The organism is Corynebacterium marambiense (assembly GCF_016342275.1).
In the GTDB taxonomy this organism is placed as follows: Bacteria; Actinomycetota; Actinomycetes; order Mycobacteriales; family Mycobacteriaceae; genus Corynebacterium; species Corynebacterium marambiense.
Map to the genome: position 1 here is coordinate 1 of NZ_JAEIOT010000016.1, position 57,671 is coordinate 57,671.

The window sequence follows — 57,671 nt, forward strand, 5'->3', positions numbered from 1 at the left end:
ACACGCACGACATCGTCACAGAAACTCAACTGGGATAGGGCTTTGGCACAATGACATCCTTCCAGGCTGCCATCCCGGGGAAGCCAGATCAGATGCCACCTAACCATGCAGCAGAGCCCAGATCCTCGACAGTGATGGTGCAGACTGCGATGATCCCCCGAGCCCAGCGCGGGACGTCAAGCTCCCGAGAAAGGTCCGGAGGACTGTGTCTATCTCCCTGTCGATCAGCTGCACGACTTCGCGGTCGAGTCCGGATCTCACGTTCGGCTTTTCTGGCTGCTCGGCACAGTCGGTCCGCGATGGGGTGAAGCCGCCGGATTAAAGGCCGGTGACGTCGATTTTCTGTGCGGCCGGATGACAGTCGGCAGGAACGCCGCGCTGCCGCCGGGCTCCTAGTCTCGATTGGGGCGAACGTGAAGGTCATGCAGCCACAGTTGGGGCATGCGTCGGCGGCAATGACGCTCGACACCTACGCCGACCTGCTCGATGGTTGACCTCAAGGATATTTCATCGGTAATGGACAGGGCGCTGGCGCGACCTACGTGAGTCGCTCAACCAAATGTGGTGGGATTGTCGTGGCGCGGTCTTCCGAAAAGAAGAAAACCCCCTGTTTACTAGGGGGTTTTCTTTGTGGAGCTGCCGGGAATTGAACCCGGGTCCTCCGCAATCGCGCCAGGGCTTCTCCGTGCGCAGTTCGCGCCTGATCTCTGCTCGGCCCTCCGGCTCGGACGAACACGTTCCGGATGATGGGCCCAGTCAGCGGTGGGAGTCCCGTACGGCCCCGCTGACGCGGCCGGACGGCAAAGTCCCTTGATCGATGCCGGCTACCAGGTCAGGGACGAACCTGGGCCGACAGACACGCGGTCGCTGGTATTAGGCAGCGAGGGCGTAGTCGCGCTGAGTGTTCTCGGCGCTTATGAGGTTGCTACGACGCTTACGGTGGTCTCTAGCCTGCACCGGCACGCTTCCCCTGGCTTGATGCACGAAGTCGAAACCATATCAGCCCCTTGCATCCTGCGTTCTTCCCGATTTCCCTCAGGGCAACCGGTGGGTTCCGCAGTCCTGTGGTGGGTCGTACGTTGACCACAGGACTACCCACTCTACGCTGTGGGAACCCCACCCGCAAGCAGGTTCACCGACCGCCAGTATCGTCCACGCCCGAAGGCGGTTCGGGTGCCTTTCCACCGTCGCCTCACCCGGATGGGTTCGCCGGCTGCCCCTCCCCGGCATCGCTCCCGGCTTGTTCCCGCTCCCAGCGTCTCCGGGTCTCCCTGGATTTGCGGCTGTTGCGCAGTGAGATCACGCCGATGACGATCCCGATGACGATGGGTGTCCACACCTTCGGGTGTTCGAGCAGCCATTCCAACCATCCGGGTATCTCGTAGTCGGGCCACGGGATGGACGGGAGGTTGAGATTGGGCCAGGGGATGGAGGGCAGGTTGATGTCCGGCCACGGGATGGACGGCAGTGTTATGTCGGGCCACGGGATGTCGACGTCGGGCAGACGTTCGATGATCCAGTCGAGGATAGTCCCGATGATGCGGCCGATGAGCGGCAGCAGCACCAGGGCGGCAATGGCCCAGCCCGCTTTGCCCAGTCCCGCACCCAACGGGTAGAGCACTCTTTTCCAGGGGGTCTCCTCCATCTGCCGGTACCGGTCCTCTGCGGGCGATCCGGGTGGCGGGGTGAATTCGATGATCTCGTCGCTGGCGCGACGGAGGATGACTGATCGGACCTCGTGGAAGGCGTTCGCGTCGATCTTCAGGCGGGCGCCGTGTTTCTTCCTGTCGTTCCGGCTGTAGGTGCCGGAGGAGACGGTTTCGTCGATCCGCACGGTGGTGTCCTGCACGAAGGGGAGCCGCCCCCGCACGACGCCGTCGACGGTGATGAGCACCCCTTTCTCCCCGGCCTTCCGGATGCGTGCCGCCCCTGCCTCGAGTTTCGCGGTGCGGGCCCCCACCAGCGGCAGCCGACCCACCATCGGGACCGTCTTCCCGAGGAAGCCGTTGGTTGCCGTCAGCCCGAAGGCTGCGGTGTCCGCCCAGTCAGCTTCCTTCTTAGCTTGTTTGTCCACGCTTCCGCCGACTTCTTCCACCCCCTCGACATCCTGCTTGGACATCGGCCAGCCGGAGTCGAGTTCGCGGAGGCGTTCCGGGGAATCGAGGATCAGCTCGATTCGGCCCATCCCGGGGTGGTCGATGAGCCAGGTTTCCACAGTCAGACAGACTCTTCCTCGATCGATCGGCGCTCTGGAAAACGATGTTAACTGCGCCGACCGGGGTCTGCCACGGGCCGGGGATTAACCCTTGATCCCCTTGATGCGGCGACCGAGCTCCCGGGTTATCTCCCGTTCCTCGGTACGGCGCTTGATGTCCTGGCGCTTGTCGTAGTCCTGCTTGCCCTCGGCGAGACCGAGCTCCACCTTGAGGCGTCCGCCGACGAAGTACAGCTTGAGGGGCACCAGCGTGCGGCGGCCGTCGCGGACCTTGCCCATGAGGGTGTCGATCTCGTTGCGGTGTAGCAGGAGCTTGCGGGTGCGTCGGGGTGTGTGGTTCGTCCAGGAACCGTGGGAGTAGATGGGGATGTTGAGGTTGTGCAGCCACACTTCCCCGTTGTCGATCATGGCGAAGGAGTCGACGAGGTTGGCCTTGCCCTCGCGCAGTGCCTTGATCTCGGTGCCGACGAGCACGATGCCGCACTCGTAGGTGTCGAGGATCTTGTAGTCGTGGCGAGCTTTCCGGTTGGTCGCGATCACCGGGTTCTCGTTCGCCTTTTTCTTCTTCTTTGCCATAACCCGTCCGATGTTACCGCACCTGCCGCGTGCCGACGCCCGCCTCACTCACCGCTGTTGCGGGAGGGGCGGGCGTCGGGTGGCGCAAGGTGTCATTTACGGACGTACAGTCGGAGGGTGACCTGCGCGGTGATCGCCGCGAACACGACACCGACGAGGGCGACGACGGGCGCGATGACCCAGATGTCACCGGTGGTGATGGGCGCGATGAGCTGCGAGTCGTAGAGCCCCTTCAGCGCCCTGTCGACGACGAAGCTCTTGCCCGCCATGAGTCCCAGTACCGCGAACACGGAGCCGAAGAGTGTGGCGATGACGGCCTCGAGGACGAAGGGCGCCTGGGTGAACCAGCGGGAGGCGCCGACCATCCGCATAATGGAGATCTCCTCACGTCGGCTGAACGCGGCGATCTGCACCATATTGGCGATGAGGAAGATCGCGGCGAGGGCCTGGATGGCCGCGACGAGGAACGTCGCGTTCCGGACGGCGTCAAGGTTGTCGGTCGCGGACTGCAGATCGTCGATCTGGTCGATGACGGTGTCCACCTGCGGAAGATCGCGGACCGGGTCGAGCGGCGAGGTGTCGAGGGGGTCCTCGAGGCGGACGTGGACCGCCGCGGGGAGGGCATCCGGGGAGGTCGCCTCGACGAGCGCGGGATCGGTGTCTTTGAAGACCTCGACAAAGTGCTCGTAGGACTGTTTACGGCTGCGGAAGATCACGGACTCGACGCCGTCGGCGCCGTCGAGTGCGGTGAGGACCTCGCGGCACGGCTTGGTTGAGCAGTCGGTGTCATTGGCGGAGATGTCCTCGTTGAGCTGCACCATCACCTCGACGCGGTCCAGGTAGATGTCCTTGGTCCGCTCGGTCATGCCGGTGACCAGGAACCCGGTGGCGAGCAGTGCCAGGGAGATGGCCGTGGTGATGATCAGGGCAATCGTCATGGTGAGGTTCCGTCCCAGCCCCTGGAACGCCTCGCGGGCGACGAATCGGTATCGCATGCTGTTTGATTCTCCTAGAGAGGTGACCGGGTGGGTTAGTGTCCGACGCCGTAGACGCCGTGGGCGTCGTCGCGGACGAGCTTGCCGAGGTGGAGCTCGATGACCCGGCGGCGCATGGCGTCGACGGCCTGCGCGTTGTGCGTGGACATCACGACGGTGGTGCCGGTGCGGTTGATGCGGTTGAGCAGCAGCATGATGTCGTTCGACGTCTCCGGGTCGAGGTTGCCGGTCGGTTCGTCGGCCAGCAGCACGAGGGGCCGGTTGACGAAGGCCCGGGCGATGGCGACGCGCTGCTGTTCACCACCGGAGAGCTCTGCGGGGAACCGGTTGCCCTTGGCCTCCAGTCCGACGAGTTCGAGGGTTTCGGGGACGAGTTTCTCGATGACGCTGCGCTTCTTGCCGATCACCTCGAGCGCGAAGGCGACGTTGTCGTAGACGTTCTTCTTGGACAGCAGGCGGAAGTCCTGGAACACGTAGCCGACCCGCTGGCGCAGCTTGTTGACCTGCGCACCACGGAGCTTGTTCACGTGGAAGTCACCGACGTGTACGTCACCCGAGGTGACGTTCTCCTCACGGAGCATCAACTGCAGGAACGTCGACTTGCCGGAGCCGGAGGGACCGATGAGGAAGACAAACTCGCCTTTGTCGATGTGCACGGAGACATTGTCCAGTGCGGGCCGGGTCGAGGTCTTGTACGTCTTTGTTACCTGGTCGAAGGTGATCACACCCGTCACCTTAGTTCATTGACGCCACGGGCGAAACTCCGGTCACTTCCTTATCTGCCCCTATGTACTTGCTGTGACCTGGTATTTTCCCAACGTCACCCATACCTGATATCCCGGTACCGCGGAGTCAACGCACCGGAGCAGATCATGTACCGCAAACCGGTGGGGGGGGAACGACAGTAGCTACCGTCGTCGGGGCGATCTCGACTCGGTAAGGTACCCCGAACCGGGGCCCCCTTTCCACCGCCCCGCGCCATCCGCCCCGAAACCCCGTTGTCACGAACCGACACCAGGAGTCGCGAGAAGATATGACTGAGAACAAGACAACCAACCGGACACCGGACAACTCCACCGAAGATGGGAAGAAGCGGGAGCAGGCGCGTGGTTTCCTCGGGCTCGTCGAACGCCTGGGGAACATGCTCCCCGATCCGTTCTGGCTCTTCGTGATCCTCTCCGGACTGGTCCTCGTATCCAGCTTCGTCGGGGAGAAGATCGGCATGACTGCCACGAACCCGTCGACCGGCGAAGAGGTGCAGGTGACGAACCTCCTGTCGGCGGAGGGACTCCAGCGGATGATCAACGAGGCGGTCCCGAACTTCACCTCGTTTCCGCCGCTCGGACTCATCATCATCGTGATGCTCGGTGTCGCCGTCGCCGAGCATTCGGGCCTGATCGGTGCGGCCATCCGGGGCGCGATCGGCCGGGTCGGACCGACGATGCTCACGTTCGTCGTGGCGCTGGCCGGTGTCACCGGATCCATCGCCTCCGACGCGGTGTACGTGATCCTCATCCCCATCGGGGCGACGGCGTTCCGGCACGTAGGCCGCTCCCCCATCGTGGGCGCGATGGTGGCCTTCGCGGCGAGCTCCGCGGGGTTCAACTCCTCACTGATCCTGAATATCACCGACGTCCTGCTCGCCGGTCTGTCGACGTCCGCGGCCCAGATCGTCGAACCCGGCTACGAGGTCTCGCCGTTGGCGAACTACTTCTTCGTTGTCCCCTCCGCCGTGGTCCTGGCGCTCATCATCACCGCGGTCACCGAGCTGTTCGTCCGGGACAAGGCTCGCGAACTGGTCGATCACGACGACGTGGACTACGCGGCCGCCAGCTTCGGCGAGACCCCACCGAACGCCTCGAACGGGGACGCCGATTCCGATTCCACAGGTGCAGACTCCGACGCCTCGACAGCGGCAGATTCCCGGACCGACGGGAGCGCAGAAGACGACGCAGAGGATCAGGACGAGGCACGTCTCGAGCTCCACGATGTGGAGAAGCGCGGCCTGGTCCGGGTCGCCATCTGGTCCCTCGTGCTGCTGGCCGGCTACTTCGCCGCGATGTTCGTCCCCGGGTCGCCGCTCCAGGGTGAGGACGGCGCCGTCATGGAGTCCCCGCTGATCCGCTCCATCGCCGTGGCCATCGCCCTGTACTTCCTCATCATCGGCATCATCTACGGGCGGGTCACCGGAACCATCACCGAGGCCGCCGACGTCCCCGCGTTCATGGCGAAGGGAATCAGGACCCTCGTCCCGATGATGGTGCTGTTCTTCGCTGTCGCCCAGTTCCTCGCCTACTTCACCTGGTCCAACCTCGGGGTCTGGTCGGCGATCCACGGCGCAGAACTGCTCTCCCGGGCGGACCTGCCGAACCCCGTCCTCTTCGGGCTGTTCGTCCTACTGGTGGCGGTCCTGAACCTCATGGTGACCTCCGGCTCCGCGCAGTGGGCACTGATGAGCCCGGTGGTCGTGCCGATGATGATGTACGTCGATGTCTCCCCCGAGGTGAGCCAGATGCTCTTCCGTATCGGTGACTCCCCCACCAACATCATCACACCGATGAGCCCCTACTTCGCACTGGCCCTGACGTTCCTGCAGCGCTACTACAAGCGGGCCGGTATCGGGACACTGATGTCCCTGGCCCTGCCCTACTCCATCGCGATGCTCGTCGGATGGTTCCTCTTCTTCCTCGTCTGGTACATCCTCGGACTACCACTCGGCCCCGGGGTACCGGTGCGCTGACAGCCCCACACCCCGCCGAGGTGGGCCGCAGACACCGGGCACAGAAACAGCCCCCTCCCGACGCATTCGGAAGGGGGCTGATTTTCACGTTCGGGCAGGCAGCGAGCCCGGAGACCCGGAACTCCCGGGATCAGCCCTCATCCTGTTGCTGGGCCATCCGCCAGCGGATACCGGCCTCCAGGAACCCGTCGATCTCACCGTCGAGAACCTTCGACGGATCGTTGACCTCGAAGTTGGTGCGCAGATCCTTGACCATCTGGTAGGGGTGCAGTACGTAGGAGCGCATCTGGTTGCCCCACGAGTTCGACCCGTCCCCCTTCAGGGCGTCGAGTTCGGCGCGTTCCTCCTGGCGCTTGCGTTCCAGCAGCTTGGCCTGGAGGACCCGCATGGCGGAGGCCTTGTTCTGGATCTGCGACTTCTCGTTCTGGCAGGTCACGACGATTCCCGTGGGTTCGTGGGTGAGTCTGACCGCGGAGTCCGTGGTGTTGACCGACTGACCACCGGGGCCGGAGGAGCGGTAGACGTCGACCCGGATCTCGTTGTCCGGGATGTCAATGTGGTCGGTGGTCTCCACGACGGGCAGGACCTCGACCTCTGCGAAGGATGTCTGGCGGCGGCCCTGGTTGTCGAACGGGCTGATCCGCACGAGGCGGTGGGTGCCCTGCTCCACGGACAGCGTGCCGTAGGTGTAGTCGCCGTGGACGACGAAGGTGGCGGACTTGATGCCGGCTTCCTCCGCGTAGGAGATGTCGTAGATGTCGACCTTGTGCCCGGTCTTCTCCGCCCAGCGGGTGTACATCCGCATGAGCATCTCCGCCCAGTCAGCGGCGTCCACGCCGCCGGCGGCGGAACGGATATTGATGACGGCCTCACGGGCGTCATACTCGCCGGAGAGCATGGTCTTGACCTCGTAGGCCTCAATGTCCGCACGCAGATCACGGCGTTCCTCGTCGACGAGTTCGGTGGACTCATCCTCCTCCTCGGCGAGCTGGTACATCACCGGAAGATCCTCGAGCCGCTGCCGGAGTTCCCCGACTTTGCGCAGCTCGGCTTGCATGTGGGAGAGCTTCGAGGTGACCTGCTGGGCGTGCTCGGGATCATCCCACAACGTCGGATCCGAGGCCTGCGCCTCGAGCTCACGGACGCGGTCGGCCATCGCCTCCGGATCCATCACCTTCTCGATGGTGGTCAGTGTGGCGTCGAGTTCATTGAGGTCTGCGGTTACATCAGGTTGCACAGTGGTTAACACTACCGTGACAGTGCACAATGGGCAGCATGAGCGAGCCGCGCCAGCGCATTGAATCTCCGTCCATCACCGTCTCCTCCCCGAACGGGACCGTTCCGGGCCCGACGACCTCTCCTACCACCACTGATCTGAGCCACCACTACGGAACGGACACCCGGAAGCTGGTTGCGGAGTTCACCACCGTGCACGCCGGGTCCACCGACATCGAACTCGCGTGCGCCCTGGTCCGTACCGCAGGGCAACTGGCGTTGGCGATCCGGGAGGGCGGAGGACTCGACGTGGACTACAAGACCTCGGTCTCGGACGTCGTCACAGAGGCCGACCGGGCGGCGGAGACCTTCGTCGCCGAGGCGCTGGTTGCGTTGCGCCCGGATGACGGTCTCCTCGGTGAGGAAGGTGCAGCCCGGGACTCGGTGTCGGGGCGTACGTGGGTGATCGACCCGGTGGACGGGACATACAACTTCACGTCGGGGTCGGACTACTTCTGTTCCGCGCTCGCCCTCGTCGACGGCCCCCCTTCCGCACCATCGCGTCTGCACTTCGGGGCGGTGCACCGCCCAACCCACGACACGACGCATCTCGGTGGGGCGGAGATACCCACGACGGTGAACGGAAGGGCGGTCGGGAACCTCGATGACGCCTCCTGCGCCGAGGTGTCACTGGCCACTTATATTCATCCCACGTTCCTCGCCGAAGACTCCGTCCGGGATGCGTGGTTGGCAGTCTCCACCCGCTTTGCGACACTCCGTATGCTCGGCGCAGGCTCCGTCGATCTCTCGAGTGTCGCGGAAGGAAAACTCGGTGTGTGGACCCAGCACAGCGTCGCGGACTGGGACTGGCTACCCGGCCGGGGTCTCGTCGAAGGGGCAGGCGGAGCCTGTCGCAAGATCGAGGCCGGAGGAAAAATCTGGTGCGTCGCCGGCAACCCCAGGGCCGTCGAGGAGATCGCCGCAATCTGGTCGTGATGGTCGGGAGACACCCGCGCGGTGTTGATTCACCCTCAAATATACGGGGGTAGCCGCTGGAACACGCCCGTTCCACACACTTAGAGTGGGATGACTACCCCTGTTCGCCTCACCTAGCGGAAGGAGTGCTGCCACCAGTGCGTCACTCATCTCAGTCACCTTTCTTTGAGCAGTCGGTGCCCAGAGGCCGCACCATACTCCTGGCCGTGACCGCTATCCTCGCTCTCGGACTGACGGGATGCGGATCGGGGGATGACACAACGCTCGCCCCCCACGAATACCGCGTGGTCAAGGTAGGTGACGTCGTCCAGGAGCTCCAGGTGCAGGGAACCATCACCGCAGGTGAGACCAGATCGGTGAACACCGCCCTGACCGGCCCGGTCAACACTCTGAACATCGCGGTCGGTGACAGGGTCGAGGCAGATCAGATCATCGCGACGATCGATGTGTCCGAGCAGGAGCGTGCCCTGCGTGATCAACAGGCCCAGCAGGCCGATGCCGTCGTCGGTGCCGTCAACGGGATTGAACAGGCGCAGCAGGCGTACGACCAGTACCAGGAAGGCCTCAACGAGGGGCTCAACCCCGAGCTGAATGGCGCGGAGTCAGCACTCCGTACCGCGACCACCGCCTACGACAATGCTCTGCGCTCGTTCGAGGAGAAGAAGTCACAGGTCAACGCGGGGCGCGATGAGCGGCTGGTCAGCCAGGAGCAAGCTGTCGACGCCGCCCGCAAACAGGTATTCTCCGCCTCCTTAAACGTGGCCCGCGCCGGAGTCGGATCCGTCGCCGCGGAAACCCGCGGTGCGGAACAGAATCTCGATCTCGCTGCGGACCTCGCCACGTTGTCGGCCCTGCGCCGGGAACTGGCGGATGCCGCCGGCGATCAGGAGAAGACGGCGGAGATCTCCGCGAAGATTGATGCTCTGCAGGCCTCGATCAAAGCCCGACAACGGTCAGACAGCATCATCCCGGAGCAGGAGATCAACGCACACCTGGGCACGGTCGAATCAGTGGCGAACCTGGCGGATTCCGTGCAGTCGCTCAACCGGCAGCAGCAGGCCTACGACGCCGCCCTCCGTTCGGTCAACTCCGAGCTGGCCCAATCGCAGCGGGATGTCGCCGCGGCCTTCGAACAGAAGAAGGACGCCGCCGTCGCCCTAGAGACCGCACGGTTGAATACCCGGCACCAGTTGCAGAATCTCACGAGCGGCATCGAACAGGCCCGACGTTCCGCCCAGGCCGCCAGATCTGGATCGAACCGGACCGCCGAGTCCCTGAACGCCGATATCGCGTCGAGTACGGTCCGGGCACCCTTCGCAGGTTTGGTGATCGCGGTTCCCGCCGAGGTGGGTAAACCTGCCGCGGGTTCCATTGCGACGATCGCCGATGACACCGGTCTCACCGTGACGGCGCAGATCCCGGAGATCGACGTCGCGAAACTGTCCCCCGGTGCGAAGGCGGAGTTCACGACCCCGGCGACCGGTTCCAGTACCTACAAGGGCACCGTCTCCTCCGTCTCGCCCGTGGCCTCGGGGGTGGCGTCGGCATCAGCGGCCACCGGAGATACCGCCGCTGGTGGGCCGACGAAGGACACGAAGCCGACCTTCGCCGTCGTCATCCGCGTCGATGGGCCCACGGATGGTCTCCGCATCGGCGGTTCCGCGAAGATCCACATAACGTTCGCCGAGGAAACCGACACGATCTCCGTGTCCCGTGACGCCGCCTACGACCGCGACGACGGCACGAAGGCTGTCTTGGTGGTCACAGAGGACGGGACCGTCGAAGAACGCAGCGTCACCCTCGGTACCGCAGATGACTTCACCGTCGCTGTCAGCGGCGGGGATCTCAAGGAGGGTGACAAGGTGATCAACCAGGGTTCGACTCATCGGTATCTCATCGGCCAGAAGGTGAAACTCGACACCACCGAAGACGGAGACGACGGGCGATGATCGTTCGCCGGAGAAAGAACTCTCCAGCAGGTCGCCACGAACAGGTTCCCGCGCATCCGGACACCACCGCCGCTACTGCCCTCACGCCGGGGCAGACGGACACTCCCGGCCTCCTGCTGGAGATGCGCGGGATCACCAAGACATTCAACATCGGCACCGACAATGAGCTGACGGTGCTCCCGGGGTGCGACTTCACCGTCAAGAACGGTGAATTCGTCTCGGTCGTGGGCGCCTCCGGGTCCGGCAAGTCGACCCTGATGAACATCATCGGGCTCCTGGATTACCCGACGTCCGGTAGCTACTTCTTCGGTGGCATCGACATCCTGAGTATGCCGGGTGACAAACTCGCCGAGTACCGCAACCACCACATCGGTTTCGTGTTCCAGAACTTCAACCTGATCGGCCGGATGAGCGCGGCCCGGAATGTGGAGATGCCGATGATGTACGCCGGTGTCGGCAGGAAGGAACGCAGCCAGCGTGCCGAGGAACTCCTCGACCTCGTCGGGATGGGCGAACGGATGAAGCACAACCCGAACGAACTGTCCGGCGGCCAGAAGCAGCGCGTCGCCATCGCCCGGGCCCTGGCGAACAACCCCGATCTGATCCTGGCCGATGAACCGACGGGCGCGCTGGACTCGGTGACCGGTCGGCTCGTCATGGACATCTTCCACACCCTCAACACCGAGGAAGGGAAAACGATTGTCCTGATCACCCACAACCCGGAACTCGCGGCGGAGACGACACGCACCGTCACCATGACCGACGGACGACTGGACAACGGGGTGATGGTCCCGTGACCTACGCCGAAGCAATCCGACTGGCGCTGGGGAGTTTCCGCAGCAACAAGATGCGTTCCCTGCTGACCCTGCTGGGTGTGATCATCGGCATCTCGTCGGTGATCGCGATCCTCACCCTCGGGGCCTCGCTGAAGGCACAGACGGTCGAGGGGCTCGCCGCCGCAGGCGTCAACGACTATGTCGTGAAGGTCGAGGCCCGGCCCAAGGACGGTGAGGAGCAGACCGAACAGTCCAACGCGTTCATGTACGTCCCGTCAGAGCCCGTCGCCGCGTCCTCAAAGATCACCCCGCAGTTCATCGACGTGCTGTCCGACCGGTTCAAGGGCCGGATCAGTGGTGTGGCGGTGGGGGCCATGTCCTATCATCCCGGAGACGCGGCCTCGTCCGATGCTCCGGAGACCACCCAGAGTGTCACCCTCAGTGCAGTCAACCCGGACTACATGGCGATGCAGAGCTTCGAGATCGGCTACGGCCGCAATCTGGCCGACGATGACATCATCGGGGAACGCTCCGTCGCGGTGGTGAACCAATCCGTCATTGACTCCTTGTTCGCGGGAGATGCCACTGGTGCACTGGGCCAGACCATCGACTACACCTCCTCCGACGGGTCAACGTTCCCTCTGATGATCGTCGGCGTGATCGCGGAGAAGGGGAAGGGAGGACTGCTCTCCGATTCGTTCAAGGAGTACAGGATCTATGCTCCCTGGACCGTCGATTCCCGGTTGAACACCGATGATCCGGGGCTCTGGGATCAGGTGTCGGTCCGGCCGTCTCCCGGGGTCAACGGCGAAGCGCTGCTCGCGGATCTCAATTCCTTCCTGGAGCTCGCCTACGCCGATGATCCGGAGTTCACGGCAAACGCCCGGGACATGAGCAAGGACTTCGAGATTCTCAAGACGATCATCGATTCGCTGAGTATCGGGCTGTCCGTCATCGCCGGGATCTCCCTACTCGTCGGCGGCATCGGCGTCATGAACATCATGCTCGTGACGGTCACCGAGCGGACCCGGGAGATCGGTGTGCGCAAGGCGCTCGGTGCCCGGAACGGCGACATCAGGCGCCAGTTCGTCATTGAGTCGATGATCATCTGTCTCTTCGGCGGCATCATCGGAGTCCTGCTCGGCGGTGCACTCGGCATGGTGGGAGCGAATTTCCTCGGTAAACTCGTCTTCCCGCCGGTGATCGGCGTCGTCGTCGCCCTCGGCTTCTCCATGGGCATCGGGGTGTTCTTCGGTTTCTACCCTGCGGAGAAGGCAGCACGAATGCGCCCTATCGACGCGCTGCGCTACGAGTGATCCCACCCCACGGAATCTGCGGGGTCTACCCTTGCGGTGCGCGCGCGGCTACTCTGTTCAGGACGGGAATCATTCGGCGAAATACCGGTGTGCCTCTTCCAGGAGCACTCGTCCTTGGATAGGTGACCTGCTCAGCGACAGATACACGACGAGAATCCGCCCGCGAGAACCCATAACGCACCTAACGGTGCAGACAGAGGAGAACAACACACAGTGGCAAAGGACGACTACCCCCCGTATCCGGGTGGCGACTACCACCCGGAGAACGACAACAGTTCCGGCAATCCCTACGGTGCCACCAACGACCCCGGCTACTGGTCCGATGACAGCGGCTCCGACTATGGGGCTCCCGCCGATCCCCACGATCCTGCGGCCGGGTATCCGGGTTACGGCACACCCGCCGATCCCCACGGTCCTGCGGCCGGGTATCCGGGTTACGGCACACCCGCCGATCCCCACGGTCCTGCGGCCGGGTATCCGGGTTACGGCACACCCGCCGATCCCCACGGTCCTGCGGCCGGGTATCCGGGTTACGGCGCACCCAACAACCCCTACGGTTCCGCCGGATACGGCGGGGCGATGCCCTTCACCGCCGACGGGCGCCGTCTGGTGCGGGGCGACGGGAAGGTCCGCACAGTGGAGAGCATCAGCTACGGTTTCCGAACCGTGTTCGCCTCGCCCGCAGCGTGGATCGTCGGCAGCCTCGTCGTGGGTGTCATATGCACCGCGGTGTTCACCGTCGGTACCTTCATGACGATGAGCACCATGGCGGCGTCCGGTGCCTTCGACCCGGAGACCACCACGACATCCCCGTCGGCCGCCGGTGGATTCAACCCCTTGGCGATGATCCTCTTCGTACTATTGATGGTCGCCGTACAGGTGACCTTCGCCGCCGCGGCGTTGAGGGCGGCAGACGGTGCGAAAATCACCTTCGGTGATTTCTTCAGCAACCCGAATCTCGGGAAGACCATCATCTTCGCGCTGATCGTCAACCTCGTCACCGGTGGGATTCCGTACCTCATTCCGATGTTATACGGGTCAGACACGGGCATCGCGCTGATGGTACAGATGCTCATCAACCTCGCCCTCCTGTTCCTCGCACCCCTGTACATGCTGATGTACCTCTTCGTCCTCGACCAGGGGGCGTCCTTCGGCGACGCCGTCAACCGTGGTTTCCAGGTCGGCAGCCGAAACTACCTCTCCTTGCTCGGGTTCTCCCTTCTGTGGGGTCTCATCATTGTGGTCTCGGCCATTCCGCTCGGGCTCGGTCTGCTCATCACCATGCCCGCGTACATGGCAGCCCTCGCGTACGTCTTCCGTCAGGCCAGCGGCGGTATCTACCCGGAGGACTGATCCCAGGCCCGTTGCTCCGTCACGAAGAGCCGCCCCCTACCGGATACCTGGTAGGGGGCGGCTCTTCGTGTGTCCGCCGTGGCTGACCGGGAGTAGGGACCGCTAGTGCTCCGCGCCACCCGGGGCTGCGGCGCGCTTCTCATCGGCCGTCATGCGGCGGTCGGCGAGCAGGTAGACCGCGCTGCCGATCACGGCGACGAGGGTGATGATCCAGAGGACCGTGGCGTACTGAACCCCGGTATCCGAGGAAGCGGTGGTGGCAAAGCGGAAGAACTCGAACTTCAGGTCCATGAGCTTCGCGGTGTACGCGATGCCCACCGGGATGGCGATGTTGATGGTCAGGTTGTAGAACCCGATGGCCACACCGGACTTCTCCGCCGGAATGGTGGAGATCGCGGTGGACACGAGCGGCGCGTAGAGCAGTGCGAACGCTGAGGCAAACAGGATGATCGAGATGATCAGGACAGCGACACTGGCGGTGGTGAACACCGCGGGGAGCGCCAGCGCGAGAACGATTCCGGCGAGAGCGACGGTGATCGTCTGCCGTGAGCTGAGATACTGGCCGATCTTGCCGGACAGTGCACCGACGACGATGGCGACGGCGTATCCGGGGGCCAACAGCACCGATGCCTCGTCGATCTCCATGCCGTGGAGATCGGCGGTAGCGAACGGGAACATGAAAATGTAGGCCAATTGCACGGAGTAGACGACGAGCACGAGGACGAGCGCCCAGACGTAGCGCCTGTTGGTGAAGAACTCGGGACGGACCAGGGCGCCCTTGTGCGCGGTGATGTGCCAGATGAAGCACGCGGTCCCGAGGACGACGGGGAACAGGTACAGCCAGTTGAAGTCCTGCATGAACAGCATGACCGAGGTAGCGATGACCGCAATGAGGAAGAGTCCGAGCACATCGAGGTGACTGGACACGGCCTTCGCCGGTGGGACCCGTTTGATCAGCACTGGGATGGTGAACACGAGGATCAGGGGGACCAGGAACATCGCGGTCCAGGACACGGTGGTGGCCAGGAATCCGGATCCGAGGATGCCGAAGAGCAGGCCTGCCTGGAACGCGGACGTGGAGAAGCCGAGGTAGGTCTTCTGGTCCTTCGCATCCAGGTACTTGGTGACGTAAATGACGTAGAGGGTTTCGGCGGCGGCGAGGCCGGTGGTCTGGATGACGCGCCCAGCGAGGACCATAGGCCAGATGCTCTGGAAGAAGAATCCGATGAGTGATCCGGTGACGATCAGGGCAATACCGGCGATCATCAGGGATCTGATGGAGAACGCGTCGGCGAGTGCCGCGTAGACCACGGCGCCGATGCCGATGACGATGCCTGCGAGGGTGGCCTGCAGGCTAACGGTGGTGACGCTCAGGTCGAGGGCATCGGCGATGGGCTTCGACATGAACTTGAAGCCATTGTCGATGACGAGGCAGAACACGAAGCTGAAGAGCAGGATCGGCACCGCCCTTTTGGGGTTGACGCCGTGCCCTGCCGAGATGGGGGTGTCCATTGGTGTGGTGCTCCTTGATGCGGGTGAATCAGCTAGACGCCGGCGAGCGGTAGGGCGAGCTCCATCATCCGGGTGAACGCGGTCTGTCGTTCCTCGGGAGTGGTCCGCGCTCCGGTGGCGATGTTGTCGGAGACGGTGAACAGGCCGAGTGCGTCGGCACCGTTGGCAGCGGCGACGGCGTAGAGGCCGGCGGTCTCCATCTCGACGGCGAGCACGCCCATCTTCGCCCAGCGATCGTTCGCGGTCTCATCGGCGTGGTAGAAGATGTCGCTGGACAGGACGTTGCCGACATGCGTCTCCACACCCTGCTGACGGGCCTGTTCCTGCAGCGCGGACAGTAGCCGCCAGGAGGCGGTCGGAGCGTAGGTGCCGGGGACGTTGTACTGGGAGAGGAAGTTCGAGTCGGTGGACGCTGACTGCGCGACGACGATCTCGTAGAGGTCCAGATCCTTCTGGAATGCGCCGCAAGAGCCGATGCGGATGAGCTTGCGGCAGCCGAAGACGTTGATCAGTTCCCAGGAGTACAGGGAGATGGAGGGGATGCCCATGCCGGAGCCCATCACCGAGATCTCACGTCCCTGATAGGTCCCGGTGTAGCCGAGCATGTTGCGGACATCGTTGAACTGGACGGCGTTGTCGAGATAGGTCTCGGCGATGAATTTGGCGCGCAGCGGATCACCGGGGAGCAGGATGGTCTCGGCGATGGGGGCGTCTTTGGGGTTGATGTGCGGGGTGGATTCGGTGCTCATGGCGCATCTCCTCGTGTGTTGTTTTCGGGGCCGGGCGGCCCCTCTCATTTCCTGTGCCCATTGTGACCCAGCATGCGAACATTTGTCCATGTGATTCTTTTCATTTGTTCCGTCGGTCTCGGCAGCGCACCTCACCTATCATTAGTGGACATGAGCACCTACGCCGATGACCTCGCACTGGCCCTTGAACTCGCCGATATCGCGGACACCCACACGTTGGACCGATTCGAGGCATCAAACCTCACCGTCGAATCAAAGCCGGACATGACGCCGGTGAGCGACGCCGACATCGCGTGCGAGAAACTCCTCCGGGAACGACTGTCCACCGACCGTCCGGCGGATGCAGTACTGGGTGAGGAGTTCGGCGGTGACGCCGCCCTCGAAGGGCGCCAGTGGGTGATCGACCCGATCGACGGAACGAAGAACTACGTCCGTGGCGTTCCCGTGTGGGCGACACTCATCGCACTGCTCGTCGACGGGAAACCCGTCGTCGGCGTCGTCAGTGCCCCGGCACTGGCACGCCGCTGGTGGGCCGCGGAGGAGCAGGGCGCCTGGCGGTCCTTCTCGGGCGGCTCCCCCAAGCGTCTCCGGGTGTCCGGGGTCGCGGACATCGCGGATGCGTCGGTGTCCTTCTCATCGCTCGACGGTTGGCGGGACCGCGGGCTTCTCGACGCATTCCTGAAGCTCTCCGATGACACCTGGCGGCTGCGGGGATTCGGCGACTTCCTCTCGTATTGCCTCGTCGCGGAGGGGGCGGTGGACGTCGCCGCCGAACCCGAGGTTGCCCTGTGGGACCTCGCCCCGCTCGCGGTGCTGGTCACCGAGGCGGGCGGTCGTTTCACCTCCCTCTCCGGGGTCGACGGCCCTTCCGGCGGCGACGCCCTGGCCACCAACGGTCTGCTCCACGAGGAGCTGCTGGGGAGGTTCACGGTGTGAGCACCGCTCTCCTCCCCGGCCCAGGCATCAATGGCTGAGGAACCAGGGAGCGAGCATCCCTTGCAGCAGATCACCGTGCAGGAGCGCGAACCCGATGGCCCCGATGAACAGGGGCAGGGTGAGGAGCAGCGCCAGGAAACTCCGCCCGACGGAGGATCCCGCGTCGGGTGCTTCGGGACGGTCCGGCACAGCGACGGTGAAGGTCGTGCGCGCGGGGCTTTCCCCGGGCCGGATCGTGACCACGGTGACCGTCACCGTCTCACCCGCAGTATCCGTCGTGGGAGTGACCTTCACGGTACCGTCAGCCGCAATGCTCACACCCTCCGGGGATCCTTCATCAAGGCTGAATTCCACCCCGGTGAGATCCGTGTCCGGGGCCGGGGAAACCGTGACCGTTCCATCGGGGTGGACCACCGGCTCGCCGTAGGGAACCGGGGCCGGCGCGGTCCATGCGATGAAGGGAACCTCGACGACATCCTGTGAGCCGTCGGCGTAGGTGACCAGGACCGTCGCGGGGGTACTGCCGTCACCGGTTGTGGTGACCTCCCCGTCATCGGTCACCCGCACACCCGGTGCACCACCGTCCACCGGTGCGAACCGCACCCCATCGGGGCGGGTCCCGTCGAAGACGATGCGTGAGGCGAATGCCGCGGGCTGTACCGGCTTGAGTCCGGTCTCCACCTGCGGATCGTGGGTCTCCGCGCCGGTCCGGGTGTTCTTCTCATGGACGACGAACCGCGCCGTGGTCGAGGCCGTTTCTCCGCCACCGGGGAAGGACACGGTGACGGGTACCTCGACGATCCCGTCGGCTGTCGCGAGGTGGCTCCGGGTCGTGGCGATCCCGACCGCGCCGGTGGCGTGATCGATGACGACACCGGCGGGCGCCCCGTCCGCGAGATCGAAACGCAGCCCGTCGACGGGCACGGAGAACCGCCCGCCGTCGACCCGGACGAGCGGTTCAGCGAAGGCGTCGGACCCCGTGTCCACGCTCACCGCCGGGTAGATCACCCGGGTGTTCTCCGCCGTGGGAACCGCCGCGGCACCGACGGCAAACACCACGGGCACGGTGACGGTTTCCGCGTGCTCATCGTTGAACGTGATCTGAACGGGAATGGTGATCTGGCTGTCGCGGTCGTCGTCCGTGACCGCGATGGTGAGCACACCGGTGTCAGGTTCGAGCGTGACCTCCCGATCAGTGAGTGCCGTGACGTTGAGTATCCGCCCGGCGCGCCACAGATCGACGAGTTCACCGGTCTCCGGGTCGTGCTCACCCGCGTGCCGCGGACGGTACTTCGGTGCGAACCGGAGCGGCCCGGAGGTGGCGCTCCGGGCATCGTTGTCCACGGTGACGGGGTCGTAGAAGAAGCGCACTGCCGCTGCCACGGAACCACCGTGACCGTGGTCATGGTCATCTCCGGGGTCCGTCACGGTGGTGCGGAGTGTCGCCACGACGCTGGTCCCGTCGGGGTAGGTCAGGGTGACCGGGAGGTCGACCTGCTGACCCGCGAGGCGGTCGGGGGCGATGAAGCTCAGCAGATCGGGATGGTGTTCGCGGCGGGTGATGTGCGGGGAGAACTCGTCCCAGACGTCACCGGTGGGGTCGACGGACCGGATGAGCCACCGCTTCGGCCCCCAGCGGTAGTGGGAGTGCTCCCCCGCGAAGGCATCGACGGTGACGACGGTCCGGTGCCCGGCCTCGGCGGTGAGGTTCGCGGTGAGTCCATCGGGCACGACGGCGTCGGCGTAGCTCTGTGTGTGATAAGCGAGTTCCCCACGGGCGGCGTCGCCGTCAGTGAACTCGACGATGATGTCGACCCTTCCGTCCCCGGGTTCACCTGCGGGTGTGTAGGTGACCACGCCGGTCGTCGGGTCAATCTCCATGCCCTCTGGCGCGTCCAACAGGATGAAGGTGGCGACCAGGTTACGGGAGACCTCCGGAACGAAGATGGGGGCGCTGACGGAGGTCTTCCCCTCCGCAACGCCGTAAAGGTCACGGTAGATGACGGAAACATCGCTGCTGGCCCGGTCGACGGTGAAGGTGGCATCGGCGGTCGCGGTGGACCCGCCGGGCAGGTGCGCGGTGACGTTCAGCGTGCGGGTCTCCCCCGCGTGGGCCACGGGATCGAGGAGGGTCACCTCACCGGAGTTGCGGTCCACGGTGAAGAGGTCGGCGTTCTCCTGCCCCGGGGTGGCCTCGAACCAGGTGCCGTAGACGGTGGGTCGCTGCGTTCCGGCCGCACCGTTGACGAAGGTGGGCAGGACCGCGTTCTCGTTGGTCACGTGCTCGTCCTCCAACCCGATGTGAACGCGGCGCTCCGGGTAGGCGAACGTCAGTTTGTCCAGGTAGGCGTCCCGCGTGAAGTGAACGACCGACATCCGGCTGGAGCCGTCGCGGTAGATCACCCGCACCGGCACATCGGCCTCTCCGACGCCCGCGGCGAGGGTCGTGGTGACCCTGCCTGTCCGGGGATCGACCGAGGCGTCGGGGGTTGCCCCCGGGTCCGCGAGTTCATAGGTCGGCTCGGGCGCAGGCGCACCGTGCGGCGCGCCCGACCGCACCACATGCGTCGGCCAGCCCCCGGTGACCGGGGTGGAACCGGTGATGTCGGTGACCCAGTCGTAGACCGTCACATAGGACACCGCCATCGACGTCGTGGTCACGTGGACGTTCTGGGTGTACCGGGAACCGTCGCGGAACACTGCGGTGACCACTATGTTCCGGGAGTCATCCGCGCCCATGATTCCGTCGTCGATGGTGATCACACCGGAATCATCGATGCTGATTCCCGGTTCCGGGGTGACGAGTTCAAAGGACACCGGATCAACGCGGAGGAATGCGGTCTCCGGTTCCACCGTGATCGGCCCCACCGCGAGCAGGTCCGCACTGTTGTAGTGGATGCGTGAGCCGGCGAGGCTCACCACCTCAACGTTCAACGGCGCACTCGTGGTACCGCCACCCGCGAAGCTCACCTCGACGAGGGCCCGGACACCACGGGCCGGGGCATCGTCCGGCACCTTGGCGGTGATCACACCGGTCCCCGGATCCACGCTCAACCAGTCGGGGGCCCCGTCGGACAGCCGGTACGTCGCAGCCACCGGGCCAGCACTCCCCCTGGGATGCGGGATGACATATGGGCTGAAGGTGCGGGTTTCACCCCGCACGACGCGCAGATCCCCGTAGTCGATGGTCGGGGTGAGGACGCTGCTGTCGCTCACCCGGACGACCCACGCGACATCACCACCGGTGCCGTCGGCACGCCGGATGCGCGCCGTGGTCGCAAACGTCTTCCCCGCATCAGCGGATTCCGGGGTGAACACGATCCCCTGCCCCGTGAGGGTGAACCTCCCGGATGCGTCATCGACGAGCGTCACATCGCCGGCCGGTATCCCGCCGCCGAGATCCCACGTACTCGCCGCACCGGACGGTACCGTCTCGTAGTTGTCGGCGGGCAGCTCATAGTCGACCGGGTTGTCCACGATTCGCACCGTCTGGGTGGTGGTGAGCTGCTGCCGTGCGCCCTCGGCGTCCACGATCTCCACCGCGACCTCCACCGTGAAGCTCGTCCCCGTCGGGACGTCGGCGTCGACGCGGACCGCCCGATCACAGTTGGCGTATCCGAAGCCCTCCTCGAGATGCACACCCGCAGGCAGGGACTCGGGCGCGGTAACCGTGCAGGTGGAACCGCCGACGCCGGTGAACTCCGGGAAACGCTCAACGGTTCCCCCGAAGTCCGCGTCGGTGAACAGCAGATCACGCAGCGTCAGGTCCCGGTCCGAGCCGGGGGTGAGGTAGACGTCCCGCATGCTGTAGCTGCCCTGCGGGCCCGCCGCGAGAACCGCATCGACAAACGCCCCGGAATCCAGGGTGGTGAACACAGCGACATTCCGGTCCGTGGAACCATCCAGGTAGGTCACGGTCACCGGAACCTTCAGGATCTCCGCCTCCACTACCGCTGACCGGGGGACCGACACGGTGCCGTCCGCGGCGATCGACGCCCCCGCGGGCGGGTTCTGTCCCAGGGTGAAGGTGAGTTCCCCAGGCTCGGTGCCGTACTCCCGGTCATCGTCGGTGACGAGCACGGGGGAACTGACTTCTCCCTCTCCCGGCTTCACATCGACGATGTTGTTGTAGTGGTTGTCGTGTCGGCCGTTGTAGGGACGGGTGAACAGCCGGACCGGGGCGGTCACCGGTTCGTGGTCACCGACGACGGGAGTCGCCGTCACAACGAGGCGAATCTGCTCCCTCCCCGCCTTCGGCGCTGTGAAACGGATGACCCTGTTCCCCGGCTCTTCCTCGGTTATCTCCGCATCGACGTCATCCGAGGAGACGGTGAACGTGTAGCCCATGGCATCGACTGGTTCCTCCCCGCGCATGAGTTGCGGAAGCGGCACGGAGGCTTCCCGTCCCGGGATCACCTCGCGCCCACCCACCGGTGCCAGGTGATAGTCCCCGATGCCGCCACCGGCGGATGGGGTGACCCGGACGGTGAACATGATAGGGACGTCGCCGGACGGCAACCCGACCGATACCTGAACCCGGTAGTCACCGGGGGCGACACCGACACCCGGTAGGGCGAGGATCGAGCCGTCCGTCACCGTGACCCAGTCCGGCCCCTCGGTGATCTCGACAGGCACGGGCAGGTTGTCCGGTATCGTCCATCCGTTCTTCTCATAGCGGACGGGAATCACCGAGTGGGCACCTGCCGACACCGGGGTATCCGGGATGACGGGGGTGATGTCGGATGCGGTACCGACGTTCCAGACGGCGACGTCGTCGGTGGCACTGCCGTCCCGGTAGGTGATGGTCACCGGCAGCGTGAGCGTGCGGTCGTAGACGTCGGGTGTAACCACGAGTTCCACCCGATCATCACGGATGCGGGCCCACGGCGGGGTATCGACACCCGCTCGCGGGAGTATGGAGGCGATGAGCTGCGCCGCCTCGTAGTCGTTGCTGCGCCCGTACTCCAACTCCACGGGGGCGCTCTTTGTGAGCACATTGTCCACCGTGACCGGAACGAGCGTGTATCCGCCACGGTCCGCCATCCGCCCCACCGCTGTCTGCACCTGGACGATGCGGGTCGAGCCGTCGAGGAACGTAACCTCAACGTCCACCGGGGCGTTCGGTCCAGGTGCAGCGCCCTCCGGGGCCTCGTACACGACGTTGCCGGTGTCGATGTTCACCGACAGGCCCGGAACATCGTCGATCAGTCGGAACGTCATCAACCCCCAGGTGCCGACCGGAAGCCCGGTCGTGGCGTCGTAGACGTCGGGGAAGGACTCCGCAACCACGCCCGGGGTTCCGGTGATCACCGGGTAGGTGATCGCGATCGTGGAGAAGTCCCAGGCGTGCCCATCGCTGTCCTCCGAAATCTCCGCTGCCGTCGCCACTTGTGGAACAGTGATCGGGGCGGCGACGAATGGTGTAATCAGTGCCACGGAGGCGACGGCGGCGATGTAGGCGACCCGGGCAGAGCGGCTCGACCGGGCTCTGCGGGTCAGTGGGGATGTGCGCATGAAGTTGTCCTGTTCCTCGATGGTGGTGACCGCGACCACCGCGTCGTTCCTCCCGCTGAGGTTGGCGACGGGAAGAAGTGAGGCGGATACGGCGGCGGCTCGAAGGTATCAGTTTTCCGGCGTCTCATTCAGGCGAATTTCAGCAGAACCAGGACCAATATCAGAGCTACTACCAGCATAAATATCTATTGAACTGGACATTCATTACCATTAGTATGTTTAGAAACTGAGAGGTATAACATTCTCAAACTGACCACTTTTACCCCTTATTGGGGTTGCCTTTCATTAAATAGCCTGGGTTCTGGGGTTTCCCGGACATGAAAAAACCGGCCCCACACAGGAACCGGTTTCCATCGGACGCTCAGATGAACCTCAGCGGCCGCGTGCCGCCGCAAACGTCCCACCCTCCGGAGGGAGCACGAAACCCGCCCCCGCCGTCCCCCTGGCATTAAGATTCTCGGTGATCGCATCAATCGTCGGGCTCGCTGTCGGCATAAAGAAGGGCCCCTGAAGCGGGCTCCGGCACGATAGGTTGTGGTCCGGGAACACACCACCCGACACCACACCCACGAGCCGGTCCCCGGCGAGCAGCGGAGCCCCCGAATCCCCACGCATGGCGCACACCTGGGAGAAGTTGACTCGCTTCTCACTGATCCACGACGTACCGCACGTGTGCCCGGTGGCGACACCCTGCTTGCACAGGATCTCCCCGTTCACCGGTGCACCACCGACCGAGTTCACCGTAACACCGTTGTAGCTGCGCGTGAGCTCAGCCCGATCATTGAACTCAATCACCGAATAATCGTAACTCCTGCTCGACGCCACAACCGTGCCAGCCTGCCCTACTTCCCAGGAGTCCGCCGAGATCACCGCCTCCCCAGGATTACCGCAGTGACCCGCGGTAATCCCCACCGCACGACCCTCGGCATCATAACCCGCCACCCCGAGAGTGCACAGGGTCTTCGGGCCGATGAACACGGGGGTACCAGGACCGAAAAGCGACTTCCCCCTGCGCTGCGCCGCGAAGGACTCCTCCGGAATGTCCGGGCCGTTAAACCAGCTACCATTCACCCGATTGAGCACCGGACCGGGGCGACCCGCCATGAGCTGCGACACGACATCCGTGCGCCAATGGTAGTTCGGCCCACGGCGCGAAGCATCAAACTGACTTTCCGCAGACGGCACGACACCACCATCCGACCAGACGCCATCGCCGAGCACATCGGAGGACTCATCCGGCGCGACTGCCTCCGCAGCCGCGATCACGTTGTCCGGGATAATCTGGCCGAGCCCACTACCGATCGCGGCCTCATTGAGACGCTTCGCCGTGTCCGCAGCCCCCACCCCGGTGCCTGCGCGCAGCGCACCGTCAACAGCCCGATCAATATCGGTCTGAATCTCCCGGGCGACCGATCGAACCTGTTCGGTCACATCCGACACCGGATCCGACTCCGCCGCAGATGCCTGTGGTGCCACCATGAGTAACCCGATACCGATGATGGTGGCAGGAAGGACACGGCGGAGTTTGACCAGGTTGGGCATGAAGACGCTGACTGCTTTCACAAGAATGGGATGACTCTCCGGCACACGGACGCTGCGCACCCAGAGACGATTCGCTAACAGGTACATACTGCCACAGAATCTCCCTTTCCCCGGACTGCCGACGCAGGGGTGTCACTTCTCCGACACCCCCAGGAACAGAACTGTGTCACCTCACGCACGCAACAGCCGCAGGTAACCACGTTACTTCGATTTAACCTGGGGATTTCCGGATAATTTCGACTTCCCGCGGCCCGCGGAAATCAGTCCGCCGCCCGTGCCCACGCCGCGGAGAGGAATGCGACCGCGGCCACCAGGGATACGGCCACGACGATGAAACCGACAGCAACGTGATCGGTCCACCACGGCACAGTTAGACCCGCATCCGCGGCGTCGATCCCCACAGAGAACGCCGCCCCCAGATAGCCCAGAGACGCGAGAAATACCCCATTCGAAACGACCGCCGTCCATTCCAGGGCACCGGCACCTCTCCGCAGAGCCCGTACCGCCAACACGATGAGGATCACCGGCGCCACGAAGAGCACCGGACCACCGAACACGGTCGCGGACAGAAGGAGCACGACGACACCGAGCCACGCGGCGCAGGCCGGCAACACACCCAGCTCTCCCCGCAGGACAGCTCCGACACTGGCGAGAGGTGAGCGTTTCTCGGTCATTGACAACTCCTCGGATCTCGGGTGGACGGTATTTGTTGGCAGCTAACCACCCCTTCACTGGGCATGTCAACGGGTCCGGGCCACCGGGCGTCCCTGTCGCCACACCCCCAAAAGCGGCGACACCGACCTCATTCGCCGTGGTACTCGTTCCACTACGACACAATGGTCCCCATGGCTTCCAAGGTTTCCATCGACGATGTCGTCACAGCACTCCTCAACTAGACTTCGCCGACGCTATCGGCACCGAAAAGGACCAGGCCACCGGGTTCCCCGAAGGCGCAGCACCCATGCGTCGAGCGGTGCTGTTCGCCTCGGACATCGCTTCCTCCAAGAAGTTCACTGACCTGTTCCCCTCCTTGACGAGCATCTACTCCCGGAACCTGAATGAGAAGGCGGCGACCAACGAGGCGATCTCCACCCAGAATCTCGACCTCGCCGTGGACGCCAAGCACATCGACGGAACCATGAACACACTCCAGCGCGGCAACATCCTGCGCTGGCTGAAGTCCGACGCAGTGATCTTCATGAACCCGCGCAACTCCCAGGTCGATGTCGTGCAGTCCGTCGGTCGCGTGATGCGGAAATCTGTCGGCAAGACCTACGGCTACATCATCCTGCCCATCAGTATCCCCGCCGAGAAGAAGCCCTCCGAGGTGCTCAACGACAACCAGAAATTCAAGGTCGTCTGGCAGATCCTCAACGCGCTGCGCGCCCACGACGAGCGCTTCAACGCGACGGTCAACTCCGCGAAACTCAACGCCAGTAACGCTGCCCTGAACGCCACCATCCAGCCCGTGTTCATTGATATCCCACCGAATGACACCCCTGCCCCCGCCGATCCGTTCGTATCGAATCCCGATGTCACGACCCAGGCTCCGGACCCCGGACGCACCAGCCACGAACCTACCCGCGACCCGTCCTTCTCCAGCCAGCAGCTCGCCCTGTTCTCCATGGAGAAGTGGCAGGAGGCCGTCTCGCCCGCATCGTCGACAAGGTACCTACTGGGAGGACTGGGCGAAGGACGTCGCCAACATCGCCGACGCACAGATCCTGCGCATCAACCGACTGCTCGATACCGCGGACCCGACGGTCGCCACGGAGTTCGACGAGTTCCTCAAGGGACTACGCGCAAACCTGAATGAGTCCATCTCCCGCGACGACGCCGTCAGCATGCTCTCCCAGCACCTGATCACCGCGCCCGTCTTCGACGCCCTGTTCGCCGAGCACGACTTCGCACAGCACAACCCGGTCTCCCGGGTCATGCAACGCATGGTCGAGGCCCTCTCGGACAAGCGCCTCGAATCCGAGACCGAATCCCTGGAACGGTTCTACAGGTCTGTCCAGGTCCGAGCCTCCGAGGTCACCACCGCCGAAGGCAAGCAGCAGGTGATCAAGGATCTGTACGAACGCTTCTTCAAGCTCGCGTTCAAGAAACAGTCCGAAGCACTCGGCATCGTCTACACCCCGGTGGAGATCATCAACTTCATCAACCGCTTCGCGGACTGGGCCTCCCGCAAACACTTCGGACGTGGACTCACCGATGAGGGAGCGCACATCCTCGGAATATTCCAGTAGGCTCGGTTCCAAAATAGCGGCCCACATGAGCTGCTCATCCGAGTGGTTTAAATGCGGCGCTGCTAGTAAAAAGAAGAAGGGAAAAGCCATGCCCAACTACGGAACTTCAAAACCGTTAGACGAGGAATTTATAAGAGGAATTCTTGCAAGCGCCTATTCTTCTCATTTTCAGTTCGCGCCAAGAGAGATAAAAGAGGCATTGGATATATGCGGAAAATCAGTCATCCGCAAGGATAGGCGGGGCGCAACCGAAGCGGCTTTGCTTTCCGAGATGTCGACCAGGAAGAGCCTCTCTGAATTATGTGGCGCACTTCAGGACGTAAGTCCAAAAGCATCTACTCACCTTCTGGCCGGGGAACATCATGACTGTTTACGTGATTACAAGTCACTAAAAAGCTTCAAGACATTTTCGCTAGCCCGAGGGACGTGGTTAATCGGCGTTTTCGGCAAGGGCACGGACGATAGCCAGTATGGCGCACTCCAAGCTTTCAACAAGTACGTTCGATGGGTTTCCGCATATCTAGCCAATCTCCATATCGCCGCCTTTGCCGAGACTGACGACACCGAGCGCCTCGCAGTTCATCCCACCAGACAACTTGAAATAAATCGGCTAGTTGAGCCTGAAACTCGAATGATGTGGATCACAGATGAGATCTCAGCGGCGATAGGGATATGGGTAGACCGCAACCTTCCTTCCATATCTCACTTGATCGGCTCAGAACCGGTGCTGGTCGCAACTGAAAACGCTCACAAGGCCGTCAACTCACTTAAATCTTCCTTTAGAGACAATAAATCGTTCATGTCGGAACCGTTTAGTGCGATTCTACTAAATGGAATTTCGGAAGATCTAACTCGCAAACTTACCGCAAGGCCGACAGTGTTAAACGAGGAAAACGTGGAAGAAGCGCTACTCGGAGAAACGCCCACAATTACACCGTTTGTTCACATCGACGACACCACCTGGGTTTTAAACCGCTCGGCTTGGCTTATGCACCGAGACGACGCACTCTTTAGATTTGCAATGAAAGAGAGCCCGAGCGATCGAAAGGGACAGATATTTGAAGACGTTACAGCATCCATGCTTCAGAAATGGGGACCCCGCGCAACCACATGGAATTCCTCCGTGGATCTTCTTCGCCCCGAAAGCCGGAAGCACAAGGACGAAGTAGACGTATTCGGATGCTCGGACGGAATTGCTTTTATTGGCGAGTGCAAAGCCAATAAGCTCTCGGCAAACAACTCAAGTGTCGGTTCGTCTTTCGAGACAGTAGTGCTGAACAACGCTGTTTCTCAGCTTGAAACGCGGATGACCCATTGGAGTGAGGGATGGCGGCCAAATGAGGCTAATCCTTGCAAAGCCAGTGAAGCGATCGGGTTTGCAATAACGTTTTCCAGCTACGGCGGATTGCTCTGGCAATCCGAGGGACTACTCAAGGAAGATGTCCCGGCACAATACGCAGTTATTCCGTTACACTCTTTGGTCTTGGTTGCGAGCATTCTAGACGAACCCCAAGACCTGAAGCTCTACCTTGAGCACCGAGAGAGGCTGATCACGGGTGGGGCAGCGAACTCAGACGAGCTTGAGTACATACTCGGTTTTATATCTGAATTAAAAGGGTGTCAAGCAACCGCACCTGAGGGAACCAGAGCCCTTTTTAGACAGTACCAACTGGATGAGAATGGAGTTTGGATAGATCCTCGTGTGCACTCTGGCCTGCGGGATTGGAAGCAACAATTTAGGGACGATCTATGGGATCACACAGAGCCAGTCACTCCATGATTTGGCTTATCCACGACCATCTCGATACGGGAAGGTGTCCGTGGCGTCAGTACTGACTTCAGCGAAGTCGGCCAGTGTATGCCATAGGTATGGGTGAACTCATGCTGGCCGGGTCGAGCGCCGCGATTTCTCCCTTGTAGTGACCGCAGACGGCTGGCCGGTTCTGAAATTCGCTAATCTCATAGTGGAGTTTCTGGTGCCCGTCGAGCAGGTTGGAAGGCTTTGCGGTGAGTGTGTCGAAACGACGCAATTCGCATTCATCCTGAGTGACACGGCGTTGCGGATGATGAGGTTCTCGGTAGTTTTGACAGCAGCACCTACGTGGGCGAACATCTGCTCGTCCTCAAAATGGAGGTCGCTAGTGCCGAACTCTGCCACCAATGTCTTGTCTACGATCTCGTCTACCATGATCGATTCGGTTAGGAGCGTTGGGATAGACGGCGTCGTGGAACGCGGCAATGATCTGCTCGACACTGACACGCTGAGCAAATACGAACTGACCCCAGCGTGTTTGGGGTTAAACCGCCAGATTCCTTTTCGTATTAGGATCCGGCGCGCCAGGTTTCCGACCGGCACCAGACTCCTCACTCGCTACAGCGGACCTTGCCTGAGAAAGTCCCTACCGTAGGGTGAAGTATCGCTCAGACGCAGCGGCCGTGGTTTAGGATTGCATGAGGTCTCATACCGCTGGAGTGTTGATCGGCTCGTGATTTCCGGTGACATAGTACTGCGGTACTTCACCTTCGTTCTTGATCTACCTTTTGGTCGGGAAGTCGATAATGTAGGACTCATGCAACCGCGCATCAACTCTGTATTTTGTCGTTGGGACGAATATTTCGGATCGGATAGGCCAACCACCTTGATTTGTCGGTCGCGATCTGACAGCTTCGCGTTGGAGAAGGTTCAGAATGTCGGTCAGTGACTGCCTGCCAAGGCAGAGGGAATAATTGTACCGCAATGTGATGGCCTGCTTCTCGTTGATGACTAGGTTCCGTTTGGAGGCTCTACATCGCGCGGAATGGCCGTACGAGATAGTGACTTCCCGTCCATGAAGCTCTTTCAGTGGCCCCAGGTGAAGTTCTTAGAGATGGAGCGGGCGTTTCTTCTTGCGCCAGCGAGCTCGTGATGATAAGCAGCTCACTTTTGGCATCGAAGGTACAGATGTTCTCTACCTCGAAGAACACTTCTACTCAGGCATTCTTCAACATGCGCACGGTAGTCAGGGAGCCGACAGCATTGTGGCCGAACCGGGATACGCTCTTGATTAGGATCAGGTCGGTTTTGCCATCGACAATATCGGTGATCATCTGTTGGAATCCGACTTGATGTTTGATGGAGATGCCGTTGATTCATTCGTCAGTTTAGACCTGGACTAGCTACTAACCAGCGTGGTCGTTGATGTAGCGGGTGCACTAGTCGATCTTTACTTCGTAGGAGGTCACTTGATCGTCATGATCGATGGGCACGCGCGCATAGCCAGCAATCTTCCGGACGGAGGTTTGCCGCAGCAGTGTGTTTGTTTGGAGCTGACGGGTGGCAAGGATCGCGGTGATGGTGCGCGCCATTTATCGCTCTCCTCGCTCGGCACACAGCCGCTGCGCTTTAGCAGCAGCCACTGCTCGGTATTTAGCTAAGGCTCCGGGTGGGTTGGTACGTGGGCTATCCAAACCGAGGCGTTTAGCTTAACCCCAGCGGGCACGTACAAGCTCACCCCAGGCGGCTTTCTTCTCTGGTGTCCACGAACTCTTCTTCAACTGCAGATTCCACCTGCACGTAATCATGGTGCCATCGGCAAGGTCGAGCGTGAGCCGGTCGTTGCCTTCGATATTGATGCGGTCAAGGCCTTCAGCAACGACAGAGTTACCGAACGACTCGATGGTGTGGACTTCGAAGATGCGTAATTTCAGAGCGGTATCAAAAAGTTCGCTAGTACTGCACGAACCTGCACGTCCGCTTGTAAGGTTGATGCAAATCCAATGCTCGGTGGTGATGGGGTCTGCTGCGCGAGTAGGTGACAACTAGTTTGGCTGGTCTTGGTGTTAGCTGGAAGGGAGTTGTTGGGGCTAAGCGATATCCGAAAGAGTTCCGCGATGACGTGGTGCGTGTTGCTGTGGCGCGTGATCCGGGTGTGACGTTGGTTCAGGTGGCCACGGATTTCGGGATTCATGTAGGCATCTTGGATACGTGGCTGCATCAAGAACGCCAAGGGGCCGGGGAACAAGAAGGTGTGTGCCGCTCAGGGTCACAGGAGTTACGTGATTTGCGGCGTCGGAACCGGCTGCTGGAGCAGGAAAACGGGGTGTTGCGGCGGGCGGCAGCGTATTTGTCGCAGGTAGCTCTACCGGGAAAAGGTACTTCCCGCTCGTGAAACAGCTGGTGTTAGAAGGGATTCCTGTGGTGTTGACGTGTCGGGCGTTGAAGCTGTGTTGAAGCTGTGCCGGGCCGAGTATTACCGGTGGTTGGCTCAGCCGGTCACTGTATCTGACAGGGGGGCGTGCAGGGTCGTGTGGCAGCTGTGCGTGTAGCTCACGCAGACGACCTGCAGGCCTGCTACCGGTATCTGCGTGATGAGGTTGAAGCAGCTGGGGTAGTGATGTGTGGGCGCACTGCCCTGGCGGTTGTGTTCGGCTCATCGGCTGTGGTCTTCCTGTGGCAAGAAGCGGGGGAAACAACGCGAAGCGTCCCGGCCTGGCGGTCGATGGTGATCTCCTTGTTCATAGTGACGATCACGGCAGGACTTGCCACGATTTCATTGGTGCTGCTTGTGGGGTGAACCTGGTGTGGGTCACTGATATCGCCGAGCACCTCACCGGGGAAGGGAAACTGTATTGTTGTGGGGTCGAGGAGACGTTTTCGTACCGGGTCGTCTCGGCTACTCGGCCGCGCCTCATATGAGTTCTGGACTGGTTGTCATCGCTTTCAATACAGCGGTTGCTCGCCGTGAGATCAACAGGCACAGTGTCACCGGTTGGGTTGTTCCTTTTTTGATGGTGGGTCGCGGTTTAGGTCTTGTCGGTACCGTCAGATGCTTGGCTGTTACGGTCTGAAGGGTTCAATGGGTGGAGTCGCGTCTGCGGGTGATAACGCAGTGATGGAGTTGTTTTTCTCGTTGCTGCAACGCAAGTGTCTTGAGCCTCAAGATATGGGCCCCGGCCACGAAGAGCTGACCGTTGCGGTCGTCGTCTGGATCGAATACCGCTACCACCGGTGTGGCCGACAAAACGCCTTGACCGGCTTACACCGATCGAGTGTGAAACGATCAACAATGAAGCAGCCTTGCAGGCTGCATGGAACTGTCACCTAAACCTGCAGCAGACCCCGGCGCAGTCACGTGTTCAACGTCAGCGGGTGGACGCTGAGGTCCTTGGGTCGACTGTTTCAGTGTGATGTCGTCGGCATGGTTGCGGGCTGACAGCATCACCTCGTTACGGGACCCCTCTCGGAGAAGGCTGGGCATCGGCGCATCCATCCATCCAGCCCCGTAGGGCTCGCTATCTCGAATGTCACCGACTCCTGCAACAGCCGCATATCCAACGAGCGACACCGACATACGTCACTGTCGCGCCACGCCCGCCAAAGAAGCAGCTACAATTAAAGAAGCGTCGATCAAGAGATTCCGCTTAACCTTCGTGACCTCAAAAATGGAGTCCCTTGTGTGAAAGCTCCTCTCCGAACACTGAATTGCTAAAGAGATATAATGTGAGCGTATTTGCTGTAAAATGACGAAACCTGAGTTTTGGAGATACCTTAGTGAATCACTGCTATACGATCGGTGAAGCTGTCGAGGGATCCACCCACCTCATGCAGGACGTCTGGGGGTCGCTTGACACGTGGGCTTGGGTGATTGATGGGGCGACACGCCCAGGCGCTGACCAGAATCATACCGTAGCAACATGGACGAGGGCACTAAGTAACGAGATTGCCTGCACTATTGCACGAACACATTCTCTTTCCCTTCCTGCAGTACTCGCATCAGCTATTGAGAATTCCCGTTTAGACACTCAAGATCATCCATCGGCAACGGTAGCGATGGCCCGTATATCGGAAAACCTGGTTGAAACTCTAGTGCTTGGCGATTGTGCTGTTCTTGTCGGAGATAATCTTATTCAAGATAATCGCATCCAAAATATTGCCACCGATGTGCGAAAAGCGCGACGCCAGGCAAAATGCGATAGAGACAGCGATAAATGCTTAAAACTGTATCGTAAACTCTTGAAGTGCGAAGATGCAGCTCGAAATAGGGAAGGTGGTTTTTGGGTCGCCAGCGAAACCCCAAGATCTGCACACGAAGCGCTCCTACACAGGTTCCATGGTGAAAACAAGGTTCTACTCATGAGCGATGGCGTAGCCAACGAGGTTGCCATAACTCTAGGAGGTCCAGCTCAGACATGGAAACGGCTCACCGATCCGCTCACACCATCGCTATCACTGTTGCGATCGGCAGTGCTTGAAAGAGATGGTCAAGTAGACGACATGACTGTAGTCAGGCACTCATGGACTCTGTAGAAATTGCAGCCATATTGCTCGATTGGGCAAATCGGGCGATTACAGCGGCTGCTGTAATTGGCGGAATTAGCCGTTGGATCTGGAAAAGGAATCAACGGCGCACTGTTCAAGATTTTTTTTGGAGGTAGGTCGATTACGACCTATTTCCCACTCCGAATTCTAGAGGAAAGGACAGCTATCGCCGAGGCCGACTTTGCCGCTGCACATAAACTAGCAGCCTTTCTTACACTCTATCGAATGGAAGTAAATTTCAAGTTCATCAGCCCTGATGGGAGAATAGATTTTACAGATCCCGGAATTGTGGCAATTTGTGGCCCAAAATCTTCTAAAATAGTCGCCAGCGCCTTGGCCCGAGATACAGCGCTATCTTTCGAGAATGATGGCATGATCTACGGAATCCGCGACTACGTCGATTCAAGGGTTTGGAAATCTAGGCGAGATGTTGAAAATGAAAATTCGGATATCGGATATCTCGCACGTAACGAAACTGGGCCCGGGTCCGGAAATAGGTTCTTATCAATTGCTGGAATACATGCCGAAGGTAGTGCCATCATTGTGGAGCACCTGTGCAACTATAAGCGAATCCGTGAAATACATAAGAAAACTAAAGGATCACTCTTCTCCTCGGTAATTGGAGGAACATATCAAAGAAACCCATTGTCGATAGAATTCAGCCAGCTCTTAACTCTGCACATAAGAGAAGAATCTTGCGACGTGACAAATGAGGTTGCGTTCGTGGAAGAGGATAATAAATCGTAAATATGAGTTATCTAGAGCGGATAGAGGACTCATCCTATTTTATGTTACTTTCCCACCCAATCAGCGAATTCGTCTGGTGAAATCATGATTATCTCGGTTTCAAGACAGTAAACGATCAAGTATGAACTAATTTGGCTCTTCACGTTTCGGAGTGTGTAGCTAGCCGTAATTCAGACGAGAACGTCGCACAGACGTGTAGGTTCTAGCCGTTGTACAATGAACGTTGACAAACCCCCTTCGGACGGAACCGGGACCGAGTAATGAGTCCTGCCGGAGACCTTGTTGCTGATACCATCTCTGGTCGCACTGAACTCGGTCTCGCAATCACTGGCGCTGCGGGTGTAGAAACAACTACAATCATCGAAGCATTTCCCATCACGGGTGATAGTCACTGCTTCGCAGTGTGGAAATGGTGGTATCTTTTGGGGTTTTACGGGGCTGTTGCAGGAGTCGGTGACATTCGAGATAGCGAGCCCTACGGGGCTGGCTGGATGGATGCGCCGATGCCCAGCCTTCTCCGAGAGGGGTCCCGTAACGAGGTGATGCTGTCAGCCCGCAACCATGCCGACGACATCACACTGAAACAGTCGACCCAAGGACCTCAGCGTCCACCCGCTGACGTTGAACACGTGACTGCGCCGCGACCATATCGACAGCGGTGAGCCACCCGGCCGACAATATTCCGGTAGCAGTAACATGCCCAGGTGTTGAAGCTCACTCGTCAGCCCTACAACGGCTGGCTCAAATAGCCCGTGACCCCTCCTCGTAGCTCAAAGCCGACCGCGCCGACGTCTTGTGCGACATCCATCATGATGACCGTTGGGCGCGCCAGTAGATGGTCGAACAGACGGCGTGACAGATCTGTAAGGCGAATCGCTGGCGGTCATTGTCCTAGACAACGTCGATTACCATAAAAAGGATCTAGGTGTATTCGGCCAGGGCCGCGTCGTGCACTTTGGCCGACACTTTCAGTTTTTTCAGGAATCTACAGCACGTGATCAACCGTGATCAGATGGTCATATCCATGGGTAACTCGGACGGCGGCAACGCCGCGGCGGCGAGCTTTTTCGGATGGCTCTAGAAAAACGTAGACAACCGTGTCCAGTGGTTCACTCAAAGCGAGCTAAGGATCGTGATCGTGGCTTGGATCTGGCACACCTAGTACCCCTGCAGACGCTAACAACGCGTCGGGTGGTTGTTCCCCGCCGGATTCGAGACAACCATTTGACAACCAGCTAAGCGGGCTGCCTAACCCCTATCACCTGGTCTGCAGCGGACGCGATTCAGCTGTAAGTCGTTCGCGCTCTTCTGCGATCATTCGCGTCAGTCGACGCTCAGCCCGCTTGTCACGGGTCCTCAGCTTGGGATGGACGATCCCGGTCGAGATGAGAAGGTAGACCCACACGGCCAAGGTGATGGCTTGGGAGCATTCACACATAGTGGCGATGTCTTTTCTCTTAGATGAGGAAGTCGTCAGTCGGGGCGAAGGATCCAAAGTCGGTATCGGCACGCAGGCGCCCACCCCAGGCTATCGCCGTAACGGATCTTCTGAGTGCTGGCCAAACCGCAGGCCACTTTCTTATTTTCATCCGTGTTGAACGCGTAAAACGATAAGGAGACACGGGCGTAACAGCCGGAGTAAACCTCCGCACGATTCAAGATCGAGGAGACATTCTCGTCGACAATCTGGGGCCGAGTGAGGCTGTCGGCTTTGACGAAGTTCGCATCGGTGTAGGCGTCGTCGCCGCGTTCCAGGTCACCGTGGCACAGCGGCAGCTTGAGCGCGGCCTTGTTCGCGCGTTTGCCGCCAAACATGGTGATGCTTGCTTCGATTGCGACGTCGGTAGCCTTCTCGATCAAGGACAATATAACGGCGTCGGACTTGGTGACGATCATGGACACCGAGTACTTCGGCTTTTAGCCGTTGATTGAGTTCGGCTCCCACCCGTGAATATAGGCCAGTCGGACTGCGCCAGTGACGATACTGGGCGGATTCGTGGTGGACATCAGGGGTTACCTGCTTTCTGTTACTTAGTTGTCGTGAATTCGGACGAAGCAGCGACGACCTCGAGCGCGGGTCACTTGTCGGCGTTCGTTACAAGGGTCGGTTTGCCTACAGGCTTGAATACCCTGTCGCCGAACACCTCGGCGAAGGTTTTCTTGCCAATAAGGTGTTCAAGGCCGTGAGCGTGATGAGCTTGCGGTCAAAGATGTCGGTGTACCCTGCAGCCTCAACCGCCTTCGCGACGGCCCGCTCATCGGCATATTCGTGCATCGTCCAGCCTGGGACGAGCTTGAAGCCCTCCCACATCTTGTCCTGGCTAACTGCCAGGGACAGTGCATCAACATCCAACATCAAATACCCTCGTTCTGAGTTATGGAAACTATGCCAGCACGTGGGCGATCTCATCGTCAGTGAGCGCTACTTGTGGAGCGAACTCAAGCTTCGCCGGTGCCAGGTTTGTTTCTGCGCGTGCCCAGCAGATCGCCGAGATCTTGCATAGCTGACACCAGCTTCCCGGGCAGAACTCGCCTCCAGCGCCCCAAGTACGGGATCTGCTGCGCGGGTAGGTGACAGGGTGTAGCCACACCACCAGTACAACGGCCGTACTCATGACCGTCCCGAACCCGATAAGCGACAAACAGCCCAGACAGGCCTGACGACACCAACGGCGGTAGGCCCGCTCGATCCAGGCCACCACTCGCGATCCACAACTACCCGCAGGTGGCCCGGGTGCAGCCATCGAGGGGCACTGTTTTACAGGAGCACGAAGGACGATTCCACAACGGCGTTGCCCCCGCTCGACCCAACCCGGCCCATGCACCCGACCATGCGATGACAGGTGAGAACACACCGGAACTTCCGGTTTCGGAAATTGATTGCCCCTATCGCTGTAAACGATCCAGACGGCGACGTCACCACAGATAACGACAGCATTCTCAAGCACCCGGACAACTAGCCGCGACTCCACCCTCGACTCGATTTGAGCACCCCACAACCCGAGCCGAGTAGACGTCTTTTGATCACACAGAGACAGAACTTACCCTCGGCGGTCTTGTACCCGGTGGTGTCGATCAACCACAGCTCGATCAGCCTACCTACAGCGAACACGCACCCGGGTCCGGACCATGCTCGCCGCCTACAGCGCAGAGATCGTCGTGCACTGGTGGACCAGGCCTGCAAGCCTGGTGCACCGCCTAGTCGTCCCGAACACGCTGAACAAACCATCTCTGGCCGCAATCGGCCACGCGGCCTGGTCCGGCATTGCCTCACCGTTGCCACGGGCCTAGTCTGCGAGGAGCCGATGCCCGAGCCCAGGGGTCGCCTTGGTGGGCGTCGAACAACACATTCGTGCACTACGCCCCCACCACCTCACTCGGGGTTACGGAGCCCACCAGCCACCGGTAGTCGGCGGGAGGGCTTGAGCACCGAGACCTCCACCATTACAGGGAACCCTGCAGCGGCCAACTCACTCACAAGCCGGGATCTATTCCCGGCGGGTTCGCCTGGGACAGATACCCCACCGCCCGATGCTCAACCTCGTTGTCCTGCTCGAGCAGCCGGATCTGCTTGCGGACTTCGCGCAGCCCGGCCGCGTCGGCCCGAACCTGTCCGGGTTTGGTGCCCTCGTTGATGTCGGCACGACCTATCTACTTCTGCAGTGGCATCGGGTGACCACCGAGGCCTCTCGTGATCTGCTTGATCGTCACTCCCGGCTTGCGGCTCCTCGCCACGCGCACAACGTCGTCACACAAACTCGCTCGGTTAGGGCTTAGGCACAGCAACCTCCTCCCGGGCCCACCCCACGGGCAAACCAGACCAGATGCCAACCACCCCCGCAGCAGACCCGTCCCGATCGCCTTCGATCCTGTACGCCTCCTACTTGACCTCTACGAACAAACCAGCATGGTCGAAGGCGAAGCACGCGAACCCAAGCCGGTGTTCTTCTCCTTCGATGCTGTCAAGACATACGGTGAGAAGGCCCTCGGCGCCGTCGCAGAAGCTCGCGTCATCCGACTCGGTGAAGGATCCCAAGTCCTCTACGGCTTCACCTAGAATGTTGAAGAGGAAGGCAAGCAGGAATGAGCTACACGTTCGAACACCTCTGGAAGCTACTTATCGAGAAAGAACTGACCCGAGAGAAACTTCGCAAGAACAACGGCTTGTCCTCAGCGAGGATGACCAATCTCGCCAAGAACGGCAACCCGACCGTCGAAGCGCTCGCGCACATCTGCCAAAAGCTTGGAGCCCAGCTGTCCGACATCTGCCAGCACCCTGGCAAGGAAGGTCCTCACAATGTCTAACTTCGAGTTCCTAAAGGACAATTTCCGCTCCCTAGAGAACCTGGGCACTCTTGCCGAGACGTACCTCTATACCGATCCGAGCACTGCGATCATGAAGCTCGGCATTTTGTGCGAAAGAATCATCGAGCTGATCTACCAGTACGACCGAGTCTGCCCGCCGTATGAGAACACCGCCGTCAAGCGGATCGACACACTGGCCCGCGAAGGGCTCCTTCCAAGAGAAGTCATCAACATCCTCCATCTTGTGCGCAAAGCCAGAAACAAGGCTGCGCACAGAGACTCGGGCTCCACCGCTGATGTTGAGCGGTTCTTGCCGATGGTGCATTCCTTAGCCTGGTGGTTTGAGGCCACCTACGGCAATCCCAACGTCAAGATGTCCAGCTACGTGCTACCCACCAAACAAGCTGCCCCGGTCCAGCAGCCGGTGGTGCTGGAGCAGGCGACCGAGGCGCTGGTTAAGAAGGACGAGGCGAAAGCTCAATCGGCCCAGAAGGTGTCGAAGGGGGAACGTTCGCGCCGCTCGACCACGGCAGCAAACCAGCGCCCGAAGACAGAAGCCGAGACTCGACTGTTGATCGATGAACAGCTGCGTCAGGTCGGATGGCAGGCCGATACGGAACATCTTCGATTTGGCAATGGAGCTCGCCCCGTCGAAGGATACAACCAGGCAATCGCGGAATGGCCCACCGATTCCACGGCAGGCAATCACGGACGAGCTGACTATGCGCTCTTCGTTGGGCTGAAGCTTGTCGGCGTAATCGAAGCCAAGGCCGAACACACAGCAATCCCATCCGTCTTGGACTACCAGGCAGCCGACTACGGCAAGCTCATCAAAGCCGAACATGAGAAGTACACGCTTGGTAGTTGGGGCGCGTTCAAGGTTCCATTCCTCTTCGCAACCAATGGCCGTCCCTACATTGAGCAGTATAAGACTCAGTCGGGTGTGTGGTTCCACGACATACGTGACCGGCTCAACACACCACGGGCAATGATAGGCTGGCCCAGCCCACAAGGTCTCCTCGAGATGCTTGACGCAGACAAGCAAGCAGCACAACAAGCCCTCAATGATCTCAGCGACGACCTGCTCACCTCCAGCACCGGGTTGAATCTCCGTGGCTACCAGGTCGAGGCGATCCACGCTGCGGAGGAAGCCATCAGCAACGGCGAGACCTACGCACTGTTAGCAATGGCCACTGGCACCGGCAAAACACGCACTGTGCTGGGTATGATCTACCGGTTCCTCAAAACTGACCGGTTCCGCAGGATTCTGTTCCTCGTCGATCGCACCGCGCTGGGCACCCAGGCAATGGACACGTTCAAGGATGTCCGCCTTGAGGAGCTGTTGACGCTTGACGAGCTTTATTCCATCTCTGGGCTTGAAGAAGCAGGCGCTGCCCCAGAGACGCGCGTCCATGTCTCGACGGTGCAGGGTATGGCCAAGCGCTTATTTTATCCCGGGGCTTCGCAAGAAGATGAACAGGCGACCAAACCTGCGGTCACTGACTACGACTTGATCATTGTCGATGAGGCCCACCGCGGCTATCTGCTCGACAAGGAAATGTCTGATGACGAGGCCCTCTACCGAGACCAAGCCGACTACCAGTCCGCATACCGGTCTGTGATCGAATACTTCGACGCCACCAAAATCGCACTCACAGCTACCCCGGCCCTGCACACCACCGAGATATTCGGAGAACCAGTCTTCACCTACACCTATCGCGAGGCCGTCATGGATGGCTATCTCGTTGATCACGATGCACCGCACCGCTTATCCACCAAGCTATCCACCGAAGGCATCCACTTTGTTGAAGGCGACACCCTGCCCATTTACGACACATCGACTGGCGAGATCACCAACAGCGCAGAGCTAGCAGACGAACTCACATTCGGCGTCGAGGAATTCAATCGCTCAGTCATCACCGAGCCCTTCAACCGCACCGTGCTCGAAGAAATCGCCCGCGACCTTGACCCGAGCATGCCCGAGGCCCTTGGCAAGACCCTCATCTACGCCGTTGATGATGCCCACGCTGACCTGATCGTTGGCATCCTCAAAGAGATTTACGCAGACCAAGGTGTCGAACCCGAAGCGATCATGAAGATCACCGGTTCAGTTGCTGGTGGCAACAAGAAGAAGATCGAGGAAGCCATCAAACGCTTCAAGAACGAACGCTACCCCTCGATCGTGGTCACCGTAGACCTACTCACCACAGGTATCGACGTCCCAACCATCACCACGCTGGTGTTCATGCGTCGAGTCAAGTCGCGCATCCTGTTCGAGCAGATGCTCGGTCGCGCGACGCGTCTCTGCCCAGAAATAGAGAAGGACCGCTTCGAAATCTATGACCCTGTTGGAGTCTATGAGGCCCTCGAAGCGGTCTCCACTATGAAGCCCCTGTCAACGAACCCGAACACCAGCTTCAAGGATCTGATGGAAGGCATCGAAATCGCAGGCAATGACGACACCAAGCTAAACTCAGCCATCGAACAGGTCTTGGCAAAGCTCCAGCGCCGACGCCGCAAGATCACCGACGATGTAGCCGAACACATACGTGATCTCGCCGACGGTCGCTCCATCGCAGAAGTCATCAAGGAACTGCGAGAAGCCTCCCCAGCCGATGCTGCCGAGTGGATCCGAGAGCATGTTTCGCTGTTCGATTACTTGGACAACACCACCTTCGGTGAACAACGCCAACTGGTGATCTCCGATGCTGAGGACACGCTGCTTTCCCATACCAGAGACTTTGGGGATGCAAAGCGCCCCGAGGACTATCTGGAAGAGTTCTCCGCATTCATCAAGAACAACACCAACGAGATCGCAGCTTTACGGATCATTTGCATGCGGCCCTCCGATCTTACAAGAGACGAACTAAAGTCTTTGAAGCTGAAGTTGGATCGTGAAGGTTTCACCGAGCAGAAGCTCTCATCGGCGCTGTCCCAGGTGTCGAGCAAGGAGATCACGGCAGACATCATCTCGATTATCCGCCGCTTCGCGATCGGATCCCCGCTGCTCACCCACCGAGAACGAGTCCGGCGCGCCATCGCCAAACTCAAGGACACGCACGACTTCACCAAGGTACAACTTGGATGGATTTCACGCATCGAGACCTACCTCGAAAACGAGCTACTCATCTCAACCGACACTTTCGACACCGACCCCCGTTTCCGTCAACAGGGCGGACTCCACCGAGTCGACCGCGTGTTCGGCGGCCGTTTCACTGACATCATCGTCGAACTCAATGAACACATGTACGAGGAGCAGACCGCATGAACAATCAAGAGATCGTAGCCAAACTGTGGAACCTCTCCAACGTACTGCGCGACGACGGCATCACCTACCACCAGTACGTCACCGAGCTGACCTACATCCTCTTCCTGAAGATGGCCAAGGAAACCGGCTCCGAAGACAACATCCCCGCCCAGTACAGGTGGGATGAACTACGCACAAAATCCGGCATCGAACTCAAGCGATTCTACCGTGATCTCCTCCAACATCTCGGCGAAGAAGCCACCGGACGCGTCCAAGAGATCTACGCGGGGTCCTCCACCAACATCGATGAGCCCAAGAACCTCGAGAAAATCATCAAGTCGATCGACGCGCTGGGCTGGTACTCGGCTCGGGAAGAAGGACTCGGCAACCTCTACGAAGGTCTTCTCGAGAAGAACGCTAATGAGAAAAAGTCCGGTGCAGGCCAGTACTTCACCCCACGCGTCCTCATTGACGTCATGGTCACGCTCATCGACCCACAGCCGGGAGAGTTGTGCAACGACCCAGCGTGTGGCACTTTCGGCTTCATGATCGCCGCCAGCGAGCACGTCAGGAACAGCACCGACAACCTCTTTGATCTCGACGCCGACCAGGCCGAATTCCAGATCAGGAAAGCGTTCACCGGTGTTGAACTTGTCCACGACACCCACCGCCTCGCGCTCATGAACGCCATGCTCCACGGCATTGAAGCACCCATCATCCTTGGCGATACTCTCTCACCCGACGGCAAGCGCATCAAGGGCTTCGATATCGTACTCTCCAACCCGCCCTTCGGAACCAAGAAGGGCGGCGAACGCGCAACCCGAGACGACCTCACCTTCCCCACCTCGAACAAGCAGCTGAATTTCCTTCAGCACATCTACCGAAGTTTGAAGGCAGGCGGACGAGCTGCAGTCGTGCTCCCTGATAACGTCCTCTTCGCAGACGGCGATGGACGACGAATCCGCGAAGACCTCATGGACAAATGCAACCTGCACACAATCCTCCGGCTGCCCACCGGCATCTTCTACGCCCAAGGTGTCAAGACCAACGTGCTCTTCTTCGAACGTGGAACCACGGACACGAGCAACACCCGAGGCGTCTGGTTCTACGACCTACGATCCAACATGCCCTCATTCGGCAAGAAGACTCCGTTGACTTCCGAGCATTTCAATGGTTTTAAAACCGCGTACCTAAGCAATAATCGTACCCAAGTCCACGACGAACGCTTGAGCTACTTCAGCCACGATCAAATCGCTGAATTTCAGAGCTCCCTTGACCTTGGCCTCATCCATCAGGAAGAATCCGCCCTCGACCTCGAAACATTCAACCCAGCGCAGTCGGCTGGAGAAGCTGCAGAATTGTTCGAAGAAGCTGCTACTTTGCTGCATTTACTCGCAAAGCAATTTGATTCCAAGCCAACCCCTGAGCGCTCGCAAAGGAAACTCATTGAATTGGGAAAGTGGGGTGGTGGTGGGACTCCAAAAAAGATTCGAGCCGATTATTGGACCGACGGGACTATCCGCTGGATCACCCCAAAGGACATGAAATCAGACGTGATAGTCGACACCATCGACAAAATCACCGTTCTCGGATCCAAGGAATCTAGTGCTCACATCTTTGAGGGGCCTGCCATCTGCATCGTCACGCGATCTGGAATTCTTCGTCGCCACCTGCCGGTAGCGCTAGCAAATGGAACTTTCACCGTCAACCAAGATATGAAGGTCTTGCACTCCATGGGCGATGATCTCGTACCCGAGTATGTCTTCTGGTATCTAGCAACTCATGAGGGCGACATCCGTAAGAACTGTTCGAAGTCCGGAACTACCGTTGAAAGTATTGACTTCGCCAAACTCAAAAATTACGAGATTCCGGTCCCGTCGCGCGAAGATCAGCTAGAACTCGTCGCCACCATTTCTAAAACGATGGAGGCCATTGACAACCTCAACGATATCGTATCCCGAGGAATCAGCTGCGCGGATCTGCTGAGGCGAAAACTCCTGGCAACCCTCCTATGTGAATAGCGGCTAGCTGGATTCTTCAACGTTCCATCGTCTAACGACGCAACACCGCGTCGATATATACCGAACCTTTGGCACTTCTCCTTTGTTGCCACCCTTCGTGGTTCACGACGCTACCCTTCACGCCCTCACTTCTGCAGAGCCGGGCCACCCCGCCAGACCCCACCATTCCCTCCACCCCCTGCAAGCGCGTTTTCCCTGGCCAGAGACATCTTGCCGCCAGCCAGAAACATGCTGCTACATCGAAGCCTTGTGTCCGTACTTATGGGCTCTGCGACCCGTTCACGGATACAGGTAGATTCTCCGTACAATTTCTCGAGTACGAGCTGATCCACAGGTAAGACCTTGCCGAAAAGTACGCCACCGATGTCCACGCGATTGAGATCATCCTCCTCACTTACTACGTCGCGGCCGTGAACATCGAGACCACCTCCGCCGAGCTCAACGCGGACGAGGACAGCGTCCTCGGTGGGTAACAGTCTTTCGAGGGCATCGCACTGGCCGATACCTTCCAAATCACCGAGGACGATGACGCGATGGATCTGGGTATGTTCGTGGAGAACAACGAACGGATCGAGCGCCAGAAGTCCGCGCCCATTCACGTTATCGTGGGTAACCCGCCGTATTCCGTCGGACAGAATAGTGCCAACGATCTCAATGCGAACGTGAAGTACCCGACGTTGGACAGGCGTATCGAGGAAACCTACACGGCACGATCGACGGCCACTAACAAGAACAGTCTCTATGACTCCTACCTCCGCGCCTTCCGCTGGGCCACCGACCGCATCGGCGACCACGGAATCGTCGCATTCGTGTCCAACGGAGGCTGGATCGACGGCAACACCGCCGACGGAATCCGGTTGAGCCTCGCCGATGAGTTCAGCGAGATGTACATGTTCAACCTAAGGGGGAACCAGCGGACCGCCGGGGAATAGTCACGAAAAGAAGGTGGAAAGGTCTTCGGATCAGGCAGCCGCAACACCGTCGCCATCTTCATAGGCATCAAGACACCGAACGCTGAATCCTGCACGATCCACTATCGGGACATCGGCGACTACCTCACGAGAGAAGAGAAACTCGCAATCGTCGAACATGGCTCGGCAGAGAGCATTGAGTGGGAGAAGATCATCCCGAACAACCACGGCGATTGGGTAAACCAGCGCTCGGCGGAATTTGAGACGTGGCCTGTACTGGGAGACAAAAAGCCTAGCGCACCAAGAATATTTAAGGTCTACGGAGCCGGACTAAAAACGGGACGCGACGCATGGTGTTACTCCATGCACAAGACCACCCTGATACACAACATAACTAGGTTCCTGGGTACCTACGAGTCCGCAAGACGAGATTTCAGAATCTGAGATTCCTCACAATTTATGAAGAACCGCTCCGGGAAAAGTGTCGTTGCATTCCTTAGACTGAATCCCGAGTACCAAAACACGACCACAATCTCGTGGAATCGGAGCCTGAATAACCAGCTTGCCCAGGGACATAAGATCTCGCTACAGGAGCAAGGTTTCAGGCGATCTCTCTATCGACCATTCATGACACAACACTGCTACTTTGATCGGGCCGTTAATGACATGGTCTACCAGCTTCCCAAGGTGTTCCCGACAGCGGAGCACGACAATGTGGGAATCATTCTGACTGTGCCCGCTTCACATTTCAGCTTCACACCTTTTGCCACCGACCTTCTTCCAAGTCACCACACACTGGATACAGGCCAGTTCTTCCCCCGCTGGACCTGGGAACCGGTGGAATCCCCTGCGGGAACCCTCGACTTCGGCTCCGCCACCACGTCGAATGCCGGGCCAGGCACCAAGGGTGAGATCCTCGACGGCTACCGGCGGGTGGACAACATCACCGATGAGATTCTCGCCATCTACCGGGATGCGCTCGGTGGTGACATCTCCAAGGACGACATCTTCTACTTCGTCTACGGACAGTTGCACGATCCGAACTACCGGGAGACCTACGCCGCGGATCTGAAGAAGATGCTGCCGCACGTGGAGACGCCGACGTCACGCGAACGCTTCGATCTGCTCCGCGAGGCCGGACGAGAGTTGATGAATCTCCACGTCAACTATGAGGACGTCGATCCCTATCCGGTCGATAAACAGGTGAAGTCCGCTGATCTCGATGACCGGGAGACGTGGCGGGTGACCAAGATGAAGTGGGCGAAGAAGAAGGACCCGGAGACGGGTAATAACGTCAACGACACGACCACGATCATCTACAGCCCGAAGGTCACCATCACGGCCATCCCGGAGGAGGCGGAGCGCTATCTCCTTGGTTCGCGCTCCGCGCTCGGGTGGATCATCGATCCGCTACCAGGTGAAGAAAGACAATGCCTCCGGCATCATCAACGATCCGAACGACTGGTGCGATGAGGTCGACAATCCGCGCTACATCGTGGATCTGATCGCCAAGGTCACCCGCGTCGCGGTGGAGACCGTGAGGATCACGGATTCGCTGCGCTGAGCCCGTGGACGCGAGCGGTTTCCCGGAGGCGGTGGGAGACGGGTCGGCACGACGTAAGAATCTTGTTCAGTTGCGTCGTGGTGCCGATCCCCGTTCTTACGCCCCCAACCGTTGAGCCGTTTTGTCCTGGGCAGACGGCACCGGGTTTCATTCAGCGGTTCTGCAAGGACATGAGGCTGTTGCGACGAAGGCAACCTGGGGCATGATCATCATCACTATTGATTATCTCCCGAGATGCCGCCCCAACCGCATGCGGGTGCGCGTGTACCGTCGAACGAGAATATGTCAGTTTGGGGACAAACGCACCGCATGATGACCGCATATACTTTCGTACGGCAACGACTGTCAAGCAGTGTCCACATCATCCCGAGGCTACGTCCCGCTCCACCATGACTGCCCGCACAAGAAACGGAAAACCACGCTATGTCACCAGTCAAAGATTCCCGGGCTCCACGCTCCGGCAGGCACGCCGCAGCTTCTTCCACTGACACGGTGATCCCGGTCAGCAACTTCGAGGATAGGGTCCTGCCCTGGGTCAGGCGGAACATCCTGATCTGTGTACTCGTCCCTACTGTCGTCGCATTCTTCCTGCTGACGATCAACGATTTCATGAGCCAGTTCTTCTCCGAGTTGGTTGGGTTGCTGCCGCTACCTGCGTTGAGCTCCCCCATCACCTTCGGGTCGACGTTCGGAAGGGTGCTCGCCGCAACGCTGTTCGTTGTACTGATAGTGAAGGTATTCAGGCTGAAGCTCGCCGATCTGGGGATGATCCGGGAGAGTCGGCTCCGGGCGTGGTTCGTCGGTGTCGGTTTAGGGTTCGCCGGGGTGACGGTGATTCTGCTGATCAACGTGGTTGTGGGGGCGGTGCAGATCAGCAGTGTCTTCGACGCCGGTACCCTCTGGATTCTTCCGTTGGCGGCGGTGTTCTTCGCGTTCCAGGGTTTTGTGGAGGAATTGCTGTTTCGCTTCTATCTGATCCCTGCCTACGCCGCGAAGCTCACGGTCGCCGGAGCCATCGGCCTGTCGTCGATTCTGTTCGCCTATATCCACATCAACAACCCGAACCTGACGGTCTTCGGCATGGTGAACCTGGTGCTCTACGGTGTCGTGTTCGGTGTGATGTACTGGCGTACGGGGAATGCCTGGTTCGTCGCCGGTTGGCACAGTGGCTGGAACTTCGTGCTCGCGATGATCTACGGCTCGCACGTCTCGGGCAACGTACTGCCGGGTTCCCTCCTGTCCTCGACGCCGAGCGGTAGTGAACTGCTCAACGGCGGCGCCTTCGGGTTGGAGGGCTCCGTGCTCTCCACGCTTCTCGGTATCGCGATCATCGTGTGGTGCATCAAGACGAACCCCGAGTCGAACCTCGGCTTGTTCACGCGACCGTCGAAGCCCACCCGGGCGCTCGCCTGACGCCATCCGATCTGCTCCCAGCCTGCGACACCCCGTCGGCTGGACAGACTCACAGATGAGACATTCAGAGAAGAGAGATATGAAGCTGACCGCTGCCGACCTCGACGATCTGGTCACAAAACTGGAGTCGACGGAGCAGCAGATCCACGAGGAACTGATGTGGACGGACGACGAACGCTCCGATCACTCGAGGTTGGCGGAGCTGGTGTCGAGACAGCGGGAACGCTTCCGGCCCTCCGACTGGATCGGCCAGTGGTACAAGGATCCTGACCCGGTTCCGTTCCCGCCACCACCGTTCCTGACGGATCAGCCTGGTCACGACTACCTCTCGGTGACCAGGAAACGACTCTTCGAGCTCGGCGAGAACATCTGCGACGGCACCGAGACCGACGTGCTGAACTTCTATGTCGCCGTCTACGCCTGGGGCGCCGCGAAGGATAACCTGCAGATATACCGGGGAGTTCAACCTTTGAAGGATCCCCAAACACCCGGGCGACTCCTCGCGGGGCTGCAGGCCGGTAGGGAATCAGCCGAGGCCGGGTACCGGGCATTCCATACCGGAGGCGCGGCGAAGATCCACAAACTCGGCCCGTCTTTCTTCACCAAACTCCTCTACTTCGCCGCTGGCCGCCCTGACCCGTCCGACGAGCATCACCCACTCATTCTCGACAGCAGGGTCGCGAACGCTCTCGACTGGAAGACCACGGACGGCTGGAGCGTCGCCCAATATTCCTGGTATCTGGACACCGTGCGGGCTGTCCGGGAACACTGGGAACGGGAAGACCTGCCCACGGATGTCATCGAGTACCTGTTGTTCCAGACGGATCGTTTTCCGTACGCGCCGAGCATCTGATCATGCCCAGCGGTACCCGCCGTCGGCCGGGCACCAGAGCAATCGGTCGAGCGGTGCCGATACGCTTGACCCCATGAGTGACTATTTCGGGCAGGCCGACTACGCGATCCGCATGGACTGGGGGCCGGAGGGCGCGCGGCGCTGTGCCGCGGACGTGAACATCATCGTGGATGTGCTGAGCTTCTCGACGTCCGTGACTGTTGCCGCTGGTCGGGGTATGACGGTGTACCCCTGCCGGTGGAAGGATGACCGGGCTGCGGACTTCGCGGCGGAGCATGATGCGGTGCTCGCTGTGGGTCGGCTCGAGGCCGGAACAGCACCGGGAACCCACGGGATCTCACTGTCCCCGGCCGGGTTACTCACCGCCACCCGGGTCCCGCGGATCGTGCTCCCCTCCCCCAACGGGTCGACGATCTCCGCGATCCTCGCGGACACCGGGGCGATGGTCGTGGCCGGGTGTCTGCGTAACGCCACGGCGGTCGGCCGGTGGGCGGCGCAGCAGGTGGATGTGGGAAAGAGTGTGGCTGTCATCGCCGCCGGTGAACGATGGCGGGAGGATGGATCGCTGCGCCCCGCGCTGGAGGATCATCTTGGTGCGGGGGCGATTCTCAGTGCGTTGATCATGCCGCGCAACATCAGGGTGTGCAGCCCAGAGGCGCTGGCGTCCGCCGGGCTGTTCGCCGGGTCACAGGAGTACCTCTCCGCGCTCCTGGCTGATTGCGTGGGCGGGCGGGAACTCGCCGCCATGGGCTTCCGTGAGGACGTCACCGTGGCGGCTGATCTGGATGCGTCCGGTGTCGTCCCGATGCTCACCGATGGGGCATTCAGTTCGCTGCGGATTGTCTAGCGGCAGCCGATTCCAGCACCGGACCGCAGCCCCGGATGACCGCAACGACTCCGGTGAAGGCCAGGACCACGGCGACCACGGCGACGGGCAGGAAACCGATCACCCCGGAGAGCGCCATGCCGCCTCCGGCTGAGATGACCATCACGAGCGCCGCGAGGGTGCTGAACACGGTGAAGTCGGTTCCGGCTGATTCGTAGCGGGTGAGGTCCATCGCCACGGTGTACACCACGGTCATCGTGGCGGCCACGCCTCCGTAGAGGATCCCGATGATGAGGGTCGCGGCCCACGTGCCAGTCATGCCCAGCGCGAGAAGGACCACCCCGAGGGTCGTTGTCGCCTGGATCAGCCCCAGGGTCCGTATCGCATGGTGGCGTGACCATTTCCGGGTCAGGATTCCGGCGCCTATTCCGGCGACGATTCCGAACAGGCTTCCGCAGATCACGAAGAGGATCCCGATGCGGGTGGCCGACCAGTCGGCGGCCACGAGGATGGGGCGCACCTGGTTGTACGCCACGGCGACTCCGGCGAAGTAGAGCGGCATGTGGACCAGCGCCCACTGTCGCCGGGCCCGGTCCGCGAAGAATGAGCGGATCATGCCCTTGTTCACACCGGGCTCGGGGAGCTGGGCGGTGCTCTGCTGTTCCCGCCACAGGAGGACGAACGGAAGCGGGACCGCGCTCCAGAAGGCGATGCTGAGTGCTGCGGCCTGCCATCCGGCGGTGTCGTAGATGACGAGGACGAGCCCGCCACCGACGACCTGGGAGACGGCGCTTCCCGCCGATTGGAAGCCGTTGCCCAGTCCGCGGTCACCGGCGGACAGGAGGCGGGTTGTGGTCGCATCGGCCGCGATGTCCTGGGTGCCCGCCACGATGAACAGGAACCCGAACACGACGAGCGCAACGGGGAACTGTCCGACGGGGTCGATGAAGCTCAATAGCGCGCAACCGGCGACGAGGGTGATCTGCATGGCCATGAGCCAGCTCCGGTAGTGCCCGAACCTAGCGGACCCGAACTTGTCCACGACGGGTGCCCACAGGAACTTCAGGACGAGGAGGGTCGCCAGCCCACTGGCCCCACCGATCCTGGTGAGAGGCACCCCGCCTGCCTGGGCGATGGTCAGGAACGCGTAGGCGAACATGGCGAGGCTGAGATTCTGGGTGCTGTACAGCGAAGCTATCAGCGCCATGTGGAACGTCCGCCCGCGCACCGGAGGACGCGTGTCCTCCGACGGGGTGCTTTCACTTCCGGTCATGGTCATTCTGTGCCCCTGCCGTGTTCGTCGGTTGTTCCGGAAGCCCGAGCAGTTCCCGGTAGACGGGACTCGTCCCGACGATCTCCTCGTGTGGTCCGGCACCGTCGACACGACCGTCGGCGAGAACGACGATCTGGTCGACGGTGCGGATCGTGTTCAGCCGGTGGGCGATCACCAGTACGGTCCTGCCATTGATCAACCGGTTCACCGCCGCCTGGATACGACGCTCGGTACCTGGGTCAACGGCGGCGACGGCTTCGTCGAGAAGCAGCACCGGCGAATCCTTCAGTAGCGCCCGCGCGATAGAGAGTCGTTGCCGTTGCCCACCGGACAGGTTCGTGCCACCGTCGGTGAGAATGGTGTCCAGCCCATCCGGCAGCACGGCGACGAAATCAGACGCCTCCGCCCGGGCAAGTGCCTCCCACACCTCACCATCGGTGATTCCCGGGGAACCGATGGTGAGGTTATCTCGGATGGAGACCGGGAAGAGGTAGACATCCTGGTAGACGGTGGAGATGGTCTCCCGGCGCGTCGCGGCGTCCATGTCCCGCAGATCGACGCCGCCGATCCGGATGGATCCACTGCCCGGGTCGAAGAAGCGGGCGACGAGGTTCACCACCGTCGATTTGCCCGCTCCCGAGGGGCCGATGACGGCGGTGACTGTTCCCGGTTGCGCGGTGAACGAGACGTCGCGGAGGATGTCCCGGTCGTTGTACCCGAAGGTGACGCCGTCGACCTCGACGGTGGAGTCGACGGGTATCCGGGGATTCTCCGGCTCGGGTAGCTCCGGGGTGTCCCAGACCTCCGCGAGGCTCTGGGCGATGCGTTCTTGCTGGTGCCGGTAGGCGGAGAGTTCCAGCAGTTCCTGGAAGGGCCGGTACATGTTCAGCGCCAGGATGAGGAACAACAGCAGGGTCGTCGCACTCACCGTCCCTCCGATGAACAGGGTGGCACCGAGCCACAGCATCACAACGAACCCGGCCTCCAGTGCAATGGTGCCGAGGGTGGTCGTCGGGCTCGTGCGGACCGCCATGCGAACACTGGCCCTACGCAGGGCCTCCACGCGGCTGCGGTAGATCTGGGCCTGGGGTGCATCCGGGAAGGCCCTGAGCACCGCTGTCCCCCGGCAGAATTCGAGGAGCGCGGAATTGGCTTGCTGACGCGCGGCGGTGACATCGATGAAGGTGGCCTCGTGAGCCCGGTCAGTCACCTTCAGTGTGAGTAGGAAGAACGGGACCCCGATGAGCGCCGCGGCCGCGAGCCGCCAATCCAGGCTGAACAGGGCGATCGTGATGAGGACCGGTTGCACCACTGCGATGATGAGCTTCGCGGGAAGGTTGATGAAGTCGACGAGGGCGAGTTCGGAGACGATGAGTGTCGTTGTCCGGCCCGCGTCCATCCGGTCGAAGACCCCGAGCGGTGCCCGGGTCAACCGTCGGAGAACGGAGCGCCGCAGGTCCGCGATAGCCCGGAACGCTATCGGCCACCAGTGTTTCGCCACACCGATCCCGGTGGTCAGTCGGGCGAGGAAGATCAGGATGAGCCCACCTGTCAGAGCCAGGACATCACTGGTGGTGAGTGTCTGATCCAGAACCCTGAGCAGGCTGAAGAACACAACGATCATCGGCGCCGAGGTGAAGAACCCTTCCAGCAGCAGGCGCCAGAGTCCCGCCCGCCACAATTGTCCCCGGTGGGTGCCGAGCATCGCGAACCACTGGCCGACGGGGCTGAGACCGGTCAGGTTACGGACCGGCGGGGTGTGGTCGGCGAATCCACCGTCGAGAGTGGTTTCTGCGGCGCGGGCGACCGGTGGGGACGCCGGGGCGGCGGCCGGATGCCCGTCACCCGCCTGCATCCCCCAGTTGTCGACGGCGACGAAGTCCCGCCAGAGACGGCGATACGTCTCGGAGGACGTAGACAGGTTCTCATGGTCACCGTCGGCGACGATCCGACCGTCGTCCATGACGAGGATACGGTCGTATCCGGTCAGTGACCCGAGACGGTGCGCGACGGTGATGACCGTTCGCCCCTGCTGCAGTTCCGCCAGCGCCGCCACCACCGACCGTTCGTTGGTGGCGTCGAGTGATGCGGTGACCTCGTCGAGCATCACCACCGGGGAGTCGGCCAGCAACGCGCGGGCGATGGAGATCCGCTGCCGCTGCCCACCCGACAGATTCGCCCCCGCAGCGCCGAGCACGGTGTCCCACCCACGGTCGAGTTCGTCGATGAACTCGGTGACCCGTGCCCGCCTGCCGGCCGACTTGACCTCCTCATCCGTCGCGTCCGGACGGGCGAGCCGGATGTTCTCCAGGACGGAGTCGTTGAAGATGTAATCGTCCTGCTGGACGAAGGCGATCGCCCTGGAGAGTTCCGCCGGGTCAAGCTCGCGGACGTCGGTTCCGCCGAACGTGACCTTTCCGGCGCTGACGTCGATGAACCTCGCGATAATGCGGAGCAGCGTTGATTTTCCGGCCCCTGATCCACCGATCACCGCGACCCGTTCACCGGGTTCGATGACGAGGTCGATGTCCTTCACGACGTCCGTCTCCCCGTAGGTGACGCGCGCACCACGGAGCTCGATGCGCGAGCCGTCCCGGGTGGCGGGGGTCGGTGGCACCGGTAGGTCTGGTTCTTCCAGGAACCCAGAGATGTTCTTCAGCCCCGCCTCGATCTGGTACTGGAGAACAGCCGCCGACAGTGTCAGCGACATCAACGGCTGGGCGAAACCGACACCGACGAGGATGAAGAACACGAAGTCCTGGGGTTCCAGCGAACCCGAGTGGTACAGCCACAGTCCGAGCGGCAGGATGACGATGATGCTGATCGCGACGAGTGTGGCGGCACCCGCAGCGCCCACCCGTCCGCGCTCGGTCTTGTCCAGCTCAATGTCCTCGCTGGCGACGATCGCATCCCGGATGCCGTCGAAGAGGAACGTCGAACCGACGAAGCCACGGATCACCCGGATACCCCGGACGAAGGAGACCGCCTCGACATTGAGCCGCTTCTTCACGTCCGATTCGCGTTCCATCAGGTCCTTCGACGCGGTCACGGCGAGAGCGACACATCCGACGACGCCCAGGACCACGGCGAGGGCTGCGAGGGCCATGCGCCAGTCGATGACGAACATGATGATCAGCGTGGTGACCGGGACGGTTACCGATGCCGCGATGTCGGGGATCGCGTGGGAGAGCCCGAGTTCCAGTTGCTCGACGTCATCCTGGAACACTTTCTTCACTTCCCCACTGCTGCGCGCCTGCGCCCGGGCGAGTGGCATCCGGGCCAACCTCTCCGCCAGCGCGAGACGGATGTCGGCGAGCGCCCGGTAGGCGGCGACGTGCGCGACGTTGTTCGCCGCCATCCGCAACAGTGCTTTGCCGACAACCCCGGCGGCCGCGACTGCGACGAGGAAGGAGACGTTGTCGGTCTGCTGCTCCCCCACGAGAAGATCCCGGGCGAGGAAATAGATGACGAGGTAAGGCACGAGCCCGGCGAAAGCCCCGAACACGGAGAGCACTCCACTGGCGATCAGCCGTGGCTTCTGTCTCCCGATCAGGACGCCGACGGAGGTGCCGGGCGGTGGGTAGTGCGCCGTGTCGGGGGAGCCTGCGGTGTCATCGGCGTCGGGGCCGCACGTCTGCGTCATAGGGCGAAGGTTAGCCTCAGCTATTTTCCGGGGCAAGCAAAGTTCTGTTCCCCCCGCGTAGACGGACGCATCGCCGCCCTGGTGCCGACATGACCACAGTCGGCCCACAGGGACCGTGCCAGACACCTCCTCATCGCGGGGTGATTCCGTTCCACAGCTCCGGCGGAACATCGCCTGTCATTTCCCCGTCGAAATCCGCGGCGGAACCCAGGCCACAAATACCTGACGGCGCCCCCGAACAGCGGCAACAGCGATCACCCGACGGGCGTCACCCAGCCCAAGCTTCCCATGACCGTGGCGGCGATCCACGCGATCACTCCCACGATCTGCTGAGCGACCCCGGGGATACGCCACGTTGCCGCATGGCTCAAAGGCGCGACAACACCAACGATGGCCAGCCCCCTGCCGCCGACAGACCGTATGTTCTCACGATGAAGCCGTCCCCCATCGGCAGCGCCCCTCACCAGCCTGCAAGCAAGGCAAGCTCGACCGGAAGATCACCCAAGAACACCATCCAGAGAGCGACGAGACCCACCAGTCCCATGACATTCAGGCGCGCATACATGGGCAGATCCCGTGGCCGCGCAGGCTTCACAATCCCAGCAGATTGACCATCTTCATCGTCCACGACACACATCCTGAATCTCCAAGCGAAGAATCTGACCTATCATTACCCAGGGTTATAGCGATATCTAATCTTCAGCTTTTGGGGACTGAACACAAGAAACCCCTCTCCAGAAGGAGAGGGGTTTTGCTGGCGCGTCGACAATGGCTGGGATGACCTGGGAGGTCGTTTTACCCATGCGAGGGCCAAAAATCACCAGGTAGAGGTCTTCCCACGTGGAATACAGCCCCGTGGTGGTGCCAGGTACTTTGCCCATGCGCAGGCCAGGGTAATCCGGCGCCAGCTCCGCAGGCAGCCATTTCTCAGTCTTGACTGCCGCCGCGTCTTTACTCAGCGACTTGATGTCACTTGACGAGGCCAGGTGCTTTGCTGCAGTGTCCACCACAAGCTTTGATTTTGCGGTGCGTTGGAGTGCGACGATGATCGCCGTAGATGCTGCAATAGCTGCAATAGCAATCGAGGTGACAATCGCAGGAGTAGTGAGCTCGAGTTTTCCAGCAGCCACCATGAACAGCACCTGCATGGGATTGGCTGGAATCTCCTCTGGTACCCCAGTGATGGTCTGAGAGACTCTCACACCGACGTTGACGGCCACAACTGCCAGAAACACCAACCCGAGGATGAAAAACCCCAAGATGGTGCGTGGGTCTGCGACTGATTTGCCCGCGTTGCGGGCATTGATGCGTCCTCCCTGTTTACTCATCGTCTACCACGAGCACCAGCTCTTCGAGGTCGTTGTCCTGCCAGCGCTTGTAGCCAGGCTCACCGGCCATGACCACCGCACGGTCGTCCTCCTGGTCAACCACGACATCCACGGCCACGCCTAGGCGTGCGCCAGCGGCGGCTAGTTGGTCTTCGTCAAGGTGCGGGCAGGTGGTTGTCAGTTCAAGCCTGCCGGTCTCCACCCCTGCGGCTGCAAGCGCCTTCGAGGCCAGCCACACAGCCTTATCGGCTACTGATTGCTCAGCGGTGACGACATCACCCGTAACGCGGATGCGGTCATCATCAAAGAAATTGCCGTACCAGAGCGCATCGCGGTCTTCACTAACGATGGCAAAAGCCGCCTTGTCGTCTTGTTCGACTGCCGCTGCCCACAAGTAGACGATGGGTGCATCATGGGCGATATCTGCCAGCGCTTCGGCTTTTTCCGCGTCGCGTGCGGCGAACGTGTCTTCGCGTAGCTGGTCGTAGTTGACCCCGATACGTTTTAGGGAGTGCTTGAACTTGCCGAAGTCTGGCCCGTTGTCCCACCCCTGCTGCTTCGCGAAGGCTTTCAGGACTTCGTGGTCTTCTGCCACCTTCAGAGTGGCTTTGTACTCGGCGATGATGGAGTCGATCTCCTCCCAGCGTTCTTTGTCTTTGGCTGACAGTGCCATGTGAAAACCCCTTTCAAGGGTTGGTCGGTCGATATTGGCACTGCACAGACTGAAGGGTCTTGCGAATCCTCGCAAGACCCTTCACATTCCCCCAAATGCGGCAGACAGGAATTTATCGGCTAACTTGACGTTCAACCCTCAACCGAGCCGCGACCGAGTGAATCCAGACCCGCCGATCTAACCGCGCAAGCTCTTGAGCGACCACTGGCCCCGCAAGCATCAAGCCCACCGCGATGACTGCCAGCCACTCCACGGGTGCCCACACGGGCGCTGTAGAGACAGCAGACAAATCTGTATGCGCACCAGCGAAGTTCTCAATACGCCATACGCCCGACGGGAAAGCACCTGGACGGATAATCCCGGCAACCAGCCAGAGCACAAGTCCTACCGCCAGTGCACCCCACGCGAGCAGTTGGCCGTGCCGAGCGCTACGGGCAACGTAGCCCACAGCAAACACCACACCTGCCAGCACCAGTGGCACCAGCACCTGGACAAAAACAGGGCCGAGACCGAAGACTAACGGCACACTCGCACTCGAAGCAGTGGGCGCATCCACGCCGAGCACCGCAACAGCAATACCGACAACCATTGCAGAAGCACTGCACGCTAGCAAAGCGGGGATAACACGCTGCCGCGCCCATACTCCCCACAGTACGCCGATACAGACAGCATTCGCCGCCCCATACATCAACCAGTACTCGTGAGTTCCCGCATAATCCCGCTGAACCGGCTCGAATCCGAAGCTGGCAGCCCACCGAACATGGGCCACGGCAATCACAGTGGCGGCAATCCACGCGACCACACCAACAATCACTTGCGTCTTACGCTGCGCCTGATCGGAAAGCCAATAAGTCCACCGGGCCATGACACCGGCGATCGCCAAGCCTCCTGCAGCCGACAAACCGTAAGTGCTAACAACGTAAGAATCGGCCATCGGCAGTGCACCCCACCATCCTGCGGGCAGTTGCAGTTCGGGCGGCAGCGAGTTGGTGAACATAATAACCACGCCCAGCAACCCCACCAACCCCACGATGTTCACACGTGCATACCTCGGCACCCTATTTGAACGGGATCGAGTATGCAGCGAGCCGCTACTCTCAAAGGCTCTTTCCATAAAATATCTCCTCGACTGGATCTGCAAGAACCGTCAATACCGCACTAGCGGAATCGATCAGATCCAACTCAGTATCGCTTAGGGCGGCCACAATAGGATTGGTCAACTGTGTAAACATCTCCGCATTGGACATACTGATCCCACCTGTGTGCTGCTACAACCGCAGAGTAATACACCCTGGCGTTTCCGTGACAGAGTCGCTGGTGGGAAATACTCATCGAAACGTTAGTGCACTGATCATAGAGATTATTGAACAAGTCGTGATCGCACTTGCGTTTACTTACCCACCCCTGCTTCTCTGACTCGCTGTCGTAGTAGCAAATGTCATGACGTGCACAGATCCCCTTAAAGGAAATATTCTCTCCAAGGGATTCCACACCGTCGTCTGGAGACTTCGTGCAGTAATCACGAAGAGACTTAGAAACCGTACTCTTATTATCGATAAGGGTCTTATACCGATCGGGAATCAGGAACCCACCGTAGTCAAGAACTCGCGTATCTTTATCATCCCGCCCATTCTTCGGGTACCGCCAGCCAAGGTTCGAAAGATTCCCCATGGCATCAGTGATCTCAAGCACTAGACCGTTGTACTCTTTACCGTCACGTACCTGAGTCGGCGCATCTGCAAACTTCTGATAGAGGTCAACGCGGCCACGCTCAAACTCTTGCACCGGGCCGAAAGAATCAGCCGGTGATGATACCGGATAGCCCAGCTCACCCGCCTCGACCCCTTTCACGCCCCAGTACATGTACATTGCACCGAGTACTTCATGGGCATCATGCTCGGGAGTCCAGTAAATACCGCCATCCATGAAGGTGTTG

General features: G+C 60.8%; 44 protein-coding genes, 1 other RNA gene and 2 pseudogenes (1 of these 47 running past the window's edge). 24 read left to right on the plus strand and 23 right to left on the minus strand.

Annotation, left to right across the window (positions count from 1 at the left end; genetic code table 11):
• Window positions 1-344: 344 nt before the first annotated feature.
• Complete coding sequence (locus tag JDV76_RS11410; protein WP_232959388.1) at window positions 345-494, plus strand: site-specific integrase; 150 nt, start codon at window positions 345-347, stop codon at window positions 492-494.
• 134 nt (window positions 495-628) lie between these two features.
• Here JDV76_RS11410 and ssrA read toward each other — a convergent pair.
• The 5 genes from ssrA to ftsE all read right to left on the minus strand — a co-directional run bounded on the left by ssrA (window position 629) and on the right by ftsE (window position 4,511).
• Window positions 629-1,007: a transfer-messenger RNA gene (ssrA, locus tag JDV76_RS11415) on the minus strand.
• 185 nt (window positions 1,008-1,192) lie between these two features.
• Complete coding sequence (locus JDV76_RS11420) at window positions 1,193-2,215, minus strand: hypothetical protein (protein WP_198737032.1); 1,023 nt, start codon at window positions 2,213-2,215, stop codon at window positions 1,193-1,195.
• A gap of 84 nt (window positions 2,216-2,299) precedes the next feature.
• A complete protein-coding gene (gene smpB / locus JDV76_RS11425; RefSeq protein ID WP_198737033.1) occupies window positions 2,300-2,791 on the minus strand; it encodes an SsrA-binding protein SmpB in 492 nt (163 codons plus the stop codon).
• A 92-nt stretch (window positions 2,792-2,883) separates the two neighbouring features.
• Window positions 2,884-3,786 (minus strand): permease-like cell division protein FtsX, encoded by a 903-nt coding sequence (gene ftsX / locus JDV76_RS11430; RefSeq protein WP_198737034.1) that lies wholly within the window; start codon window positions 3,784-3,786, stop codon window positions 2,884-2,886.
• A 35-nt stretch (window positions 3,787-3,821) separates the two neighbouring features.
• The gene (gene ftsE / locus JDV76_RS11435) at window positions 3,822-4,511 is read right to left on the minus strand and encodes a cell division ATP-binding protein FtsE (RefSeq protein ID WP_198737035.1); all 690 of its coding nucleotides are present in this window, start codon (window positions 4,509-4,511) and stop codon (window positions 3,822-3,824) included.
• 308 nt (window positions 4,512-4,819) lie between these two features.
• Between ftsE and JDV76_RS11440 the strand changes: the two genes are divergently transcribed.
• A complete protein-coding gene (locus tag JDV76_RS11440; protein ID WP_198737036.1) occupies window positions 4,820-6,526 on the plus strand; it encodes an AbgT family transporter in 1,707 nt (568 codons plus the stop codon).
• Window positions 6,527-6,656: 130 nt separating this feature from the next.
• Here the strand turns inward: JDV76_RS11440 and prfB are convergent, their stop codons facing one another.
• On the minus strand, window positions 6,657-7,763 hold the full coding sequence (gene prfB / locus JDV76_RS11445; RefSeq protein ID WP_198737037.1) for a peptide chain release factor 2: 1,107 nt from the start codon (window positions 7,761-7,763) through the stop codon (window positions 6,657-6,659).
• 38 nt (window positions 7,764-7,801) lie between these two features.
• Between prfB and JDV76_RS11450 the strand changes: the two genes are divergently transcribed.
• The 5 genes from JDV76_RS11450 (at window position 7,802) to JDV76_RS11470 (ending at window position 14,131) form a co-directional block, all read left to right on the plus strand.
• On the plus strand, window positions 7,802-8,737 hold the full coding sequence (locus JDV76_RS11450; RefSeq protein WP_198737038.1) for an inositol monophosphatase family protein: 936 nt from the start codon (window positions 7,802-7,804) through the stop codon (window positions 8,735-8,737).
• A 206-nt stretch (window positions 8,738-8,943) separates the two neighbouring features.
• Window positions 8,944-10,686: an HlyD family efflux transporter periplasmic adaptor subunit gene (locus JDV76_RS11455; RefSeq protein ID WP_198737039.1), complete on the plus strand. Its 1,743-nt coding sequence runs from the start codon at window positions 8,944-8,946 to the stop codon at window positions 10,684-10,686.
• Between the two features lie 122 nt (window positions 10,687-10,808).
• Window positions 10,809-11,483 (plus strand): ABC transporter ATP-binding protein, encoded by a 675-nt coding sequence (locus JDV76_RS11460; protein WP_198737207.1) that lies wholly within the window; start codon window positions 10,809-10,811, stop codon window positions 11,481-11,483.
• Window positions 11,480-12,778 carry an ABC transporter permease gene (locus tag JDV76_RS11465; protein ID WP_198737040.1) on the plus strand — a complete coding sequence of 433 codons (1,299 nt, stop codon included), beginning with the start codon at window positions 11,480-11,482 and terminating at the stop codon, window positions 12,776-12,778. The genes JDV76_RS11460 and JDV76_RS11465 overlap by 4 nt, the downstream gene beginning before the upstream one ends.
• Window positions 12,779-12,991: 213 nt before the next feature.
• Window positions 12,992-14,131, plus strand: coding sequence for a DUF2189 domain-containing protein (locus tag JDV76_RS11470; protein WP_198737041.1), 1,140 nt, complete (start codon window positions 12,992-12,994; stop codon window positions 14,129-14,131).
• Window positions 14,132-14,233: 102 nt separating this feature from the next.
• Here the strand turns inward: JDV76_RS11470 and JDV76_RS11475 are convergent, their stop codons facing one another.
• Both JDV76_RS11475 and deoD read right to left on the minus strand, forming a co-directional pair.
• Window positions 14,234-15,643, minus strand: coding sequence for an MFS transporter (locus JDV76_RS11475; protein WP_198737042.1), 1,410 nt, complete (start codon window positions 15,641-15,643; stop codon window positions 14,234-14,236).
• Window positions 15,644-15,675: 32 nt separating this feature from the next.
• A complete protein-coding gene (deoD, locus tag JDV76_RS11480) occupies window positions 15,676-16,392 on the minus strand; it encodes a purine-nucleoside phosphorylase (protein WP_198737043.1) in 717 nt (238 codons plus the stop codon).
• A 150-nt stretch (window positions 16,393-16,542) separates the two neighbouring features.
• Here deoD and hisN point away from each other — a divergent pair, with 150 nt between their 5' ends.
• Window positions 16,543-17,328 (plus strand): histidinol-phosphatase, encoded by a 786-nt coding sequence (gene hisN / locus JDV76_RS11485; RefSeq protein WP_198737044.1) that lies wholly within the window; start codon window positions 16,543-16,545, stop codon window positions 17,326-17,328.
• A gap of 27 nt (window positions 17,329-17,355) precedes the next feature.
• On the opposite strand, the gene JDV76_RS11490 is transcribed toward hisN, so the two are convergent.
• The 3 genes from JDV76_RS11490 to JDV76_RS11500 all read right to left on the minus strand — a co-directional run bounded on the left by JDV76_RS11490 (window position 17,356) and on the right by JDV76_RS11500 (window position 25,058).
• Entirely contained in the window at window positions 17,356-22,881 is a 5,526-nt protein-coding gene (locus tag JDV76_RS11490; protein WP_198737045.1) for a Rib/alpha-like domain-containing protein, read from the minus strand.
• 333 nt (window positions 22,882-23,214) lie between these two features.
• The gene (locus JDV76_RS11495; protein ID WP_248141094.1) at window positions 23,215-24,405 is read right to left on the minus strand and encodes a S1 family peptidase; all 1,191 of its coding nucleotides are present in this window, start codon (window positions 24,403-24,405) and stop codon (window positions 23,215-23,217) included.
• Window positions 24,406-24,644: 239 nt separating this feature from the next.
• The gene (locus JDV76_RS11500; RefSeq protein WP_198737046.1) at window positions 24,645-25,058 is read right to left on the minus strand and encodes a hypothetical protein; all 414 of its coding nucleotides are present in this window, start codon (window positions 25,056-25,058) and stop codon (window positions 24,645-24,647) included.
• Between the two features lie 287 nt (window positions 25,059-25,345).
• Between JDV76_RS11500 and JDV76_RS11505 the strand changes: the two genes are divergently transcribed.
• The 3 genes from JDV76_RS11505 to JDV76_RS11515 are packed head-to-tail and all read left to right on the plus strand — an operon-like array spanning window position 25,346 to window position 28,413.
• Window positions 25,346-26,200: a hypothetical protein gene (locus JDV76_RS11505; RefSeq protein WP_198737047.1), complete on the plus strand. Its 855-nt coding sequence runs from the start codon at window positions 25,346-25,348 to the stop codon at window positions 26,198-26,200.
• The gene (locus tag JDV76_RS12960) at window positions 26,115-26,633 is read left to right on the plus strand and encodes a hypothetical protein (protein ID WP_418884427.1); all 519 of its coding nucleotides are present in this window, start codon (window positions 26,115-26,117) and stop codon (window positions 26,631-26,633) included. Before JDV76_RS11505 ends, JDV76_RS12960 begins: the two co-directional genes overlap by 86 nt.
• Window positions 26,587-28,413, plus strand: a complete 1,827-nt coding sequence (locus JDV76_RS11515; RefSeq protein ID WP_198737049.1) for a hypothetical protein — start codon at window positions 26,587-26,589, stop codon at window positions 28,411-28,413. The genes JDV76_RS12960 and JDV76_RS11515 overlap by 47 nt, the downstream gene beginning before the upstream one ends.
• A 1,412-nt stretch (window positions 28,414-29,825) precedes the next feature.
• Here JDV76_RS11515 and JDV76_RS11520 read toward each other — a convergent pair.
• Both JDV76_RS11520 and JDV76_RS11525 read right to left on the minus strand, forming a co-directional pair.
• The gene (locus tag JDV76_RS11520; RefSeq protein WP_198737050.1) at window positions 29,826-29,978 is read right to left on the minus strand and encodes a hypothetical protein; all 153 of its coding nucleotides are present in this window, start codon (window positions 29,976-29,978) and stop codon (window positions 29,826-29,828) included.
• 117 nt (window positions 29,979-30,095) lie between these two features.
• A complete protein-coding gene (locus JDV76_RS11525; RefSeq protein WP_198737051.1) occupies window positions 30,096-30,431 on the minus strand; it encodes a hypothetical protein in 336 nt (111 codons plus the stop codon).
• Here JDV76_RS11525 and JDV76_RS13085 point away from each other — a divergent pair.
• Window positions 30,425-30,781 carry a transposase gene (locus tag JDV76_RS13085; RefSeq protein ID WP_418884426.1) on the plus strand — a complete coding sequence of 119 codons (357 nt, stop codon included), beginning with the start codon at window positions 30,425-30,427 and terminating at the stop codon, window positions 30,779-30,781. The two genes, JDV76_RS11525 and JDV76_RS13085, sit on opposite strands and share 7 nt — an antisense overlap.
• Window positions 30,782-33,156: 2,375 nt before the next feature.
• Complete coding sequence (locus JDV76_RS11540; RefSeq protein ID WP_198737054.1) at window positions 33,157-33,678, plus strand: hypothetical protein; 522 nt, start codon at window positions 33,157-33,159, stop codon at window positions 33,676-33,678.
• Window positions 33,679-35,151: 1,473 nt separating this feature from the next.
• On the opposite strand, the gene JDV76_RS11545 is transcribed toward JDV76_RS11540, so the two are convergent.
• The 3 genes and pseudogenes from JDV76_RS11545 to JDV76_RS12965 all read right to left on the minus strand — a co-directional run bounded on the left by JDV76_RS11545 (window position 35,152) and on the right by JDV76_RS12965 (window position 36,422).
• Window positions 35,152-35,574, minus strand: coding sequence for an ssDNA-binding protein (locus JDV76_RS11545; protein WP_232959392.1), 423 nt, complete (start codon window positions 35,572-35,574; stop codon window positions 35,152-35,154).
• Between the two features lie 182 nt (window positions 35,575-35,756).
• A pseudogene (locus JDV76_RS12830) lies at window positions 35,757-36,088 on the minus strand (DUF2800 domain-containing protein).
• Window positions 36,063-36,422, minus strand: coding sequence for a DUF2800 domain-containing protein (locus JDV76_RS12965; protein ID WP_336244260.1), 360 nt, complete (start codon window positions 36,420-36,422; stop codon window positions 36,063-36,065). The pseudogene JDV76_RS12830 and the gene JDV76_RS12965 overlap by 26 nt, the downstream one beginning before the upstream one ends.
• Window positions 36,423-37,209: 787 nt before the next feature.
• Between JDV76_RS12965 and JDV76_RS11560 the strand changes: the two genes are divergently transcribed.
• The 11 genes and pseudogenes from JDV76_RS11560 (at window position 37,210) to JDV76_RS11610 (ending at window position 48,839) form a co-directional block, all read left to right on the plus strand.
• A complete protein-coding gene (locus JDV76_RS11560; protein ID WP_198737057.1) occupies window positions 37,210-37,455 on the plus strand; it encodes a hypothetical protein in 246 nt (81 codons plus the stop codon).
• 130 nt (window positions 37,456-37,585) lie between these two features.
• Window positions 37,586-37,735: a hypothetical protein gene (locus JDV76_RS11565; RefSeq protein ID WP_198737058.1), complete on the plus strand. Its 150-nt coding sequence runs from the start codon at window positions 37,586-37,588 to the stop codon at window positions 37,733-37,735.
• 26 nt (window positions 37,736-37,761) lie between these two features.
• On the plus strand, window positions 37,762-37,983 hold the full coding sequence (locus JDV76_RS11570; RefSeq protein WP_198737059.1) for a helix-turn-helix domain-containing protein: 222 nt from the start codon (window positions 37,762-37,764) through the stop codon (window positions 37,981-37,983).
• Window positions 37,976-41,251 carry a type I restriction-modification system endonuclease gene (gene hsdR, locus JDV76_RS11575; RefSeq protein WP_198737060.1) on the plus strand — a complete coding sequence of 1,092 codons (3,276 nt, stop codon included), beginning with the start codon at window positions 37,976-37,978 and terminating at the stop codon, window positions 41,249-41,251. Before JDV76_RS11570 ends, hsdR begins: the two co-directional genes overlap by 8 nt.
• Window positions 41,248-43,251, plus strand: a complete 2,004-nt coding sequence (locus JDV76_RS11580) for an N-6 DNA methylase (protein WP_198737061.1) — start codon at window positions 41,248-41,250, stop codon at window positions 43,249-43,251. Before hsdR ends, JDV76_RS11580 begins: the two co-directional genes overlap by 4 nt.
• A 533-nt stretch (window positions 43,252-43,784) precedes the next feature.
• Window positions 43,785-44,183 (plus strand): hypothetical protein, encoded by a 399-nt coding sequence (locus JDV76_RS13090; protein WP_198737062.1) that lies wholly within the window; start codon window positions 43,785-43,787, stop codon window positions 44,181-44,183.
• Between the two features lie 342 nt (window positions 44,184-44,525).
• A pseudogene (locus JDV76_RS13095) lies at window positions 44,526-45,635 on the plus strand (type ISP restriction/modification enzyme).
• Complete coding sequence (locus tag JDV76_RS13100) at window positions 45,580-45,726, plus strand: hypothetical protein (RefSeq protein WP_376992955.1); 147 nt, start codon at window positions 45,580-45,582, stop codon at window positions 45,724-45,726. Before JDV76_RS13095 ends, JDV76_RS13100 begins: the two are co-directional and overlap by 56 nt.
• Before the next feature lie 423 nt (window positions 45,727-46,149).
• A complete protein-coding gene (locus JDV76_RS11600) occupies window positions 46,150-47,139 on the plus strand; it encodes a CPBP family intramembrane glutamic endopeptidase (protein WP_198737063.1) in 990 nt (329 codons plus the stop codon).
• Between the two features lie 79 nt (window positions 47,140-47,218).
• A complete protein-coding gene (locus tag JDV76_RS11605; protein WP_198737064.1) occupies window positions 47,219-47,992 on the plus strand; it encodes an 8-oxoguanine DNA glycosylase OGG fold protein in 774 nt (257 codons plus the stop codon).
• A 73-nt stretch (window positions 47,993-48,065) separates the two neighbouring features.
• Window positions 48,066-48,839, plus strand: a complete 774-nt coding sequence (locus tag JDV76_RS11610; protein WP_198737065.1) for a 2-phosphosulfolactate phosphatase — start codon at window positions 48,066-48,068, stop codon at window positions 48,837-48,839.
• Here the strand turns inward: JDV76_RS11610 and JDV76_RS11615 are convergent.
• The 7 genes from JDV76_RS11615 to JDV76_RS11645 all read right to left on the minus strand — a co-directional run.
• Complete coding sequence (locus tag JDV76_RS11615) at window positions 48,817-50,091, minus strand: MFS transporter (protein WP_198737066.1); 1,275 nt, start codon at window positions 50,089-50,091, stop codon at window positions 48,817-48,819. The genes JDV76_RS11610 and JDV76_RS11615 overlap by 23 nt on opposite strands.
• Window positions 50,078-53,734 (minus strand): ABC transporter ATP-binding protein, encoded by a 3,657-nt coding sequence (locus JDV76_RS11620; protein ID WP_198737067.1) that lies wholly within the window; start codon window positions 53,732-53,734, stop codon window positions 50,078-50,080. The genes JDV76_RS11615 and JDV76_RS11620 overlap by 14 nt, the downstream gene beginning before the upstream one ends.
• Window positions 53,735-54,194: 460 nt before the next feature.
• Window positions 54,195-54,362 (minus strand): hypothetical protein, encoded by a 168-nt coding sequence (locus JDV76_RS11625; RefSeq protein WP_198737068.1) that lies wholly within the window; start codon window positions 54,360-54,362, stop codon window positions 54,195-54,197.
• A 64-nt stretch (window positions 54,363-54,426) separates the two neighbouring features.
• The gene (locus JDV76_RS11630; RefSeq protein ID WP_198737069.1) at window positions 54,427-55,062 is read right to left on the minus strand and encodes a hypothetical protein; all 636 of its coding nucleotides are present in this window, start codon (window positions 55,060-55,062) and stop codon (window positions 54,427-54,429) included.
• On the minus strand, window positions 55,055-55,735 hold the full coding sequence (locus JDV76_RS11635; RefSeq protein WP_198737070.1) for a hypothetical protein: 681 nt from the start codon (window positions 55,733-55,735) through the stop codon (window positions 55,055-55,057). Before JDV76_RS11635 ends, JDV76_RS11630 begins: the two co-directional genes overlap by 8 nt.
• A gap of 112 nt (window positions 55,736-55,847) precedes the next feature.
• The gene (locus tag JDV76_RS11640) at window positions 55,848-56,774 is read right to left on the minus strand and encodes a hypothetical protein (RefSeq protein WP_198737071.1); all 927 of its coding nucleotides are present in this window, start codon (window positions 56,772-56,774) and stop codon (window positions 55,848-55,850) included.
• 143 nt (window positions 56,775-56,917) lie between these two features.
• On the minus strand, window positions 56,918-57,671 hold the 3' portion of the coding sequence (locus JDV76_RS11645) for a phospholipase A2 (protein ID WP_198737072.1). The gene runs 743 nt beyond the window's last position; 754 of the gene's 1,497 nt are visible here — the last part of the coding sequence; its start codon lies beyond the right edge, outside the window — the gene reads right to left on this strand; the stop codon is at window positions 56,918-56,920.

Bases quoted from the DNA above. Each gene is read 5' to 3' on its own strand.
- hisN (WP_198737044.1), top strand. From the start codon at position 16,543: ATGAGCACCTACGCCGATGACCTCGCACTGGCCCTTGAACTCGCCGAT.
- JDV76_RS12965 (WP_336244260.1), bottom strand. From the start codon at position 36,422: ATGGCTGCACCCGGGCCACCTGCGGGTAGTTGTGGATCGCGAGTGGTG.
- JDV76_RS11620 (WP_198737067.1), bottom strand. From the start codon at position 53,734: ATGACGCAGACGTGCGGCCCCGACGCCGATGACACCGCAGGCTCCCCC.
- JDV76_RS11565 (WP_198737058.1), top strand. From the start codon at position 37,586: ATGGTCGAAGGCGAAGCACGCGAACCCAAGCCGGTGTTCTTCTCCTTC.
- JDV76_RS11500 (WP_198737046.1), bottom strand. From the start codon at position 25,058: ATGACCGAGAAACGCTCACCTCTCGCCAGTGTCGGAGCTGTCCTGCGG.
- JDV76_RS11475 (WP_198737042.1), bottom strand. From the start codon at position 15,643: ATGGACACCCCCATCTCGGCAGGGCACGGCGTCAACCCCAAAAGGGCG.
- ftsX (WP_198737034.1), bottom strand. From the start codon at position 3,786: ATGCGATACCGATTCGTCGCCCGCGAGGCGTTCCAGGGGCTGGGACGG.
- JDV76_RS11630 (WP_198737069.1), bottom strand. From the start codon at position 55,062: ATGAGTAAACAGGGAGGACGCATCAATGCCCGCAACGCGGGCAAATCA.
- JDV76_RS11570 (WP_198737059.1), top strand. From the start codon at position 37,762: ATGAGCTACACGTTCGAACACCTCTGGAAGCTACTTATCGAGAAAGAA.
- JDV76_RS11505 (WP_198737047.1), top strand. From the start codon at position 25,346: ATGCGTCGAGCGGTGCTGTTCGCCTCGGACATCGCTTCCTCCAAGAAG.
- JDV76_RS13090 (WP_198737062.1), top strand. From the start codon at position 43,785: ATGGATCTGGGTATGTTCGTGGAGAACAACGAACGGATCGAGCGCCAG.
- JDV76_RS11460 (WP_198737207.1), top strand. From the start codon at position 10,809: ATGCGCGGGATCACCAAGACATTCAACATCGGCACCGACAATGAGCTG.
- smpB (WP_198737033.1), bottom strand. From the start codon at position 2,791: ATGGCAAAGAAGAAGAAAAAGGCGAACGAGAACCCGGTGATCGCGACC.
- JDV76_RS11545 (WP_232959392.1), bottom strand. From the start codon at position 35,574: ATGATCGTCACCAAGTCCGACGCCGTTATATTGTCCTTGATCGAGAAG.
- JDV76_RS11635 (WP_198737070.1), bottom strand. From the start codon at position 55,735: ATGGCACTGTCAGCCAAAGACAAAGAACGCTGGGAGGAGATCGACTCC.
- JDV76_RS11600 (WP_198737063.1), top strand. From the start codon at position 46,150: ATGTCACCAGTCAAAGATTCCCGGGCTCCACGCTCCGGCAGGCACGCC.
- JDV76_RS11615 (WP_198737066.1), bottom strand. From the start codon at position 50,091: ATGACCGGAAGTGAAAGCACCCCGTCGGAGGACACGCGTCCTCCGGTG.
- JDV76_RS11450 (WP_198737038.1), top strand. From the start codon at position 7,802: ATGAGCGAGCCGCGCCAGCGCATTGAATCTCCGTCCATCACCGTCTCC.
- JDV76_RS11520 (WP_198737050.1), bottom strand. From the start codon at position 29,978: ATGGCGCGCACCATCACCGCGATCCTTGCCACCCGTCAGCTCCAAACA.
- hsdR (WP_198737060.1), top strand. From the start codon at position 37,976: ATGTCTAACTTCGAGTTCCTAAAGGACAATTTCCGCTCCCTAGAGAAC.
- JDV76_RS11440 (WP_198737036.1), top strand. From the start codon at position 4,820: ATGACTGAGAACAAGACAACCAACCGGACACCGGACAACTCCACCGAA.
- JDV76_RS11560 (WP_198737057.1), top strand. From the start codon at position 37,210: ATGCTCAACCTCGTTGTCCTGCTCGAGCAGCCGGATCTGCTTGCGGAC.
- JDV76_RS11580 (WP_198737061.1), top strand. From the start codon at position 41,248: ATGAACAATCAAGAGATCGTAGCCAAACTGTGGAACCTCTCCAACGTA.
- JDV76_RS11605 (WP_198737064.1), top strand. From the start codon at position 47,219: ATGAAGCTGACCGCTGCCGACCTCGACGATCTGGTCACAAAACTGGAG.
- deoD (WP_198737043.1), bottom strand. From the start codon at position 16,392: ATGAGCACCGAATCCACCCCGCACATCAACCCCAAAGACGCCCCCATC.
- JDV76_RS11540 (WP_198737054.1), top strand. From the start codon at position 33,157: ATGGAAGTAAATTTCAAGTTCATCAGCCCTGATGGGAGAATAGATTTT.
- JDV76_RS11610 (WP_198737065.1), top strand. From the start codon at position 48,066: ATGAGTGACTATTTCGGGCAGGCCGACTACGCGATCCGCATGGACTGG.